The organism is Pseudomonas cannabina, from assembly GCF_900100365.1.
Classification (GTDB): Bacteria; Pseudomonadota; Gammaproteobacteria; order Pseudomonadales; family Pseudomonadaceae; genus Aquipseudomonas; species Aquipseudomonas cannabina.
Window position 1 is genome coordinate 5,750,001 of record NZ_FNKU01000001.1, and the last position, 56,670, is coordinate 5,806,670.

The window sequence follows — 56,670 nt, forward strand, 5'->3', positions numbered from 1 at the left end:
GACGGAAAGACCCCGTGAACCTTTACTATAGCTTTGCACTGGACTTTGAATTTGCTTGTGTAGGATAGGTGGGAGGCTTTGAAGCGTGGACGCCAGTCTGCGTGGAGCCAACCTTGAAATACCACCCTGGCAACTTTGAGGTTCTAACTCAGGTCCGTTATCCGGATCGAGGACAGTGTATGGTGGGTAGTTTGACTGGGGCGGTCTCCTCCTAAAGAGTAACGGAGGAGTACGAAGGTGCGCTCAGACCGGTCGGAAATCGGTCGTAGAGTATAAAGGCAAAAGCGCGCTTGACTGCGAGACAGACACGTCGAGCAGGTACGAAAGTAGGTCTTAGTGATCCGGTGGTTCTGTATGGAAGGGCCATCGCTCAACGGATAAAAGGTACTCCGGGGATAACAGGCTGATACCGCCCAAGAGTTCATATCGACGGCGGTGTTTGGCACCTCGATGTCGGCTCATCACATCCTGGGGCTGAAGCCGGTCCCAAGGGTATGGCTGTTCGCCATTTAAAGTGGTACGCGAGCTGGGTTTAGAACGTCGTGAGACAGTTCGGTCCCTATCTGCCGTGGACGTTTGAGATTTGAGAGGGGCTGCTCCTAGTACGAGAGGACCGGAGTGGACGAACCTCTGGTGTTCCGGTTGTCACGCCAGTGGCATTGCCGGGTAGCTATGTTCGGAAAAGATAACCGCTGAAAGCATCTAAGCGGGAAACTTGCCTCAAGATGAGATCTCACTGGAACCTTGAGTTCCCTGAAGGGCCGTCGAAGACTACGACGTTGATAGGTTGGGTGTGTAAGCGCTGTGAGGCGTTGAGCTAACCAATACTAATTGCCCGTGAGGCTTGACCATATAACACCCAAGCAATTTGCGACTCCCCTAAGGAGCATCAGATTGCGGTGACTGTGGAGATGACACGAACCGAAGGTTTGCGTCACGAACGACACCAATGCTTGCTATCACATACCCGATTTGCTGAAGCGCGCCGCAAGGCGCGACTCGGTACCCGAATTTCTTGACGACCATAGAACATTGGAACCACCTGATCCCATCCCGAACTCAGTAGTGAAACGATGTATCGCCGATGGTAGTGTGGGGTTTCCCCATGTGAGAGTAGGTCATCGTCAAGATTAAATTCCAAAAACCCTCATCGCTTACGCGTTGAGGGTTTTTGTTTTTCTGGCCGCAGAAAACTTTACTTGCGCCCTTCGAACCCAGCCTTGCGAGTTGATAGAATCTCGAATGAGTTTCAGGTCTTTTCCATGTCGCACCGCGAAATCATCAAGGTGCGAAATGTTTCACTTTCAATGCGATAGGACGGTCAGTCGTATGGTTAAAAAAGCTCCCTCCGCCAAGCCTGAAGCAGATCTGCTGGTGCTGTACATTGAGTTGAAAGAGGTCAAGCCCAAGGTCTGGCGTCGCGTCGTCGTGCCAGAGACCATTACCCTGGTCAAGTTGCATGCTGTCATTCAGCGGGTAATGGGCTGGGAAGGCGGGCACTTGCATGAGTACGAAATTGGCGGTGAGCGTTACGGCATTCCTGATGCCGATGGCGGCGAATCCTCGCTAAAATCGCAGAGCAGGAAGACGCTGATCCAGACGCTGGCTGGTAAAAAGACATTTACCTACCTCTACGATTTTGGCGACTGTTGGGACCACAAGATCAAAGTCGAGAAGAAGCTCCCAGAAGAGTTGTGTCCTCAGGTGCCTTATTGCATTGACGGTGCCAATGCGTGTCCTCCAGAAGATGTCGGTGGCAGCTGGGGCTATGCGGAGTTTCTCGCAGCAATCACAAAGCCCAATCACCCCGAGCACGACAACATGCTCGACTGGTACGGCGATGATTTTGATCCGGCTTTCTTCGAGCACACCCGCGTCAATTATCGGTTGTATGGTATGAAAGTCTGAATCACAGAGAAAAAAAGGCCGCATTTTCATGCGGCCTTCCGGTTAACACTGACAGTCTTTACGACGCAACTTCTGAAACCGCTGGCTTCACATCATCACGACGCTGAATATACTTCCAGTCCGCTTCATCGATGTAGATGCCATTAGGCCCGCTACCGCCTTCAAGATCAATCGCCACATGCGCCGAGACTTGCGGCTTGACGCTTGCCAGAATCGGGACGAAGCCCAGTTGCAGGCTGGTTTCCAGCAGTGCTGCCTGGTTTTTCTCGTCGATGTCGGCTGCTTCGTCGAGGTAGTAAGGCAAACGCACACGCCCGGCCTGATCGCGATCCATCAAGTGCAGCAACAAGTACATGTTGGTCAGTGCCTTGATGGTCATGGTTGTGCCGTTGGAGGCTGCGCCGTCGATGTCGGTGTGAATGACCGGTTGACCATTGACCTTGGTAATCTCGAACGCCAGCTCGAACAGGTCTTTCAGACCCAACTGGTTATGGTTGGCAGCCACCAGGCGTGCCAGATATTCCTTGGCCTCTTCGTTCTTGTTGTCCTGCTCGGCGCTCTGGCTGAGATCAAACACCGACAGCGTCTCGCCTTCTTCGTATTGCCCGGCGCTGTGGATGATCTGGTCGATGTGCTTGAGCGCTTCCTTGTTCGGAGCCAGCACAATACGGAAGCTGGACAGGTTCGACACCTGACGCTTGTTGATCTCCCTATTGAACAGCGCCAACTGGTGCTCAAGGCTGTCGTAGTCGCTACGAATGTTGCGCAGGGTGCGAGCAATGTCGGTTACCGCAGCACGGCGCGCCTTGCCCAGCGTCAGCGCTTCCTCGCTGCGGTGCGCATAAGCGTTGATCAGCAGTTGCAGACGACGCTCCATATCGTCTTCGCTGTCGAACTTGGCAACACCTTTGAGGCGAACCTGCGCGTACAACGCCTCGATCTGGCCATCGCTGCGCAACAGTCCTTGCCAACTGTCCTGATAATCGTTGAGCAGTGGCAGCAGGTTGTCCATGGAATCATCAATCGGGTCCATGAACGGCGTGCCGAATGGCAGGTCCGTCGGCAACAGCTGACGGCGGCGCAGTGCATCGTCCAGCGTGCGCTGTTTGGCTTCCATATCACCGATCTGACGCGCAATCAGTTGCAACTTGGCTGACAATTGCTGGACGCGCTCGGTAAAGGCGTCGCTGGAGCGTTTCAGTTCATCCTGAGCCGCTTCCATCTGCGCCAACTCTTCCAGCTTGGCGGATTCTTCGGCGCTCAGTGTCTGGCAGCGACGAAAGTCTTCCAGGGCTTTCTGGGCATCCAGCACCTGCTGATAAAGCGCCTCGGTCTGGAGCTTGCTCGCCGAGCGGTCAGCCGCCACGGCTTGCTGGGTTTTCAGTTGCTTGAGTTCTTTCTCCAGACGTTCCTTCTGATCGCGCAGCGCGGCGCGGTCCGCCAATGCTTGCAGGGCGGGAGGTTCGATGCTCGACAGGTTGATGTTCAACCCCGGAACGGCAAACTGATCGCCTTTGAAACCGTCCAGAATGGTTTCCAGCGATTTGACCCAGGCACCGTCATCGTCCAGCGCAATGCCTTGCTCGCCCAGCGGCAGGCTGAACAGGGCGCTGTTGAACAGGCGCATCAGGCGTTCTACGTCTGGCTGGGAAAACTCTTCACGCAAGCGGGCATAGCTGTTGTTGTCCGCATGATCCAGTTGCTGCTTGACTGACTTGAGGCGTTTTTCCAGATCGCGCAAGCGTTCGTCCAGATCCTCGGCGCTGAACTGCCGGGACTGGGCCAGCGCACCGGCGAGTTCATCATGAGCGTCTTTGGCGGCAAGCAACTGCTGCTCCAGAACCTTGACATCGTCAACCAGCGCGAAGCGATTCTTGAGCACGGAAAGCTCACCGATCCAGCGTTGAAGGCTGCTGATCTCCCGCTCCAGACGCATCAGTTCCTGAGTGCTGCTGCGCTGGTCGTTCTGCATTTCATCCTGCTGGGCACGGTAATGCTCAGCCTGAATGACCAGCTCTTCCTTGCGCGCACCTGAGTAATCCGACCAGGTGCCGAGCAGCGAATCGAGGATCGGTGACAGGCGATGCAGCTTGCCACGCAGCACATCGCGCTGTTTGACGCCAGCAGCCAGCGCTTCGACCAGCGGGCCTGCCAGCACCAGTGAGTTGTAATCCTGTTCCATGCGGCGCACATCGCGGAACGCCTCTTCGCAGGCCGCGATGTAATCGACGCTGCCCGAGCGCAAGCTGTGTTCGAACGCATCCAGAAACAGTTGCTTGAGTTTGGCCGCCGTGATTTCACGCATGTGCAGCAGGTTGATGAACAGCGCGCGGAAGGTCTTGAGGCTTTGTTCGCTGGTCGAACGCAACGGGATCAGCGTCAGGTCGAGTGGAATGGACGTATGGCCGCCGACCAGCAGGCGACGCAGCTCATCGGGCTTGAGTTCGTAAGCTTTCAGGCCCTGGCTTTCCAGATTGCTGAACAGCTCTTTCTGACGCAGGCACGTGTCGTTCTTCTGGTAATGACCCAGATCCAGTTCGCCAGCGTAGGCGAAGAACTGATGGCCAAAACCGCCGCCCGGCCCACGACCAACCACCCCAATTACATGCGGGCCGTGGGGCAACGAGACTTCCACCAGGATGTAGCTGGTGTCGGAGGCAAAGTAGAAGCGCCGCGATTGTTCCAGGCTGTACTTGCCGAAGCTCATGTCCGACATGCGCGCCAGAATCGGGAATTGCAGGGCGTTGATCGAGGCGCTCTTGCCGAGGTTGTTCGCGCCATACACCGACAGCGGGTTTTCCAGCGGGAACAGCCCCAGGCTGTAACCGGCCGTGTTCAACAGAGCAAAGCGGCGGATGCCATAACGTTCCTGGCTCATGTGTCCATCTCCTGTCGTTGCTCATCGGCGATTGCCCGGGCCAGCGCGTCTTCCTCGGTTTCTTCGCTGAATTCATCCAGGTCCAGCGGGTCATCGGTTTCCAACAGCTTTTCGTCGCTGTCGTCATCGATAAGCACTGGCGTCGGCAAGGGCAGGGCGCTGTGCAGGCTGGCTGCCAGGTCGCGATCCTGTTGCACCGACAGGCAAACGTCGAGAAAACGGTGCATGGGTGGCAGAAAGCGGTAGATGCCGACTTCTTCGCTGGCGAAGCCCAGTTGCGTCATGCGACGCATGATTTTCTCTTCCAGCTCTTCCTGGGTCTGCACTTCGGCCTGCAGGAACAGATCGCGGTACTTTTCCAGCATCGAAGGCAGCTCGTCACGGCCCAGGCTACCGCCGTCCAGTACGGACATGGGGTCACGGCCCTGATCGGCGAGGTGCTCGACGAGGATGAACGTGAACAGCGCCAGACGCTGAGCGGTCTTGTTGACCTGCGCGGCCGCCAGTTCAGGCACGAAGTAATAAAAGCCACGGGTGTCGCAGACCAGCTCGTAACCCAGCGCTTTGAACAGCGTGCGGTACTGATCCTGGCAGTTGGACAATTGAGCGTACAGCTCCGGATCGCGGCGGCTGATGTGGTAGCCCTTGAACAGCTCGCGAAAGATCGGCGCGAGCTGGGACATTTCGGATAGATCAAGATGCATGAACAGGGCTCTCGGAATTCTCTGGCTGCTCGTCTTTGGGAGCGAGCAGGGCAAAGGAGCGCAGGCTGACGCGGTGCTCCCGGGTGAAATATTCGCGGCGCTCCAGGCGTTCGCGGGCAAAGCGCTTGTCACGCGACAGCCGCGAAAACCAATACAAAAGCTCGTCGGTTTCGCCGGTCGGCTCCTGCTCCAGCAGCCAGACCATCAGGTCCGGCATCGGCAGGGCGTCCTCGCAGCGCTCGAGCATTTCCTTGACCGTACGTGGCGCGCGCGGCGGCTCGCCTTTGCGTGCGGTGCCGCTGGCTTTGGGGAATTTCGCCGGTTTGGGTTCGAAGCGCGCCAGGGCATAGACATACGCCTCGACCTGGCTCGCGCTGCCGAGAAAGGTGCTCTGCGGACGGGTGAACATCGGCATGGCAGCCTGCGGCACCGCGTCCAGCCCTTTGCGGCGGATCGCGGACAAGGCCAGCGCAGCGCCCCGGGTCACGGCGTTATGGCGACGCGCCTCTTCGCGCAGCGGCAGTAGAAGTTCGCGGGCATGCCGCAAGGTCAGCTGGGCGCTGGTCTGCATTTCCAGAATGCGTGCGTGGGTACGCAGCAGCATGTCGTCGTCGACCAGATGGCCAAGCCGCTGCTGCTCGGTCAAAAGCCGCAGCAGAACGACTTCAACCTTGCGCACGCCCTGTTCGAAGGCGCCGTCAGCGTTGACCAGCTGGATCATCGGCTCGACGTATTCGTCCCAGGTGGCCAGCACTTCAGCGTAGCGCTGACGCAGCGGGATCTGCCGGTCGCTGGTCTTGGCCCGGTCGGCTACGGCGACCAGGGCCTGTTCGTCGTTAGCCAGCTTCTTGAGTACGTCGCGAACGCGCATGTCCAGCAGCCTTAGCTGTCTGGCCAGGTCGTTGGCATCGCGAACATCGAACGCGTCCTGAATGTAGCCGGCCAGCCGCTCCAGATGGCGCAGGTAGGCTTCGATTTCCAGACACAGGCCCAGCCGGTGTTCGCGGCGCAGATAGGACAGGAAGTCGTGGATCTGCGCATTCAGTTCGAAGCGGTTCGGGCTTTTCGCGACGGGCACCAGAATGTCCAGACGAATCCACACGTCCAGCAGGTTGGTGATGTCTTGCGGGGTGCTGTCCTGTTGCTGTGCGGCCAGTTGCAGGCGCAGCTCGCTCAGGCTCAGCGTGCCCTGGTCGAAATGTTCGCATAAGGGCTCGAGTAGCGCCCAGTGCTCGGCAAGGGCGCGCAGGACGCGCTTGGGTTCGATCATCGTTAGGCCGACTGTTGGCAAGTGAAAAGCAGCGATTGTACTGCATCAGTCGCCTGATATTTCACCTCGCAACGATATGCTGCAGCGCGAAAAGGCGAACAACGCTAGAATTGCGCGCTCAACTTATCCACAGGTGGCTGACCCTTGCTCAACGAGTCCCGTCGCCGCGCCTACTTGACCGCCATGCAGGTGGTCAACTGGCTGCCGCGCACAGAACTGCCATTCGCCGCACCGTCGCGTCCGGAGCTGCTTGCGCCGCTGCCGCCGGTTGAGGTGCAAGGCCTTGCGCCTGTTGCCGCGCCGGTCGAGCAGGCTGCGTCGGCTGAAGCGTCGAACGTGGTGCCGATGGCTCGCCAGCCCGAGCGCCCGAAGATCGAAGTGCCGCGGCCGTCGCTGGCTAGCACCCGCACGGCCGCCCCAGTGACCGAAGAAGCCGAACCGGCGCCGCCCAAGGCTCCTGTTGTGCCGCCGCCGCGCTTTGCCCTGCAACTGCTGCGCGCCGGGCACTGTCTGTTGCTGGTCGAGCTGACCACCGGCCAGCCGTTTCAGAGCCGTGACCCTTCCTACTTGCTGCTCAAGGACATGCTGCGCGCTGCCGGGCTGCCCGACAGCCCGCAGATCATCGGCGAGCCGGTGCGCTGGCCATTGCTGGTGCGTGGGCAGATGGATCAGGGGCCGGAAGCCGCGCGTGATTTCGTGCAGGGTTTTGTCGGCGCTCGGCTGGAAGACGAAGCGTGCGCCTGCCTGTGGCTGGTCGGTCTGCCGGCGATGAAATACGCCGGTGAGGTGGATGCCGAGTCGTACAATCTGGAACTTCAGGTCGAAGGTCTGGGAGCTGCCTGGGCGCTGCCGGGCCTGGAATTAATGATGGACGAGCCGCAACGCAAGGCTGACGTCTGGAAAGCCATGCGTCGGCTGATGACGCGCTGGAAATCGATTGATGAGTGACGCCGTAACCTTCCGCCGCATGACTGAAGCCGATCTGGATGCGGTGCTGAAAATCGAATACGCGGCGTTTACCCACCCGTGGACACGCGGGATCTTTCTCGACGGGCTCAAATCCTACGAAATCTGGCTGATGTTCGAAGGTGCACAGCAGGTGGGCCATGGTGTGATTCAGGTCATCATTGATGAAGCGCATCTGCTCAACATCACCGTCAAACCGGAAAATCAGGGCCGTGGCCTAGGTTTGCTGCTGCTCGATCATCTGATGAAGCGCGCTTACCAGCTCAATGCCCGCGAATGTTTTCTGGAGTTGCGTGACAGTAACCGGCCAGCCTATCGTCTGTATGAACACTACGGTTTCAACGAGATAGGCCGGCGTCGTGATTACTACCCGGCAGCGGACGGCGGCCGTGAAGATGCGGTGGTCATGGCCTGCACGCTGCTGGACTGACAGCGCCGGATCAGCGCTGATTACCGTCCAGCGGGTCGACGATCGCCAGTTCTTCCTCGTCCAGCCCGTCGCCACCGCCAATGTCATTTTCGTCGACGACGGTCAGGTCCAGGTCGGCTGGATCGTCTTCGCCCTGTTCGGACGCAGAGCGGGCGCCGTCTTCACGGATCAGGATTTCCGGAGACAGGTCGTCGTCGGTCGAATGATGGTCGTCAGTCGACGCGCCGGTCAGCCCGGCTTCACGCACACGCTGATCCGGAATTTCATGTTGCAGCTCGTCTTCAGGGATAAGATCGCCGATACGGGCCGGTTCTTCCTCGTCGAAATCGAGTGTTTCCATGGAGCCCATGCGGTCTTCGTTGTCATCGATGGGTTCTGGTTCGGTGGCAACAAACGGGCGGCGTGAATCGTTCATGAGAAATCCTCATTTCAGGTGGTCGTAAAAAGTTGACCGGCCCTGACTTTGAAGATTCCTTTTTTGTTGACCGTGACTTGAAGGACCGGACCTGAGTCCAAGGCTGGGCATCATTATCGAGGCGTCAAAGCATGAACGAGCTACAAGACCTGATTGATAACAATGCACGCTGGGCCGATGCGATAAAGCAGGAAGACCCTGACTTCTTCGCCAAGCTGGCCCGCCAGCAAACGCCGGAATTTTTATGGATCGGTTGTTCGGACGCGCGTGTGCCGGCCAACGAGATCGTCGGCATGCTGCCCGGCGATCTGTTCGTGCACCGCAACGTCGCCAACGTCGTGCTGCACACGGACCTGAACTGCCTGTCGGTGATCCAGTACGCGGTCGACGTGTTGAAGGTCAAGCACATCCTCGTCACCGGCCACTATGGCTGTGGCGGCGTGCGCGCCTCCATGCAGGATCGCCAGTTCGGCCTGATCGACGGCTGGCTGCGCACCATTCGTGATCTGTACTACGAAAACCGCGAATTGCTCGCCAAACTTCCGACCGAAGAAGAGCGTGTCGACCGTCTGTGCGAACTGAACGTGATTCAGCAGGTGGCCAACGTCGGTCATACCAGCATTGTGCAGAACGCCTGGCACCGTGGGCAGAGCCTGTCTGTGCATGGCTGCATCTACGGCATCAAGGATGGCCGCTGGAAAAGCCTCGACGTGACCATCAGCGGTTTCGAGCAACTGCCGCCGCAATACCGCCTGCGTCCGCAGGACTGATCATCGCGCGTTTGATCCGCGTTATCGGCTGCCAGCCCGTTTTCGAACGTGCTGGCTGGCGGTAATCAGGCCCTTACAAGACAAACCGTTGCACCATCGTATTCAAATCGGTCGCCAGCATCGACAGCGCATTACTCGCGACGGTGGTCTGCTGTGCGCCGGACGCCGTCTGGCTCGACAGGTCACGGATGCTGCTCAGGTTGCGATCCACTTCCCCTGCAACTTGCGCCTGCTGTTCAGCGGCACTGGCGATCAGCAGATTGCGGTCGTTGATGGTGGCCGTCGAGCTGATGATGACGTTCAATGCCTCGCCGGTTGCGGCGGGCTGTTCCAGGGTGAGGTTGGCCTGAGTGGCGGTATGGCGCAGCGAACTGGCGGTCTGTTGAGTGCTTTGCTGCACGCCGCTGATCAGCCCCTCGATTTCTGCCGTCGACGCGCTGGTGCGTTGCGCCAACGAACGGACTTCATCGGCCACCACGGCAAACCCGCGTCCCGCTTCGCCCGCGCGTGCCGCTTCGATGGCGGCGTTCAACGCTAGCAGGTTGGTCTGGTTGGCAATGGCGCGAATCACGTCGAGAATGCTGCTGATGCTCTGGGTGCGTTCGGCCAGCCCTTCAGCCTGATGCGAAGAGTCGAGCACGTTTTCGGTGAGTTCCTTGATCGAGCTGATGGTTGCCGACAGCTTGTCCTTGCCTTGTGCTGCCGCCTGGGTCGAAGCCTCGGATTCGGTCACGGTATTGCTGGCGTTACCCGCCACTTCCACGGCAGCCTGGCTCATCTGATTGACCGCAACGGCGGCCTGTTCGATTTCATCGTTCTGCAATTGCAGGTTGAGCGCGCTGGCCTCGGCGATGCTGCCCATCTCCTGCACCGACTGCGATAACTGGGTCGCCGCCGCGTAAATCTGGTCAATAGTGCTGTGCAGGTTGGTGCGCATACGTCCCAGCGTGATCAGCAGTTGCGCAGTCTCGTCCTTGCCATCCGGGATCTGGTGCTCGCTCAGGTCGCCATCGGCAATTGTGCTGGCAATGTGCAAGGCGTGACGTACCGGATGGATAATGCTGACACTCAGCCGCCAGGCCAACAGCAGAGTCAGCGCCAGGGCAATGGCAATCGCGCTCAACGCGATGATTCGGGTCTGTTCGTAGCTGGCGCCTGCCGCCTCGACAGCACTGGCGGCACTTTGCTTGTTCAGTTCGCGCAGCAGTTGCACTTGCATGTCCATCAGGTCGCCTTGCAGCGACAGCATGGTGTTGGCCAGCATCCTGGCTTCATCCAGTTTGTTCTGTTCGATCAGTGCAATCTGCTCCTGCAAGCCGGGCATGAACGCTTTGTAAGCGTCCTGTAGCGCCACGATGGAATCGTGTTCGGTGCCGGACTGCACGCGTGCGAGGTAGTCCGCGAAACCTTTCTCGACCTCGTTCTTGAGCTGTTCAACGTTGATCTTGCTGTTGATGACCGCGCCGGGGTCATCGGCATTGGCAATCAGGCGGGTGGTTTCGCTGCGCAGTTTGACCAGGCCGATGGCGATGGCGTCGGCCATGGCGATACTCGGCAGCGCGCCGCTCTCTACCGCCTCGCCCTGCTCGCGGATGGCCTGCATTTGCAGCAAGCAGAACGCGCCCAGTGCGACCATCAGCATCGAGCTGATGCCAAAGCAGATCACGAGCCGTGGGGTGATTCTGAAGCGGCGCAGCAGCGTCGTTGTGGTTCGCCGACGTAAAAAACCAGGCATAAATCGTTTCACGGCACACGACCCCTATAAGCACACGGACCTTCTCGGAGAGCCGTTTATAGGGCAGTTGTGTGATGTCTTTATGACATCTTTCGATTAATTCGAAGGCAGACGATGGCTTGCAATCAAGGCGCGCCGATTTCTTCCATCAGTTCGTCGAGAAAGCGCTTCAATCGAGTGTGTCTGACCTTCGCCATCTGCTCACCTGTGTGGGTTTTGAAGCCCTCAGCGAGGTGCAGCAGCTTGGTGTGAAAGTGATCAACGGCAAACTGCTTGTCGTCATAAGGGCGCTGGCTGGCGTGAGGATCGGTCGGGTCGTAGAGCAATCCGCCCATCCGGCCTGAGACATAGAAGGTGCGTGCCACGCCAAGCATGCCCAGTGAGTCAAGCCGGTCAGCGTCCTGCAAAATCTTCGCTTCCAGCGTCAACGGGGTGATCGCCGCCGAGAAACTGTGCGCCTCGATAGCGTGGGCGACCGCTGCAATGCTTGCTTCATCCCATCCCATGCCGGTCAGCAATTCACTGGCCCGTGCCGCCGCCAGTCTCGATGCGCCGGCGCGAAACGGTGAATCCTTTTCCACCGAAACGCAGTCGTGCAGCAGTGTGGCGGCGACCAGTACTCGGGCATCGCCGCCTTCGTGATTCCGGATGGCACAGACGTTATTCCAGACGCGCAGCAAGTGCGAGACGTCGTGCGAACCGTCGATTTTTTCGGCGTGGGTGTAGGGGATCAAGTGGTCGGCGAGATCTTCGAATGGGGCAAAGTGTGCGGCGATCATCAGGTTTCCTTGTGCATCTGCACGGGCGACAGCATTACCGAAAATCCTGCCGTGAAAAAACCTACTGCGCAAGCAACTGGCTGATCGGGCCGCCAAGCAGCGCGGCACCATGGGCGTTGAGGTGAATGAAGTCCTTATAATACGAGGTCAGATTGCCTATCAGGCATTGCCCGCCGCGACAGAAAGCGTCGTCCAGGCTGATCAGCCTGATCTGATTCCGCTGGCTGGCCTGGTTGAACAGTTCGCGTGTGAAGTGTTGCAAAACATCATGCTGCCCGACAGAAACCGACAGTTTGCCGACTCGCTGCAATTTCTGCACGTCGCTGTCCGAGGTGTCGCGTGCCAGGCGGTAGTAGAGGTTTTGCGGATTGATCAGCTGCTGCGGCACTTGCGCGACGATGAACACCTCGCTGCCGATATTCCGGTAGGCCTGAATAGTTTTTTCAAGGGCTTGCTTGAAAACTGCTCTTGAGGCAGCTCGGGTTCTTTCCTGATGATCGTCGGAGATCAGGAAATATTTGCTCATCTTTCTCTCGTCATAATCCCCGTCGGTGTAAAGCGTCCAGCGTGCAACCAGCAACACGTTCCTGATCCGGTGCTGCCTGACGTATTCAAACTCGCGGTTGGCCAGAGCCTGGCATACGCCTGGGTCGTAATTACCGCTGGCGACATCCACGCCCAGCAACGGAGGGCAGCCGCCCAGTCCGATATGCACGAGGGTTTTGCCCTGCGCACGCGCTGCGCTGTCGAACGTCGAGAGCAAGGCTTCCGAATGACTGTCGCCAAACAGTGCCCAGTCTGGTGCCTGCTCGGGATTGGCCAGACCAAACAGGCAGAAATCGATCGTCCAGCCCTTGCCGTTGTAGCCTTGATCGCAGGTGTCGCGTGTCTGCGGGTCGGCAAATGCCTGGCGCATCGCCGCCGGGTCGACGTTGAAGCGCTGAGTGAAGCCGTTGTTGAGATAACCGGTCAGCCCCAGGGCGATGAACAGCGCCGAGGCGAGGCCGGCAGAGGTGAATACCTGCTGCCGATCGAGTTTTCCAGCTTTGCGAAAAGGCTGCTCGACGAAACGCCAGCTCAGCCAGGCCAGCAGCAAGGCAAGTACAGTAAGCGCGAGCATCACCGCCGGGTGCGGTTCGCTCAGGCTGGTTTGACGGGCGAAGGCAAACAGCGGTTGGTGCCACAGGTAAGCGCTGTAGCTGAGCATGCCGATGAATACCGGGGTTCTGCCACTCAGTAGCTGGCCAACCCAGGTTTTGCCATTGGCGAACACGATGATCAGCGTTGCGCCCAGCACCGGCACCAAGGCGTTGAAGCCGGGGAGGGGCGTGCTGCTGTCGAAAAAGATGACGCTATAAACGATCAGCAGAACGCCCATCACTGCTGCAGCCTGCGCAACGGGGCTGGCGGTGTCGGCGTTTCGCGGGTGCGAGGCGAAGTAGAAGGCGATAAAAGAGCCTGCCAATAATTCCCAGGCCCGCGCATGCAGCAGGTAGAAGGTGTCGCTGGCATCCTGACGTGCGCCCAGTTGCGCCAGCGTCAGGCTCGCAGCTGCGACAATCGCCAGCAGAGCAACGACCCTGGTTTGGCCCATGCGCCAGCCGAGCATCAACACCAGCGGAAAAAACAGGTAGTACTGCTCTTCCACGGCGAGCGTCCAGGTGTGCAGCAGCGGTTTGAGTTCCGCCGTTGCATCGAAATAGCCGCTTTCCAGCCAGAACAACAGGTTGGATGAAAACGTCGGTACCGCCACCAGACTCTTGGCGAAATATTTCAGATCAGGTGGATCAAGCGTTGCCCAGGCGACAGGCAGGCAGACCAGCGTGACTACGAACAGCGCCGGCAGGATGCGTCGTGCACGCCGCTCGTAGAAGTTGATCAGCGAAAATCGGTCGTTTGCCATCTCCGCGATGATGATCGAGGTAATCAAATAGCCAGAGATCACGAAAAAGATGTCGACGCCGACGAAGCCACCGCTGAACATTGGCAAACCGGAGTGAAACAGAATGACAGGAAGCACCGCCAGCGCGCGCAGGCCATCGATCTCGGGACGATAGCCGAGCGCGGGATTATGAAAAATGCCCATGAAGTGTGTTCTCGAAGGGGTGGTGGCAGGTGTCGGTGGCAACAGGCGGGAGGCTGCAACATGGAATAGCTACCGCCAGCGCGGGGCGCTGGACGCGTCTGACGGAAGGACGGAACTGGCTGAAGAACGGGACTGGCGCAAGAGGAAACAGCGGGAAAATTATCGGCTCAATCGCCTGTAGTTTTTTAGTTCAGGTCTCTGCGTTTGTCCACCCGCTAATGGCCGTGTCGAGCCGCCAATGAGCAGCTCTCACCCTGAAACCGGAAAGCCCTTTATAATTCATGGTTTTTACCTCCCCTCGATGCGAGAACCATTGTGAGCTTACCGTCCTGCCCGAAATGCAATTCCGAATTCACCTATGAAGATGGCAGCCTGCTGATCTGCCCGGAATGCGCCCATGAGTGGTCCGCTGACGCCGGTAGCGCCGATGCATCAGACGACGTGAAAGTGATCAAGGACTCCACCGGCAATGTGCTGAAGGACGGCGACACCATTACCGTGACCAAGGATCTGAAGGTCAAAGGTTCTTCGTTGGTGGTCAAAGTAGGTACCAAGGTCAAGAATATTCGCCTGGTCGACGGTGATCACGACATCGACTGTAAGATCGATGGCATCGGCGCGATGAAGCTGAAGTCCGAGTTCGTCCGGAAAGTTTGATCCGGACACGCAATCGCTTTAACGTGAACGCCACATGCCTGTGTTCTGCCGTAACAGGTGGTGGCTCTTTCCAAGGCAGGTGAATTGCATGTCGACAAGCCCCGCACCTTATTTGCAACCTGATGAATGCGTCGTGCTGTTCGATGGCGTCTGTAAGTTGTGCAATGGCGTGGTCCGGTTTCTGATCCGTCATGACCCGCATCGGCGTCTGCGACTGGCAGCGGTGCAATCAAAAGAAGGCCAGGCTCTGCTGCAATGGGCCGGCCTGCCGCTGGACGAATTTCACACCATCGCCGTCATCGTCAACAATCGTGTGTTTGTGCGTTCTGACGCTTTTCTGCACATCATGGGGCTGTTGCCTGCGCCGTGGCCGCTGCTCAAGGTGCTGCGTATTTTTCCGCGCGCTCTGCGCGACTGGGCTTACAACCGCATCGCGCTCAATCGCTACCGCCTGTTCGGGCGCTATGATCATTGCCTGTTACCGTCGCCCGAGCACCGGCAGCGTTTCCTTGGCGAGTGACGACCGGCGGTCATTTGTAAAGTCTCATCGCCATGGACGGGTTGTGATCCACCTTGGCGGTCCGTAGAATTCGCAACATCTGGCTGTATCCCCCCATATTCACAATAATCCACTGTGCACACTGCGCCCGATTCTGAGGTCGAGCGGAGCGTTTTTGCGTTGGTTTTTCGGTGGGGCAGGCCGTGGTTTCTGTACAGGTGTCAGGCGTGTTGTTACGCGTGGCGGTCGACCTTCGGGTTGGAACATTTTTAGAGAGCTGTAAATTCTTGATAACGATACCTCCGAACGCCAAAGAAAATGAAAGCCCAGGCAGCTGGCTGTGCGTCTTCGCGCTGGCCTTGGCGGCTTTTATTTTCAATACCACCGAGTTTGTGCCGATTGGCCTGTTGAGTAACATCGGCCAGAGCTTCGACATGACCCCGGCACAGGTCGGGCTGATGCTCACGATCTATGCCTGGGTCGTGTCACTGATGTCGCTGCCGATGATGCTGGCAACCCGCAACATCGAGCGCCGCAAGCTATTGATGTTTGTGTTCGGCCTGTTTGTGGTCAGCCACGTGATCTCTGCGATGGCCTCCAGCTTCGCGATCCTGCTGGTGAGCCGGGTCGGTATTGCGTTTGCGCACGCGGTGTTCTGGTCGGTCACGGCGTCGCTGGCCGTGCGCATCGCGCCGCCGGGCAAGCAGGTTCAGGCGCTTGGCTTGCTGGCGACCGGCACTTCACTGGCGATGGTGTTGGGTATTCCGCTGGGGCGTGTGTTGGGTGAAGCGCTGGGCTGGCGCACCACGTTTCTGGGCATTGCCGGGGTCGCTGCGCTGGTCGTCTTCCTGCTGGCGCGGGCGCTGCCGTTGCTGCCCAGCCAGAACTCCGGCTCATTGCGCAGCCTGCCGATTCTGTTCAAGCGTCCCCGCCTGATGGCGATTTACCTGCTGACCGCTATTGTGGTCACCGCGCATTTCACAGCCTACAGCTATATCGAGCCGTTCACGCAGACCGTGTCCAGACTCAGTGGCGAAATGACCACCATCCTGCTGCTGGTCTTCGGCGGTGCCGGGATCATGGGCTCGATCATCTTCAGCCTGTTCAGCGATCGCTTCCCGAACGGGCTGCTGATCACCGCCATCGGTACGCTGACCTTGTGCCTGCTGATGCTGCTGCCGCTTTCCGGTGACTCGACCATGCTCGGCACGCTGACGGTGGTCTGGGGCATGGCTATCATGTGTTTCGGACTTCTGTTGCAGGCACGAGTGCTGGCGCTGGCACCGGACGCGACCGACGTGGCAATGGCGCTGTTCTCAGGCATCTTCAACATCGGGATCGGCGGCGGTGCGCTGCTCGGCAGCGTAGTGAGCAGCCACTTGGGCGTTGCGAACGTCGGTATCGTCGGCGGCTTGCTGGCCCTTGGCGGGCTGGGGTTGTGCTGCTTCACGACGCATCACTTCGGCAAGGTCCGGCCCGCTGCCGAGGTGCCGGCCGAGAGCAAATGATGCGCGCATAAAAAAGCTCGCTGACCGTGCAAGGCGATCAGCGAGCTTTTATGTATTCACGGCTGACTCAGGCTTTGAGCCGGCCCAGCCATTCCAGCGACGTTCTCCAGATGCAGATCCCCAGGAAGTACGCTGACATGGCCAGCCACAGGCCCATGACCAGCGGGCCGTTGTGCGGATGGTTGATGATCAGCAGGGCGCTGGACAGCAACCACACGGTGGTAACCGCGATGTTGATTGGCATGAAGCGGCGTACGCGAAACGGGTGCAGGAACTTCATGCGGGTCAACGTCAGCAATGCCAGGGCAATGATGGTGACGAACGTCAGCCACGGCGCCGGAGACAGAATATAAAGACACAGCGCAACCACGTTCCATGCCGCCGGGAAACCCTGGAAGTAGTTGTCCTTGCTTTTCATGTCGACATTGCAGAAGCAGAACAGTGACGAGACCAGAATCACCGAAACGCTCAGCAGCAGCGTGTAGTCCGGGACCGGAATGTATCGATAGATGAACAATGCCGGGATGAATACGTAAGTCAGGTAATCGATCACCAGGTCCAGCACCGAGCCGTCGAAGTGCGGCAGTACCGAGGTGGTGTTGACCTTGCGCGCCAGCGAGCCGTCCACGCCGTCCACGATCAGCGCGGCGCCGAGCCACAACAGGCAGGCTTTGGGTTCATTGTTGAACAAGGCAATGGTCGCCAGAAACGCAAGGACGACGCCGGTGGCGGTGAAGCCATGCGCGCCCCAGGCGTTGAGTCTGGCTATGCGTTGATTGGTTATCACGGGGGCGCTCTCCAGGAAGTAATGCTTGCCAGGGTGTGCCGCAAACCTGACTGGTAGCAACTATCGACCCGGCAATTGCCGATAAGTTTAGCGGTGACTATCCCTTGTTTCCCGGTTGTTTTCCAGAAAACTGCGATCTGTTCCAGACCGCTCGTCACCGTATTCTTCCGGTTCGACGAAGCAGGTAGGCGATTCACCGTTGGCATTGAGTTGGTTGATCAGGGTCGGCTGGCCTTGTTCATTGAAGAAAACCTGACCGACACCTGCCGAGTTCCATAAGCGTTCACCAGCCTTGCTGTGCTCGGGCGTACGCGGGATGACCTTCATCAGGCGTCGCTTGGTGAACCAGTTCAGCGGTGAGCGGGGTGAGTATAACCAGCGATTCAGCCGATCAAAAGTGTCCAGTAAGCGTCGGGGGAATTCATTCTTGATACCACTGCTGGTGATCTGCCAGATATGAGGCCCGCCGCTGCGGTGGCGAATCAGGATTTCGTAGACGAACGAGTAGTGCACATCGCCCGACAGAATCACGTAATTGCCCGGGGTTCTGGAGTGGCGAAAGATGTTCAGAATGACATTCGCTGCGCCACGGTGCGCCATCCAGTTCTCTGCATCCACCAGCAACGGGTAGCCGCACCAGCTGAAAATCCGCTGTATCGCTTCGATCAGCTTGACCCCGAACACCGGCGCGGGCGACACGATAATCGCTGATTTATGATCGATCAGTTCCTGTTGCAGTTCGCTGAGTGCCTCCCAGCCCAGCAGGCCGGACGGGTGATTGAAGTTCGACTCGCTGCGCCAGCGCCGCGTCCGCGTATCCAGGACCACCAGCGCCGGGCTGGTGGGCAGCACGTAATGCCACTGTTGAAACTTCAGCAACTGATCGATCAGCGCGTTCTGGGCGTAGCTGTCGAGTTGATTGTCTTTGCTGACGGCCTGTTCACTCAACCGATGTACCTGTTGCACCAGGTCGTTGAGCGCGTCGGGATTGTTGCCCCAGCCTTGACAGAGCAGATAGGCGAGCAAGGCATTGCCGATAATGCGTTTCGAGAACGGATGGCTATACGCCGTCTGCTCCCAGTTGGCTGACAGGTTCCAGTCATCGGTGATGTCGTGGTCATCGAAGATCATCATGCAGGGCAGATGGGCCATCGCGCGCGCCACGCCCCCAAGCCCGGCGACGAATTCGTCGATCAACAGTTGCTCTTTGGCGTAACGCTCGAGTTCTTCTGCGTCGAGCGGAGGCATGTCCGGTTTGACAAGTGTCCAGGGCGTCGGCGACCAGACCAGCAGGTACATCGCCAGCACCTCCGCCAGCGTCACCAGGTGGTTGTCGGCGGTGCTGCTGGTAAACACTGGCTTGCTGGCACCGCCAAAGAATCGCTCGCGCAGTGTGTCGTTGCTTTTCAGCGCGGGCAACAGGTCGGCGCGCTGGTAGTAGCTGGCCGGATGCGTATAGAGGCTGGCGCTGTCCTCGACCACGGCGCCCTCCAGTTGCTCATCGAACAGTTCCAGGCGTTCGATCAGCGCATGAACGACACGCAGCATAGGCCCGGCGACGTCATCAGCGTAGATCTGGTCGCCGCTCATCATCAACAGGGCCGGGCGTTGCTGCGGTTGTTTGGCGTCGGCCAGCAAACGGTCCACACAGAGGAGACCGTCTGCGGCGCAATGGTGTGGCTTGCGGCAGGAGCCGTGCAGCAAGTGATCAATGCTGCTGCGCACCACAAAGTTCGGGTAACGGGCGCCTTCGTACAGCAGGTGCGGTGCCCATTCGGCAATGCCTCCGGGCTCGCCGTCCACCAACAAGTCGTATTCGATCCAGCTGTCTCGGGGCAGATCGGCACCCAGTTGCAGGTCAATCAGATGAATGAACGCGTGGCGGCCCACGGCGATGACCTGGCATTGCGGGTCGGCGAGCACATAGTCGACGAAACCGTCTGTGGCGTTGTCCGCCGTTGCTTGTCGCAGGCGCAGCGTGAGGCCCAACGGACGCGAACCCACCAGCCACAACACCAGGCGGCCGGCTTCCTGACGGCGTAACAGCGGGCCTGCGAGGACGGCGGGTAATGACGCGGGTTGTTCTGCGGGCGAAGAGGGCATCCTGATTCAAAACTCTGGTGAGACCTTAGGCGAGAAATAGTAACGCAGCAGGCGTTGAAAGTTCTTGTTACACGGCTAAGGCATCAGACTCAGCCTGTTTCAAGGCATTGCAGCATGAGGTCAGAGCCCTGAACCCCAACCGGACGAAGCGTATGCCTTTGCCACTTCAGTGGCACTCGGCAAAGCCGATAGCTTCTCTCATACAGGGTCTGAAACGGTCGACACCTCGTGTCCCCGTAATCAGTCTCTGCCCGCTGTTCTGACGAGAGATCCCCCGTATGAACTGGTTCTATAACGCCAAGCTGTCTACCAAACTGTTTATAACGTTTGCCCTGTGTGCGTTGATCACTCTCGGTGTAGGTATGGTTGCCAGTCGGGGCATTGCCGAGCTTGCGTCCAATCTCAAACTCGCGTTCTCCAACAACCTGGTGTCAGTGTCCAAAACCAGCGAGACGATGACCAATGCGGTCGAGCAGAACCGCGACGTGTACCGCTACATCAGTGTTTTCGCGGCCAATGCGCCGCAAAATGCAAAAGATGATGTCATCGCCAGCTTGCGAAAAAATCGTGTTGAAGCAGAAAAGGCTTATTCGACCTATCGGGCCACACCCCTCGAAGATGACGAACGTGCTGCCGGTGATCAGATGGATAAAGACTGGCCCGCCTATCAGGCGCTGATCGATCGGGCCGTGGGCGTCATATCGTCCGGTGACCTTGGCGCGGCAAGAGCCCTGGTGGACGGTGAGGTTCGCACGGCCTATCTCAAGATAATGGAAGAGCTGAGCATCATGGTCGGCTCCAACAACCGTCAGATTGGCGAAGGCGCTACAGCTGCCGAGAAGACAGAGTCGACAGCCACCCTCAATCTGTATATCGGTATCGGCATCGCGTTCGTTGCCGCATTTGGCCTGGCACTGTTTATCAGTCGCGTGATCAGTACCCCCATCGCTTCGGCACTTGTCAGCGCGCAGCGCATTGCCGGTGGCGATCTGACCCAGCCGATTGTCAGCACTCACCGTGATGAAGCAGGTTTGATGCTGACTGCGCTGAGCGGCATGCAGGATAACCTCAAGGGGACGATCAGGCAGATTTCCAGCGCTGCCGACCAACTCGCCTCTGCCGCTGAAGAGCTGAACGCCGTGACTGAAGAAAGCAGTCGCGGTCTGACACGTCAGAACGGCGAGATTCAACAAGCCGCCACGGCGGTCAACGAAATGACGGCGGCGGTGGAAGAGGTCGCGCGCAACGCCATGTCGACATCCGACGCTTCCCGCCAGACCAGCACCGAGGCCGCTACCGGCCGAGATCAGGCCCGTGATGCCGTAAATGCCATCAACACCGTCAGCAATGAAATCAGCAGCTCGACCACCATGGTTGAAGAGCTTGCCGGACGCGTTCGTGACATTGGCAAAGTGCTGGATGTGATTCGTGGTATCGCCGAGCAGACCAATCTGCTGGCGCTAAACGCCGCCATTGAAGCCGCGAGAGCGGGTGAGCAGGGCCGCGGCTTTGCGGTGGTGGCCGATGAAGTACGCGCTCTGGCAGCCCGTACTCAAGCGTCCACGGGTGAAATCGAAGCCATGATCGGCAGTGTTCAGGCGAGCGCCGATCAGGCCGTGCGCGCCATGGGCAACAGCCGGGAGCTGGCCAGCAACACTCAGGTTCTCGCCAAGGCGACCGGTCAGTCGCTGGAGCGTATCGCGAAGAGCATCGCTGAAATCAACGACCGCAACATGCTCATCGCCACGGCTTCGGAAGAACAATCCCACGTTGCCCGCGAAGTGGACCGCAACCTGATCAACATTCAGGACCTGTCCACGCAGACCGCTGCCGGCGCTCACCAGACCAGTGCTTCCAGCCAAGAGCTGTCCCGTTTGGCGATCTCTTTCAACAATCTGGTGGGCCAATTCAAGGTCTGACAAACCTCAGGGCTGTTTGCCCGACAAGCGCTTCTGAAAAAAGAAGCGCTTGTGCCCACGTGGATAATCATCGATCTGGCCGAACTCGGTATAACCATGACGGCGATAGAGGTCCGGCGCCTGAAAGTCGAAGGTGTCCAGCCAGATGCCAACGCAGGCTTTTTCCACCGCCAGATCCTCGGCCATCTGCATCAAACGCGAACCCATGCCTTGGCCTCGTGTCTGCTCGGGTACCACCAGCAGCTCGATGAACAGCCATTCGAACAGAAGGCGAGCGTGCAACCCGCCGACGACCTCTCCGGTCTCGTCATCGCGAATGAACATCGCTACTTTTTCGGATTTCCCGTCCCCCGCCTGCTCAGCGTTGAAGCGTTTCAATGGCTCCAGAATCGCCAGACGATCTTCCTCTGTCGGGTTGGTATTGACGTCAATGTGAATGCCCATGCAGTGGCTCCCAGCCAGATGATTGCGCGCCGAGATTAAAGCGGGGTGTGACCGGGGTAAAGCACAAGTGCTTTGTTAAGCGGCAAAATGCGCACGGGTACGAGTTTGGTCAGAAATCAGTGTATGAATTTAGCTGCCGTGAAAGCGAGGCCCGCAAGCACCATCGATATCTGGATAAAGCGCCAGGAGGCATCAGAAATGGATTTTTGAACATCCGTTGATATCGATCCTCGGAGTACCTCTAGATCTGTCTTGGTCGCCATACGCTCCTCGATACCGTCGAAACGTTTGTCAACGGCATCGAAACGCTTGTCAACTGCATCAAAGCGCTTGTCAACTGCATCAAAGCGCTTATCAACGGCTTCGAAACGTTTGTCGACAGTATCAAAGCGCTTATCGACGGCTTCGAAACGCTTGTCAACAGCATCAAAGCGCTTATCGACGGCTTCGAAACGCTGATCGACGCCGTCGAGCTTTGTTTCGATACGCACCAAGCGTTCCCTTACTTCTGGAATCGACTTCTCAAGATTTGCTACACGAGCTTCCATTTGCCCATCTCCAGAGGGTTTTGAGGGTCCAACAGTTTTCTTGAATGGCTTGTATCGAGTATGAAATACCCCGAAATCAACGTTCATTCCAGTCCGTCCGGGTTCAAAGATCGCTCAACGGCTTACAGTTTCATGGCAGACGCGGCGCGATGTTCGGCCTGACAGAGTGGGGCGCGAAGAGACAATACCATTGGGTCTCGGCATTAGAGTTCGGACGGTTCTGGTTCTGCTGTAGGCAAATACCTTTTGCCGTGTATATCCATGAACACTGGCGATGGCCGTAGCTGAAGCGGCATCAGAGGCGGGCACCAAATCCTGGTCACTGGTGCCGTGTACTGGGCGCCCGGCGCTGCGCCAGCATGTGGTCTGCCGCTACACCAGACACTCAAAGGCGTCATTGCGCGCGAAGCAGGCGCAGTTGCGGCCCGCCCGTTTGGCTGCGTACAGCGCGTTGTCGGCAGCGCTTATCAGGCTCTCGGGCGAGGTCTTGGGTGCAATGGCGCAGGCTACGCCAAGGCTGATAGCTACGAGCGCACCTTCACCGAGCACCGGGTGCGGGAGTTTGAGGGCTGCCACCGAGGCTTGCAGGGCTTCGGCCATTTTTCTGGCCTGACGGGCATCGGCGTTCATCAATATCAGGATTTCTTCGCCGCCGAATCGAAACGCCATGGTGCCGCATTCACTTGCCTGTTGGCGAATCACGTCGCTCAACAACTTGAGGCAGGTATCGCCTTGTGGATGGCCATAACTGTCGTTGTAGGATTTGAAATGGTCGATGTCCAGCAGGATGATGGCCACATTGGTTGGCGCCTCCCGCGCGCGCTGCCAGAACGACGTGATCACTTCGTCCTGATAGCGTCGGTTGAATAATTGAGTCAGTGCGTCGGTACGCGCCATTTCTACCAGCTGCGCTTGCAGCAGACGACCCCGCAATGCGAACAGGTAGCTCAGGCGGCTGCCGCGTTCCAGAAAATAAGAGGCCATCAACAGCAGTGCCGCCGTCGACACAAATAGCACGGCATTGGCCTGCCAGGTCAGAAAGTCAGCGAAACCGGCGATATAAGTCGTGACCAGTTGAATGGTCAGCATGCACAGCATGGCGACGGTCGCGTGACGCATCGGGAGCTGCTGGATCATGGTGCAATAGACCATGAGCAGCAGCATGCCCAACTGATAATGAAGCTGGTAAGGGCTATTGCTGTGGATCATTACAATCAGAGGCATCAGTGACGCGACGACAGTGCCGGTTGCAGCCGTTGTTTCCAGAACCCGGCGAGAGGTGATATGTCGGGCGAGCAACAGCATCACGATGAACATGGGGGTTATCACGCAGAGACGGCTGAGCGCTGCATAGAAAAACACGTCCCGTAACATCAGCCAGTCACTGATCAGGTACAGGTTATAAATCAGCGCGCCGCCAATGCCGACAGTGGTAACGAATTGCACACGCTGCTGATGGGTGTCCGCTTCATAACGTCGCTCCAGCTCCTTGCCGAAACGCAGCCCGGCTACACCTGAAGCAATCGTCTGCTCTACCTCGGCGAGGGTCTGCGAATCTTCAGAATTGGGACGATCAGTGGCGGGAGCGAGCATGTTGCACCGGGGCATTGACATCGAGTCTGTTAGGACATTGAAGATGATGTCTTAGTCCTATCAATCTGCAAAGTGCTAACCTGTCATAGCGACCAGCGGTATCGACATTGGCTGGCTGGCCGGCGTTTTAGCCTACGCTGGACATTCTATTTACCATCTATAGTGGTGATGTGCTTCGACTCGGACGTGTGGTTTGTCCCCGAAGCCAGCGTGCTGAAAGCCTGAATTCAATGCCGCGCGAGAAATGCAGACCGAGCCAGCTCCAGACCGGAACCGATATCAATGAATGCACCCAAAGAATCCGTAATCATCACTGGCATCACGGGCCAGGACGGCGCGTACCTCACACAGCTTCTGCTGGAAAAAGGTTACAAAGTCTACGGTACTTATCGCCGTACCAGCTCTGTCAACTTCTGGCGCCTTGAAGAACTTGGCGTCGCCCAGCATCCGAATCTGCATCTGGTCGAGCATGATCTGACCGATTTGAGCGCCAGTATTCGTCTGTTGCAAAAAGCCCAGCCCACTCAGATTTACAACCTGGCGGCCCTGAGTTTTGTGGGTGTGTCCTTCGACCAACCGATCACAACCGCCGAGATCACGGGGCTGGGTGCCGTCAACCTGCTCGAGGCGATACGTATCGTAGATCCCGGAATACGTTTTTATCAGGCCTCCACCTCTGAAATGTTTGGCAAGGTGCAAGAGGTGCCGCATGTCGAAACCACCTCGTTCTATCCGCGCAGCCCCTACGGTGTTGCCAAGCTGTACGCTCACTGGATGACGATCAATTATCGGGAGTCCTACGGCATCTTTGGCGCCAGCGGCATTCTTTTCAATCACGAATCGCCACTGCGTGGCAAAGAGTTCGTCACACGCAAGATCACCGACGCAGCCGCTCGTATTTCACTGGGTATGCCGCAGTTGCTGGAGTTGGGCAATCTGGATGCCAGACGTGACTGGGGATTTGCCAAGGAGTACGTCGAAGGCATGTGGCGCATGCTGCAAGCCAAAGAGCCTGACTCATTCGTTCTGGCCACCAACCGATCCGAAACGGTTCGTGATTTTGTATCCATGGCGTTCAAGGCGGTCGACATAAGTCTTGAGTGGGTAGGCAGTGCAGAAAACGAAAAAGGCGTTGACGTGAATACGGGCAAGACTCTCGTGCAGGTCAATCCAAAGTTCTATCGCCCCTCTGAGGTCGAGTTGCTTATCGGCAACCCCGAAAAAGCCAAAAACGTGCTTGGATGGGAGGCCAAAACCGGGCTTGAGGAGCTTTGCCGTCTGATGGTTGACGCGGATCTGAAGCGGAATCAGAAAGGCAGCTCGTTCTGAGCGTGCTGCTGCGTGCGGCATCAGGTGTGTTTCAAGGCGTCATCAGGCATGCCGCCTTGCTTGAATATCCGCTGGTTCACACCGATGAAGCCACTTCGTTGCGCCAATAATCGAGCAAGGTTGTCAGCGTGTCGTTCAGCGGGGTCGTCGGCTTCCAGCCAGTGGCGCGGTGTATGGCAGCGTTGTCGCCGTAAGCGCTGGGAATGTCCGAAGGACGCATGCGCTCCGGGTCGACGGTCACTTCAATGGCGCGTGAGCTCAGCGCTATCAGGCGATGGAGTATTGTCTCGATAGTGGTGGGCTCGCCGCTGCATATATTCAAGCACCTTGGATAACCTTCCTGACGGTCAGCCAGTTTCAGCAGGGCCATGTAGGCATCGCACACGTCTTGTACATCGAGAAAGTCTCGCGCCGCTTTCAGGTTGCCGACTTTCAGTTGCGCAGGCTGCTTTCCCGCCTCAATCAAGGCAATCTGCCGCGCGAACGATGCCGTTGCGAAATCAGGTGATTGTCTGGCTCCGATATGATTGAACGGGCGCACGACGATACCTTTGTGACCCTGACGAAAATGCTCGTCGACGGCTTTTTCGGCGGCAAGTTTACTGGCCGCGTAGGGATTCATGGGTTTGCAGACGCTGTGTTCGCCAAGCGCATGACCTTGCTTGAATGCCTCGCCGTATACTTCCGACGAGCTTACAAATAAAACGAACGCCTGCGGCGCACATCGCTGCACTGCCTGTAGCAGGTTCACGCTGCCCATGACGTTGGTTTGCCAAGTGAGGGCAGGGTCTTTGAAGCTGGTAGGAACATGCGTAATGGCCGCCAGATGCACTACATGAGTAGGGGTGGTTCGCGACAGTGCGGTCTCCAGGCCAACAGCGTCGCGAATATCACAATGCAAAGATTCGTTGGCATATGGCGAGGGAGCGGACTCGGCGCCGACCAACGCAGTGACATGATGTTCGGCATGTCGCAGCATGCTGCACAGCATCTGGCCAACGAAGCCGTTGGCACCAGTGATCAGAATGCGTTGCATTAGGGCTTCCTCAGTGACCGTGCTTTAGGCAACGGAGCTTAACAGACACTTTCGACACGGCAGGCCAGACCTGCTGCACATTGACATCCGCCACGCGTGCAGGGTTTCCATCGCAAGCCTGGCCCAATCGACGTTTTCTGGATCTCAGCCCGAATTTCGCAAAGAAATTAAATTTCACCCGTCATATTCCGACGAAATGCCTCCACTGCGTCTACGCTGATGCCGATATATGCTTACAACCCCACGATCGGTGCAGCCATGTTCAATACTCGCTTGAAAAAGGAATTACAGGCACAGCAGGCCGAGTTATTCATGTACCGGCAAATGCAGAAAGGGATCGACGCGCGGATGCTGGCGCTGACCCTGGATGCCAGCAATCGCATTACCCACGCCAATGACAATTTTCTGCAGGCGCTGGGCTACACGCTCAATCAGATTCTGGGCCGTGACCTGGACCAGCTGATCCCGAGCTACGTCAGACAGCTCAGTTGTTACCGTGACCTCAAGTCGGCCGTGCAGAACGGCGAGTCGGTCATCGACAGGTACCGATTTCTGCATGCCAACGGCAGTCTGGTCTGGATCCGCGCCATGTGGCAGCCGGTTCTGGATGAACAGGGCAAGCTGACGCATCTGCAGTGCTACGGATCAGACATCACCCAGACCGTCGAGACCGCTGCCGAGAATTCCGCGTTCATTCAGGCATTGCTGCGCTCGAGTGCGGTCATCGAGTTCGACCTGAGCGGGCATGTCCTGACGGCAAACGAGCAGTTTCTGCGCGGTATGGGGTACAACCTGGCGCAGATCAAAGGCAAGCATCACAGCATCTTCTGCGATCCGCAGGAAACGTCGCAGGCCCCGTATCGGGATTTCTGGGCGACGCTCAACCGTGGCGAGTTCGTCGCCGGCCGGTTCAAGCGTATCGACAGCAGTGGCCGGGAAGTCTGGCTGGAAGCGACCTATAACCCGGTCCATGATGCTCAGGGCAATCTCTATAAAGTCGTCAAATTCGCCACGCTGGTGACCGATCAGGTGGCCCGCGAAGATGAAGTCAGCCAAGCCGCCAGCGTGGCCTTCGAGATATCTCAGCAGACTGACATCAGCGCCCAGCGCGGCGCCGATGTTGTGCAGAACACGGTCGAGACCATGCGCAAGATTTCTCAAGAGATGCAGTCGGCTGCGTCCGGGATCGAAGCATTGGGCAAGCAGTCGTTGTTGATCAATTCCATCGTGCAAACCATCGGCGGTATCGCTCAGCAGACCAACCTGCTGGCGCTCAACGCTGCCATCGAGGCGGCTCGGGCTGGCGAACAGGGCAGGGGCTTTGCCGTGGTGGCTGACGAGGTTCGTCAGTTGGCAGGTCGAACCAGCGCAGCGACCGAGGAGATTGTCAGCGTCGTGCAGCAGAATCAGGCGCTGGCCGATGAGGCGGTGCGCGGCATGGCCAACAGTCGCACCCAGGCGGAGCAGGGGCTGGTGCTGGCTAACGAGGCGGGCGCGGTGATCGTTGAAATTCAGGAGGGTGCCAAGCAGGTGGTGGGTGCTGTCGGCCGGTTTGCCAATCAGCTCAGGTAACGCCTGATCTGCCGACTTCAGGTGTTGCGCGGCAGTGATGACCAGCAACACCTGATAGCTCTGGCATCATTTCTGGACGGCAGGCAAAATGCCGGATTGGATGGTCAGTGATCACAGCGCCCCAAGGTGCCCTGAATTGCTGGCTCCTCTCTGACAAGGACTGGTTGGATGCTGCTTGCTGTACTCGCTGTTCTCAACGTTTTCTGCCTGTTCGGCGGGCTGCTATTCAATGCGGAGTTATTGAATAAAGCGGGCGCCGACATCCCCCTGAAGAACTTGCAGACGCTTGAAATATACGGCCAGAGCCTGGCGGCAGTCAGCGTGTGTCTGGTGGCCTGGCGCGTCTGCATCTGGGCTCATGGTAAATGGGGGCATCAGCAACACCTCATGCGTTCCATTCTGCTGAGCACCGTCATTCTGGCCCCGGCGACCTGGTGGGTTCAGGGCGTGGTTCCGGACGTCATTGCCGAAGAGTTTCCGTCGGATCTGCGGGTTTACAGCCTGTACGCCTATGTGACGAAAAAAGGTCTGCTCTACGATTCATTGCAGATTCCCGGCATTCCTTATCAGGCGTATCGAGACAAGGGCGAGGGCAAGGCCTTCATCGCCAACCTCGGCGTACTCATGAGTGTCCAGGGTTCTTATGTCGAGCAGATCGACCGCAATTTCCAGGGATTCGCCCAAGCTGTCTTCAAAGGTTACACCCGGCGCAACGCCGATGTGCTTTATGAGCGCCTGCAAACGGAATTCATCCCGGTCTTTAACGATATCGCCCGTGAGTACACACGAGTAGAGGCTTTGCGGCGCTCCGGTGTACCGGGCAGCAATCGCAAGCCGCTGGCTGTATCCCAAAATGCCGTTGAAGCGCAGGCTCGGCCAAGTGCGCAAGACTATGCGCTGGCGATGCCTTCAGGCCTTCGCACCCGGCAAGCGCTGGCCAACACCCCTGAGGTCCGGCATATGGCGCGGCAGATGCTTGGCCCGCGCTATGTCGAGGGTATGGACCTGCTCGCAACCCGCATTCAGTTCAACGACTACCTCAACGGCATTGCCGCCAATATGGCCAGCGACGTGGCGAGTACCGACGTGCAGGGCGAGCAGAGCCTGAGTGTCCTGAAAAACATGTGGTTCGTGCCGTGGTCGTTGCTGAGCGGTCTTTTCATGGGGGCCCTCAATATCGTCGGCCTGCTGCTGGCGACCATCGAGCGCCGCGCCTTCATTCAGAAGAGAATTCTGGCCCTCAGAATCATGTCGATTGCCTTGATCGTGGTGATTCCGCTGTTGGCCGGCAACGCGATCATTCAATCGCCAGGCTACCGCACGGCGTTCAAGAGCATCGAGACAGGCCCGACCTTGATGGCCGGTGTCTTTCATTGGGCGATGTCTGCAGAAGCCATGTTGTACAACCTGACCAGGCCTCTGCTCAACGCGGAGTGAGCGGTTTAAAACGGAGTGAACCCAGTGCGCAAGAAATTCGTTGCATCAGTTCTGGCGATAACGGTCGCCACTTCAGTCACCGGATGCGCGCAGTTGGGCATCAGCAAGGAGCAAGCGGGTACGGTGATCGGCGGTATTGCCGGTCTGGCGGTCGGTGCGACGATGGGCAAGGTCAATGGCAAGATCGCCGCAGCGCTGGTCGTTGCGGGCGTTGGCGGCTACATCGGCAACCGTATCGGCCAGAGGCTGGATGACCAGGATAAACAGGCACTGGCGCTGCGCACTCAGGAAGTTCTGAATCAGCCCGCTACCCCTGTCGCGCAACCGACGACCCTTTGGCGTTCCGATCATTCCAATGCCAGCGCCCGGATCACGCCAGGCCCGGCATACACAGCAACCCGGACTATCGACGTCAAACGCACGCCCCATATTCAGGCCGTGCCGTCGATGAAACTGATCAATCAGCCTTACGTCACCCGCTCCGGTCTGAATGTGCGTTCAGCTCCCGACATGAGCGCTGGCAAAGTGGGTAGCCTGCCGGGCAATACCCAGTTCACCGCTGTGGGCTCTACAGGAGACTGGATTCTGGTCGGGCGCAAAGGTGTAACGGTCGGCTACGTGCACAAAGACTACGTGATGACGCAGTCCGATGCCGATGCCAGAAAGCGGCGGTCTGCAGTCAGGTTCGATGACATGAACGTGTCAGCCAGCAAAGAGACCGAGGCATTCGACCTGGGCTCTATCTCGACCCTGCCGTCGAGCAAAACGGCGGCCGAGACCACCTGTCGCCCGGTTGCTGTCAGCGTGGAAACCCAGGGTGGCGGCGAGAAACAGGAAAATACCTTTTGCAGGCAGGCCAACGATACGTGGGAGCTGATTTGAGACACGGACTCATGAAGCCTGTGAATACAGGCTTCATGCGCTTCGCTGTGACTCAGTTGGCAGTCAGCGCCGAATAGCTGTTCATCAGATTGCGGTAGTTCGGGATCCGCTCGGAAAGCAAGTTACCCAAGCCTTCGATGTCGTTGCGCCAGTCACCCTGCAGCTCACAGGCCACCGAAAACCAGTTCATCAGTTGCGCACCTGCCTGAGTCATACGCGACCACGCGGCCTGTTGAACCGTGGTGTTGAAGGTGCCGGACGCATCGGTGACCACGAACACTTCAAAACCTTCAGCCAGAGCCGACAGCGTCGGGAAGGTCACGCACACATCGGTCACTACCCCGGCAATGATCAATTGCTTGCGGCCAGTCGCCTTGATCGCCTTTACAAAATCTTCGTTATCCCAAGCATTGATCTGACCCGGACGGGCAATATACGGCGCATCGGGAAACATGGCCTTGAGCTCCGGAACCAGCGGGCCATTGGGGCCTTTTTCGAAACTGGTGGTGAGGATAGTCGGCAACTCGAAGAACTTTGCCAGGTCAGCCAGTGCCAGCACATTGTTCTTGAACTCGTTTGGCGAGAAATCCTGCACCAGCGAGATCAGGCCTGTCTGGTGATCGATCAGCAGAACGATAGCGTCATCTTTGTTCAGGCGGTTGTAGGTAGTGTGAGTCATGGTCAAGTCCTTTCGGTTGGGTAGGTGAGGTCTGGTGTGCAACATGGGCTCAGATTAGTAGGTCACCGAAAAGGGAAAAAGCGCTTGGAGAGGGTTTGACTGTCTCGCCACAGTGGACAATGATTCTTCAGCGCCTCGATTAACCGATAACTGCCCCAGCCTTACCCGCCTCCACGACGAAACGTTTGAGCGTCGACACACTGGCCGCGGGGTCCAGCACGTTCGAAACCGCCTGAAAACGGGTCAGCATTTGTTTTTCGCTCAGATCGACAGATACATAGCCACGCTGGCGGCTGTCGAAGAACTTTACGTGCGGATTGAGCCCGAGAATGCTGCTGAAGGCCTCAAACGGTGGTCCGCCGGATGTTACCGACGTGCCGACGAACTCCGTGGCGATGATGTCGGAGTCGGGGTTATTCGCATCGGCATGCAGGTCGGTGGTCCAGAACGAATGGATATCGCCACCCCAGAACACCGGGTTGCGGGTTTGATGGCGTTGCAGCGACCGCAACATGCGCTCGCGAGTGGTCATGTAGCCGTCCCAGCCATCGGTCCAGCGGCCCAGTTCCTGAGTTTTAAGATCGCGCTGTTTCAGCGGCGCGACCAGCAAATCCTGGGCAATGACATTCCACTGCCCCGGCGATTGAGCAAAGCTGCGATCCAGCCAGGCTTCCTGTTCCCAGCCAAGCATGGTGCGCTTAGGGTCGGCGAGGTCCGGACAATCGCTGCGCGCGACGTAGCCCCTGTGGCTGCCATTGGCCGGGACGCAGGCTTGTTCGGAGCGGTATTGCCGACCGTCCAGCACATGGAAGCGTGCCAGGCGGCCGTAATCCAGATGGCGGTAAATGCGCATGTCCGGTCCTTTGGGCAGGCTGCTGGCCCGCAATGGCATGTGCTCGTAAAACGCCTGATAAGCGGCGGCTCTGCGGCGCAGAAAGCTTTCTACCGAAACGCCCGGGTCTTGCGACCACTGCGCGGCATAGTCATTCTGCACTTCGTGATCGTCCCAGGTGACGATGCTCGGCGCGCAGGCATGCAGGGCTTGCAGGTCCGGGTCGGTCTTGTACTGCGCGTAGCGGTTGCGATAGCCAGCCAGGTCCATCGGGTCCGATGTGGCATGACGGCGTGGGAGCCGGGTATTGGCGGGAGAAACGTTCGCTTCATAGATGTAGTCACCGAGATAGAACACCAGGTCCGGTCGCTCCGCCGCCAAGTGTCGGTAAGCGCTGAAATACCCGGCTTCCCAATGCGAACACGATACAAAGCCGAACCGCGCCGCGGCCATGGCATTTGTGGGTGGTGCCGTGCAGGCCTGACCCACCGGGCTTTGCGCGCCCAGGCTTTCGAACTGATACCAATAGGGGCGACCGGGCTGCAGACCGCTGACCTCAACGTGCACCGAATGCGCAAAACGTGACTGAGCGGTGGCCTGGCCAGAACGTACGATGCGCGTCATGGCCGCATCGCTGGCGATTTTCCAGCGGACCTCGACGGGTTTGCTCAAGCCGCCATTGCCCGTCGGGGTGATCACCTGGGGAGCAAGGCGTGTCCAGATCACAAAACCATCAGGCAACGGATCGCCGGACGCCACGCCCAGCGTGAACGGATAATCGATACCCGCACTGCGGGCAAACGGGCTGAGGATCGACAGCAGCGTGGCCCCGGCCACGCCTGTAATGATGCGGCGACGGTCCGGATTGAAATCAGTCATGACGCAGCCTCCGACGCTTCGTACTGGGTGCGCAGCAGCCCGAACAGCAACATGTCTTTGAAAACGCCGTTCTTCATGAATGCCTCTTTCATACAGCCCTCATACAACAACCCGCACTTCTCCAGCACCTTGGCGCTGGCCAGGTTGTCGCTGAAGCACTGACCTGCGATGCGGTTGAGGTTCATGTTATTGAAGCCATACGTCAGCAACCCGTGCACCGCTTCACTGGCGTATCCCTTGTTTCGGTAATCAGCACCGGTCCAGTACCCCAGATTGGCGCTGTGATGCGATGTCGCGAAGCGTAGCGAAATGACCCCTGTCAGCTCACTGGTTTCTTTTATGTGAACCCCGAGGCTCAAGGTTCTGCCGGCAGCAAAATGTCCGGGTATTTCAGCGATGAATGCCTGCGCATGCTCTCGTGTATAGGGGCTCGGGAGCGCAGCGGTCATGGTGGCAATCACAAGCTCGTCGGCCAGCCGCGACAGGGCTGATGCCTGTTCCGGCTGCAACGCGGCCAGCAAAAGGCGTGAGGTTCGGATACGGGGCAGCTCGGGACACATCGCAGGTCATCCATCGAGTTAAATGCTGAAACGCTGCCGCGTTGTGATGATGTTTGCGTGACAGGCGCAAGAAACATTTAAGTGCCACGTAATGTGCGAACAAACACCATGTAACAGTCATGTATCGGTCTTGAAAAACTAACCGATCGGTCATGTTCGGTTGCTAGATTCTCGGCCTCTAACAAGAGGGAGAAGCGGGCATGAGAACGTGGGATGAACCCAAAAAACGCAAGGCGCACATCGAACTGATCCCGATGATCGACGTGATGATGTTCCTGTTGGTGTTTTTCGTGCTGGTCAGCCTGAACGTGATTCCGGCGCTGGGTATGAAGACTCAGTTACCCAGTGCCAGCAGTTCTCAGCAGCTGAAGCCGCAGAACAAATCGATCCTGACCCTCGGGCTCAACGGCGAATTGCAGCTTGATGGCAAGGCGACCACCGTTGACGCTCTGGTGCCTGCCTTGAAGGCGCTGGAAAAACCTGACACCAAAACGACCATCATCGTGAACAGCGACAAGGGCGTCGAGGTAGCACGCCTGGTCGAAATCATGGACACGTTGCGTCTGGGTGGCTTCACGTCCGTTTCCATTGCCACGCGTAAATCCTGATGTATGCCTTGTTTCGCATGCGTCAGTGGCTGGGCGGCTTGCCTGCGCTGGTGGCGCTCATTGCAATCGTGATCGGCGTGCAAACCCGGCCTCTGAAAATGGAGCCGGTCTACGATGAGTCCGCTGTGGAACTGGCTCTGGTCGAGCCCGAACCGCCTGCGCCTGAGCCTTTGGCGCAACCCGAGCCGCCTCCGGTACAACCTGAAGAGCCGCCACCTGCGCCGCCCGTCATCGAGAGCGAAGAAGCCGAGCCTGCGCCGCCACCGCCTCCCAAGCCGGTTCCCAAACCCAAGCCGCAACCTAAACCGGAGCCGAAACCCGAACCGCGCCCCAAACCTTTGCCCAAGCCGGCAGTGGCCAAGCCCGTCGAACCGGTTCAGGCCCCCAGCAAGCCGATAGCCAGCGCCCCGGTCTCGCCGCCGTCACCGCCTGCACCACCCGCGCCGCCGAAAGTGGACACTCAAGGTATCGAGGGCGGCTACCTCAAAGGGCTGCGCAACGAGCTGGATGGCTACAAACAATACCCGACCGGACGTCAGGCATCGCTGGAGCGCCCGAGTGGCGAAGTGGTGGTGTGGTTGTTGGTCGATCGGCAGGGTCGCGTGCTGGATTCCGGTATTCAGACCCAGGCCTCCAGCATGCTGCTCAACCGGGCCGCTACCAACAGCCTGCGACGCATCAAGCAAGTCAAACCGTTTCCCGAACAAGCCTTCGGCGGGCGCAATGAACAGCGCTTTACCGCCACCTTCAACTACAGCGTGCAATAGCACTGACAAGGAACAAAGTGATGAAGCTTTCCAGGATTCACCTTGCGTTGGTCGCCGCTGGCATGAGCCACGGCATGGTCATGGCTGACCAGAGTGCGAGTGACGTCGGCACCATTGGCGTGCAGGGCAAAGCGACTGCCGGTGGCGGTTACATGGTGCAGGAGGAAAGCATCAAGGCGCGTTCCACCGTGACCAAGGAGGCGCTCGACAAACAGACCGCAACCGGCAACGCAATCGACAAGCTCAAGTACACCCCGGGCCTTAATATCTCCAGCGAAGACGCCACCGGTCTTTCGGGCTTTCGCTTCACCATGCGCGGGCTCAACTCCGATCAGGTCGGCATGTCGGTAGACGGCATGCCGATCAACGACTCCGGCAACTATGCGCTGTACTCCAACCTGCTGGGTGACCCGGAAAACATCGATCAGATATTCGTCACTCAAGGCTCTGCCGAAAGCGATGGCCCGCATATCGGTTCCAGCGGCGGCAACATCGGCATTGTGACCATTCGGCCCACCAAGGAAACCGGCGCGTTCGTCAAGCAAGTGGCGGGCAGCAACGGCACTTACAAGACCTTTGCACGCCTCAATACCGGCGAGATCAACGGGCTGAGCAACTGGCTGTCGATGTCTCACACCGAAGGCCAGAAATGGCGCGGTGATGGGGCGGTGCGCGCTGACAAAGTGGAATGGAACAGCTTTTTCGACATGGGCTCGGGCAATACGGCCAACCTGATTCTCAAGTATCACGAACAGGACAACAACAGTTACAGCCAGCTTACCAAGAGCCAGTTCGAGCAGGGCGGGCGCAAGTTCGACCCTTATCCGTCGACGCCCGCGCTAGGCAGCAACGGCAATCTCTCCAGTTATTACGAGCTGGCGCAGAACCCCTTCCAGACCTTCACCGGTGTGCTCAATACTCAATTCAAACTGGCCGACAATCTGGCCCTTTCCGTCGTCCCGTATTACTTCTGGGGCAACGGCAGCGGTGTCAACAGCTCTTCTTACGCGCTTAATCGCGGCTCGAATCAGAATGGCGTATTCGACCTGAGCAACTTGCCGACAGCCGCTGCCTACAACGCTGACGGTTCATCGACCACTGGCGTTTATTACCGGCCTTCGCGCACCCAGACCTGGCGTCCGGGCATCACCACCAAACTGAACTGGGATGTCAACGACGAGCACAGCGTGCAAGTCGGCTACTGGTATGAGCGTGCGCGCCAGTTGCAGACCCAGCCTTTCATCCGTCTGAAGAGCAACGGCAAGCCGCAAAGCATCTGGCCAGATTCCGATTACATGGTCGATGCCAACGGCAATGAGATCCAGGGTCGGGACCGCTATACCGTAACGCCAGCCCAGAAAGTCTGGGCTCAGGACACCTGGTATTTCGCCCCGGACTGGACGCTGATTGGCGGCCTGGCTTACATGAATGTGAAGCGCGAAGGCACCAACCACGGCAGCCTGACCGAGCGCCCGGAAGAGCGTGACCAGACGTATAACAAGCTGCTGCCCAACGTAGGTCTCAAATACCAGCTGGATGAACGTGACCAACTGTTCTACAGCCTGTCACGCAATATGCGCGTGCCCCAGAACTACGTACTGTATGACCAGGGTGCCGGCTCTATCGACAGCAAACCGGAAACCAGCTGGAACCACGAACTGGGCTGGCGCTTTACCGATCAGGACATGACGCTGGCGGCCACCCTGTTCTACATGAAGTTCAAGGATCGCCAGGTCTCATCCCGTGATATCAACGGTGACTTTGCCGACATCAACGCCGGTGCAGTGGACAACAGCGGTCTGGAACTGGAGTGGAGCGGCCTGCTGCCCAACCATTTCAACTACTACACCTCGTACACCTACACCCGCGCCAAACAGAAAGATGACCTGACGGTGTTCAACAACGGCGCAGCCATCGAACTGCCGACCAGCGGCAAGCAGTTCGCCAACGTACCGAAGAACATGCTGGCGGCCAATATCGGTTACGACGACGGCAGTTATTACGGCACGTTCGGCGGCAAGGTCACCAGCAAGCTCTATGGCGACCTGACCAACGATGAAAGCATTCCGGGACGTACCATCTTCAATCTGGGCGCAGGTATCTATCTGCCGGTGGACAAGAAAATCGTCAAGGACGCCACCTTGCGCCTGAACGTCGACAACCTGTTCGACAAGGAATACCTGGACGGCGTGTACACCACCAAAACCAATGCTGCCCGTTACAGCGGTTTCCGCGATGGCGACCCGGCCTACATCGTCGGCGTCGAGCGTACCGTCACGGTTTCTCTGGAAGCCAACTTCTAACCTTTCATTGACCAGAGGTCTGCGCCATGGACATGAATCAGCTCCACGACATCACTTTTTATGTGATGTACGCCGCCATCGCGATTGCGATCTTCGTCGCGATTGAACGCGGCATCTACTTTGCCTACGTACGTCGCCAGTCGCGGGCGCTGCAAGCTGCGCTCAATGCTTCGGTACACAGTGAAAAAGACCTGCCGGAAACGCTGACACGCCGCACCAGCCTGCCGCTGGAAATGGTTCTGCCGGTACTGGCGCAGAAAAATGCTCACGGTTCACGCCGGGATCTGGATGACGTCATTGAAACCCAGTACCTGAGCACTCGCGCGCCATTGTCCCGTAGCCTCTGGCTGATCGAGACCATCACCACGGCCGCGCCTTTGCTGGGATTACTGGGGACGATCCTGGGCATCATCGATACCTTCAAAGCTCTGGCCAGCGCTGGTGTGTCCGATCCCGGGCAGATTTCTGCCGGTATCGGTACAGCGTTGTTCGCGACAGGTCTGGGTATCGCAATCGCGTTGTTCTGCGTGGTCTTTCACAACTACTTTCAAGACAGCCTCGAGCGCATCAACGATCAACTCAAGATCCTCCTGATCCGAGCTTCCAACGGGGCGCGGGTTCAGGACGAAATGTCGCATCCGGTCGCCATTCCCCAGCCCAACTTCCGGACGGCATGATCGACACGTCGGCGCAGGTCTTTGACGTGCGCCGTTTCTGCCTGTTTTGGCTATGAGACTGCCATGCACTTCTCTATCCGGTTTCGCTCTATGTCCATGCGCTATCTCAGCCTGATTGCCGCGTTGCTGCTCGGCAGCCCGGTCGCACATGCGGATTTCGCCATTCCCGGTTTCGAACTGGTGCACACCGTCCCCGTCGGGACCGACCTGCACACCCCGGACCTGCGGGCGCCCGGCGATGTCTGGCGCGAGCTAATCGGCGCGGCCCGCGAGCGTATTGATATCGAACAGTTCTACGTGGCAGATCAGCCAGGCTCGGTGATGGGCAAGGTGCTTGAAAGCCTCACTGCAGCGGGGCAGCGCGGGGTAAAAATACGCTTTCTGCTGGAAGAAAAGGGCCTGAAGCTTTCCGATCCAGAGACCCTTGAACGCTTGCGGGCAATCCCCAACCTGACCTTGCGGGTGCTTCCATACGCCAGGCTAACCGGCAGCGGCATCATCCACGCCAAGTTTTTCGTTGTGGATGGCCGGCAGGCGTTCATAGGCAGTCAGAACTTCGACTGGCGTTCACTGGAACACATCCACGAAACCGGTTTGCGTATTGACGAGCCCACTGTCGTCCGCCAGACCCAGGCTGTGTTCGATCAGGACTGGCTTGCCCAGGCTGCCATCGCCGACGGCAAACCGGTGCCGGTGCCTGTTTCTGTGGCGCCTCCTGTCAGCGGCTCATCGCCCGGTGGCAATTATCTGGTCGCTAGCCCGCGGCGCTATAACCCATCGGGCGTGCGCGACTCCGAGACCGAACTGCCGCGTTTGCTGGCACAAGCCAAACGCGAGGTTCGTGTCCAGTTGCTGGACTACGCGCCCCTGTCCTATGGGCCTGATAAAACCCGGCCTTACTACGCGGTCATCGACAACGCCATCCGCAGCGCCGCCGCCCGTGGCGTCTCCATCAAGCTCATGGTTTCAGACTGGAACACCGGCATGCCTGAAGTCGCTTACCTGAAAAGTCTGGCCTTGGTGCCAAACGTGCAGGTGCGCATTGTTACATTGCCGATGGCTGCTCAAGGCTTCATCCCCTACGCACGCGTGATCCACAGCAAAACCATGGAAATTGATAACCAGATCGCCTGGGTCGGTACCAGTAACTGGCTCGGCGGCTACCTCGACAACTCGCGCAATCTGGAAGTTGTGATGCACGACAGTAAGATGGCCACGCGCATTGGCCTGTTGCATGCACAACTCTGGGATGGGCCATATGCACAGCCCATCGACATCAATCGTGACTATCCGGAACCGCATCCGGGCCAGCCTTGAGGCTCATGGGCGAATAATGTGTCGGACAATCCAGGTCGTTACCTCTAGGCCCATACGCCAGCTTCAGCCACAATGACACACTTTACCCACCAGCCTGCTGCGGGCTGTAAACGGATTGGTGCTGCTGATGACGTTCTCCTTCAAGCCATGGTCGCGGAGCCTGGCGCTCGCTTTGCCACTGGCCTTCTTGCTGACCGCGTGTGACAAATCCGATAAACCGGCTGCGCCGCCAGCCACGCCGCATACCACTTACTCTCAAGCCACCTGGGACGCGCTGCCAGCGGTTTCGGATGCTGATTTGCAGGCCGGTTTCGCTGCATGGCGCAGCGCCTGTGTTCGCCTCAAGGCCGATGCCGTGTGGGGGCCGACGTGTGCGGCAGCGGCAAGTCTTGCGGCTGCGCCGGACGCGGCGCAGATCCGTACATTTCTGCAGGAGCAGTTGCAGGTCTACAGCCTGCGCGCCGACAGCGGCAGCACCGATGGCCTGATCACCGGCTATTACGAGCCGGTCTATCCCGGCAGCCTGACCCAGACAGCGACCGCCAATGTGCCGGTGTATGGCATTCCGGATGATCTGATCGTGGTCAATCTGGACAGCATTTACCCGGAGCTCAAGGGCAAGCGCCTGCGCGGTCGGCTTGAGGGGCGAGTGCTCAAACCTTATGACGACGCTGCGACGATCAATGCAAAGGGCCTGAATGCGCCGGTCATTGCCTGGCTGACCGACCCGATGGATCTGCAGTTCTTGCAGATTCAGGGCTCCGGGCGGGTCAGCCTGGAAGACGGCTCGCAACTGCGTCTGGGCTACGCCGATCAGAACGGTCGTCCGTATCGCGCTATTGGTCGCTGGCTGGTGGAGCAGGGCGAGTTGAAGAAGGAAGACGTGACCATGGGCAGCATCGCTGCGTGGGCCAAGGCGCATCCGGAGCGGATCAACGAACTGTTGGCCAGTAACCCGAGTTACGTGTTTTTCGGCCGTAACCCTGACAGCAACGAAGGTCCGCGTGGCTCGCTCAACGTGCCACTGACGCCGGGTTACAGCGTGGCCATCGATCGCAAGGTGATTCCGCTGGGCAGTCTGCTCTGGCTGTCCACCACACGACCGGACGGCAGCAGCGTGGTTCGCCCGGTCGCCGCGCAAGACACCGGCGGTGCCATTGCCGGTGAAGTACGCGCCGACCTGTTCTGGGGCACAGGTGAAGAAGCCGGCAAGCTGGCGGGTGACATGAAGCAGAAGGGCAACATCTGGTTGTTGTGGCCCAAGGGCGTGGCATTGCCTCAGGCGGATGTCGCTCAGACGCCAGCGAGTCAGTGATCAACAGCCGGGGTTTTTAAGCGGGAAGCTCTATGGCGTATTCGTGCCAGACATAGAGCTTTCCCTTCTGCCCGCTGTGCAAGCCGCTCACGTCAGCCGTGGGTCTACATCAAACGTCAGTTCTCGGGCCGTTGCGACAACGGCTTCGAACGCCGGATGCCGGACATTGAGCACGTAGTTCTGCTCGCGCGGAATGATCACGCTGGGTACGGCCAGTGCCAGGCTTTGACCAGACGCCAGCCAGGCGTCGCCGAATGTGGCCGTGGCTTGTGGCGCGGGTTCTTCGCGCCAGTCGGGTGGCAGGGTGTCGGGGCGCGCGTTGAGGATAAGTTCTTCGGCGATCTGCAGTTCAAGCATTGCGTAATGCCGGGCCACGCCGGTGTTGTTCAGGTGAACCAGTATCTCCAGCAGCGCCAGCGATTCGCTGCCCGCGCAGTACAGGCACGCGTTGCCCTTGCTGTTCCAGCGTCCGCCGTAGAGCTTGGCACCTTCGCCGTCGAACGCTTGCGCCAGCCATTTGCGCTTTACCAGACGATAAACGGCAATCACGCGACCACTCCGTGCTCCAGCCGACCGATCAGGTCCAGCACGGCCTGGGCTTCGGCTGAGGTGGCGAGCATCTCCAGCGGCCTGCGATTACCCAGCCCGTGCACCGGATTGGCCAGCCACAGGCGGGTGGCTTCGGTGTCATCTTCGAACAGGTCCAGTGCTGCTTTATAGACGGCTGCCAGTCGAAACAGACGGTCACTTTCCTCGGCGTTGAAGCGCCGCACCTTGAGACGCCTCTGCAAGGTTGCCGGTGCGATGCCCAGATGTTCGGCCAGCGTCGAGCGGTTCAGGTCGGTGTAATGCGCCAGACGTTCGAACACCTCATAGGGCAAGCCGCTGTGCAATGCCGTGTGCAGGCGGGTGCCACGTGCCGGAATGCCCAGGTGCTGCCAGAAGTCGTCCTGCCGGGGCTTGGCGGGTTGGTAGTCGCTGATGGGCAGGGACATGACTCACCTCTCTGGTACGCAGTCGATCTATCGAGTGATCGCTATTGAATCTATCACTTGATAATAGGCCTGTTTGCCCGGCGGCGGTAGTGATCTGCAGCAATAGATGACGACTTAAATTACAGAAACGTCAAAGAGCGCCGATTTAGGCTATAGGTTAGTTTGAATGTTATCGATAGAGCGTTACAGGCTCAGGCCATTCTCCCCCCGACAGTGCAGTCGAACCTGTACGTGCTGCTACCGTCGGCCTGATTTTTCTGCAGTGAGAACCACACGATGTCCACGCTTGCGCTATTGATATGTGACGACTCGAACATGGCGCGCAAGCAGTTGTTGCGTGCCTTGCCCGAAGACTGGGATGTGTCGGTCACACTGGCTACCCAAGGCCAGGAAGGTCTGGAGGCCATACGCAAAGGGCAGGGCCAGGTCGTGCTGCTCGACCTGACCATGCCGGTGATGGACGGTTACCAAACGCTGGCGGCGATTCGTGCCGAAAAACTGGACGCCAGGGTGATCGTCGTGTCCGGCGACGTACAGGACGAAGCGGTGCGTCGAGTCATGGAGCTGGGTGCGCTGGCGTTCCTGAAAAAGCCGGCTGATCCGGACGAGCTCAAAAGCACGCTGGAGCGCCTCGGCCTGTTGGGCAAACCTGCGACGGCACCGGTGCCCTTGCCGGCGCTGAACAACAAGGGCGGGGTGATCAGCTTTCAGGATGCGTTCCGGGAAACCGTCAACGTCGCCATGGGGCGCGCGGCAGCATTGCTGGCCAAGGTACTGTGGGTATTCGTGCAGTTGCCGGTGCCCAATGTGAACATGCTCGAAGTCGGCGAGTTGCACATGGCGCTGGCCGATGCGCACAGTGATCAGCGTTTGACGGCGGTATGCCAAGGTTACATCGGTGGCGGAATCGCCGGTGAAGCGCTGCTGATTTTTCATGACTCGGAAATCTCCGGCATCTCGCAACTGATGGGCGGCGATCATTCCGACAGTTCTGACATGGAAATGCTGCTGGACCTGTCCACGATCCTGATCGGTGCCTGCCTGAGCGGCATCGCCGAGCAGATCGACATTGCCTTCTCGCAAGGCCATCCGCAGCTATTGGGCGCGCAGGGCGGGATCGATGAATTGATCCGCATCAATCAGCAGCGCTGGAAAAAAACGCTGGCGGTCGAAATCAGTTACAGCGTGGAAGGCCACAATCTGCATTTCGATCTGCTGATGCTGTTCACCGAAGACTCGGTCGAGCTGCTTACCAAAAAACTCGCCTACATGATGAGCTGACCCATGAGCAACGCTATTGAAATCAACGAGCTTCATTGGTTGCTGGCCGTCACCCAGAACATTGACGTGGGCATTGTGGTGCTGGACCTGAACTACCGGGTCACGGTCTGGAATACGTTCATGGAAAACCGCTCAGGTGTGGTGCCTTATGTGGCCATCGACAAGACCTTTTTCGAGATTTTTCCCGAGGTCAACGCCAAGTGGTTCAGCAAGAAAATCGATAACGTCGTGACCCTCGGCACGCCTGCGTTCACCATCTGGGAGCAGCGGCCGTACCTGGTGCGTTTCAAGAATTATCAGCCGATCACCGGGCAGGAGGAGTTCATGTACCAGAACACCACGCTGTTTCCGCTGCGCTCGACCACGGGCGCGATCAGCCATGTGTGTCTGGTGATCTATGACGTTACCGATGTGGCGGCCAACCGCAATCAGTTGCTGGCGGCCAACGACAAGCTACAGCAGCTGTCCGGCGTGGCGCCCGAGTGATCAGCCTGCGCCCATGACCATCCAGCAAAGCCGCCCTGCGAGCTTGATCGTCCTCGTGCTAGGATCGCGATTTTTCCGCTGACGCTCAGGGACATCATGCGATCTCAAGCCACTCTCACTGTTATGCCTGTCGAGCGCCCGCTGGTCGGGCGCGTCAGCCCGCCGGGCTCCAAGTCGGTCACTAACCGGGCGCTGCTGCTGGCGGGCATGGCCAAAGGCACCAGTCGTCTGACCGGCGCGCTGAAGAGCGATGACACCCGGGTGATGTCCGACGCGCTGCGTCTGATGGGCGTGCAGGTCGATGAGCCGGATGACAGCACCTTCGTGGTGACCAGCAGCGGCCACTGGCAGGCACCTCAGCAGGCGCTGTTTCTCGGCAACGCCGGGACCGCGACGCGCTTCTTGACGGCAGCGCTGGCCAACTTCGAAGGCGATTTCGTGGTGGACGGCGACGAGTACATGCGCAAGCGCCCGATCGGCCCGCTGGTCGATGCCTTGCAGCGCATGGGCGTGGACGTCAGCGCGCCCACTGGCTGCCCGCCGGTGGCGATCAAGGGCAATGGCGGGCTGGCGGCAGGCCGCATCGAGATCGACGGCAACCTGTCCAGCCAATATGTCTCGGCGCTGCTGATGGCCGGCGCCTGCGGCAAGGGCCCGCTCGAAGTGGCGCTGACCGGCAGCGAAATCGGTGCACGCGGTTACGTTGATCTGACCCTCGCCGCCATGCAGGCGTTTGGCGCAGAGGTCCAGGCCATCGGCGACTCAGCCTGGAAAGTCTCGGCCACTGGCTACCGCGCGACCGATTTCCATATCGAACCGGACGCCTCCGCCGCGACCTACCTCTGGGCTGCACAGGCCCTGACCGAGGGCAACATCGACCTCGGCGTGGCGAGCGACGCGTTCACTCAGCCAGATGCCTTGGCCAGCCAGATCATCGACCGCTTCCCGAACATGCCCGCCGTGATCGACGGTTCGCAAATGCAGGACGCAATCCCGACGCTGGCGGTGCTCGCAGCGTTCAATCGTCAGCCAGTGCGCTTTGTCGGCATCGCCAACCTGCGAGTCAAGGAGTGCGACCGTATTTCAGCCCTGTCCCAAGGCCTGTGCGCCATCGCGCCCGGCCTGGCGGTTGAAGAGGGTGACGACCTGATTGTCAACGCCAACCCGGCCCTGGCAGGCACCACGGTCGATGCGTTGATCGACACCCACGCCGACCACCGGATCGCCATGTGCTTTGCATTGGCCGGCCTGAAAATCAAAGGCATCCGCATCTTGGACCCGGATTGCGTCGGCAAGACCTACCCCGGTTACTGGGATGCGCTGGCTTCGCTGGGTGTGAGTATTCAGCGCTGACAGATCAGGTTTATCGGCTCGGGAAGCCTTTAGGATTTCGAGACATCTTGAGCTGGCAATCTACGGTTGTAGATACTATGTTTATACGTTGGGATTGCATGCCTCGTATTAGGTATCTACAGTATTGCTACGTTATGAGGTGTCTTGATGGAAGTGAAAATTCAGCAATGGGGCAATAGCGCTGCAATTCGTTTGCCCGCAAACGTGCTCAAGCAGATGAGCCTGTCTAGCGGAGATGTGCTTACGCTTGATGCGTCTGCAGAAGTCATCACGCTCAAACCCGCTAAAGCAAAGTTGCATTATCGATTGGCTGACTTGATGGCAAAATGTGATTTGAGCGCGCCTGAGCCCACAGAATTGGCCGAATGGAACACCATGCAGCCAATTGGACGTGAGGTTTGAAACGGGTCAAATTCAACCGGTCGGATATTGTGCGACTGAACCTGAATCCAACAGCAGGCCGCGAACAACAGGGCGATTTTCGTCCTGCGTTGATTCTGACGCCTGCGGCTTATAACGTATCGGGCCTTGTAATTATTGCGCCCATCACGCAGGGCGGCGACTTCGCTCGGTATGCCGGTTTCGCGGTGCCGTTGAGCGGTTCAGGTACCGAAACGCAGGGTGTCGTTCTTTGCAACCAGATTCGAACCGTCGACCTTGAGGCTCGTGGCGCAAAGCGTGTTGAATCAGTTCCCGAGATGGTAATTGACGATGTGCTGGCTCGCGTTCAAGCCCTTTTTGAATAGCAGGTTTTGCTAGTTGCCTGGCTCCTCAATCTGCTCGCCGCCGCTTCTCAAATCCCGAAAAACGGCTGCATCATCCGCGCCAGCAGCCCATGAAAGCGCAGCTTCGATTCCGCGGCCAGCACGCAAATGCATTCCCGGTCGGGGTAGGCAATCGGCTGGTGCTGGATGTGGCTGTCGAGATCGGCCACGTCACCCAGGCCGAATTCACCCTGCACGTCGTAGTAAGCACCCTTGAGGACCATGGTCATCTCGCCGCTTTCATGGCTGTGAACCGGCATGCTCACGCCCGGGGCGATTTTCAGCAGCATCAGGTTGCCATGCTCGATGCCCTCGGCGCGAACACGCTGTACACCGGGGACGAGGGTTTTCCATTTCAGCTCGCTCAGGTGACGACCGAAATGCGCCTGCATGCAGGTCGGCAACAAATCCGGGTCTTGGTTGGCTGCAGGCATTGAATGCAGGGGCGGTTCAACGCTTGTGGCCTGCTCATCCAGACGCGCCAGCATGGCCGAGCGGCCCTTGAGCGGCACAACCGTGCTGGTGTGCTGTTGCATCAGGACGCCGCCGATCTGCTCTGCCTGCCTGAGCCGCATTCTGCACTCGGCGCAGCGCTCCAGATGGGCGGCGGTGACCAGAGAGATGACCTGCGACAGCGCCCCCGATGCATAGCTGATCAGCGTTGCTTCATCCGGATGATGCAGTGGGCCCATCATGACTCCTCCATCCGTGAGCGAAGCTTTTGAAACGCCAGACGCAAGCATGACTTCACCGTTCCCAGCGGCATGTCCAGGCGTTCGGCAATTTCCCGATGGCTGAGCGCTTCGAAATAAGACATTCGCAACACTTTGGCCTGATCGGCGGGCAGGTTCTGGATCGCGGTGTTCAGTTGTTGCTCCTGACGCTGGCTGTAATCGAGCGTTCTGTCTACTGGGGCCTCCAGCCGCTCAAGTTGTTCCAGGGAGTTTTGTACCTGCACCCAACCGCGATCCTTGCGCACGCTGTCGATGTACAAATTGCGCGCGATGCGGAACAGCCAGGTCCCCAGTCTGGCTTTGGCCGGGTCGAAGGACTCGGCCTTGTGCCAGAGCTTCAGGAGCACTTCCTGCACCAGTTCTTCAGCCTGCCCTTCAGGCACATTCAGGCCCGTCAGATAGCGCAATAAACGTGGGGCGAAGTGGTCGTAGATGCGCATGAAGCTGTCGCGGTCCCTTTGACGGGCCACGGCGGCGACTTCTTCAATCCAAAGTCGGGTTATCGTCGAATCGCTGTGCGGGTTGGACAAGTGACAGAAGGTCCTGAGACTGGCAGTTATGCGCATGATCCACCTTCTGATCACCATTGTCTGGTATTGGTTCGCGATGCAGAAGTGTTACGTAGCGGGATGGGGATTGGATCATAGGATGTGACGAGCGGCTCGGAGCATTTTTACAGGTTCGGCCATTACAATGGCCTCGGGCCGGTCATGCAGACAGTCGCTGTCATTTCTGACAGTAGCTCAGTGAGCGCTAGCTGTTTAATGTGAGATCTGGATGTTATCAAGGTCAGGGAGACCCTCATGGATACTCGCGTTGCACGTGCTTCATCTACGTTTGCCAGGCTGGCCGGTATACTGCTGGTAATCGTTTGTAGTGGGCTTCTTTTAGCGCCGGAACGATCACAGGCCGGAGTTCTAGACATTGTTGTCTGAACAGGAACTCATACTGGAACTTTTTCGCCAGGCCTGACAAACACCAGCCAGCCAACCGATGTTACGACGACAAGCAATTGGGGTCCGTGTATAGGAGTACCTTTCGGCACAAGTGTGTCGTCCAGCCAGAGCTTTCAGGCGCCCTTATCCTGTAACGCTCTGCTGCAGAACACCACCGATGTAGAATGGATCATTAACTGGAGCAATGGAACCACCAGTACTTATAAGTACGATGCGTTTTATAACGATACTGTTGGTCTGAATAAAACCATAGTGGGTATCGGGAAAATCGTGGCTGGACGTTACACGGGGGCGCTTGCGATAACGACCTATGTGCTTTTCAATCTGGGGCTCAACGACTGCGCCACGACCACGGGTGTCGCCAGCATGAGCGGCCCTTCAAACCTGATTATTATTCCGTAACCACTGGCCGGGCAGCACATGGACAGAGCCTGCTAGGGAGGCGCTGATTTATTCGATTTTTCGTCCCTGCAACGCTCTGGAGGCCTTGATTTATCTGGGGGCAACAGCTGGGTTTTAGAATAAATCAGCGTCTCCCTAGATGTTTTTGTACTGCAGGCTGAATCCCAACCCCATCGACTCCTCCTGCCACAACAGCTTCAATCCCGGATGCTCCGGCAAATGATCGGCATTGACCGGATGGCTGAAGGGCTCGAAACAGAACAGGCGTTGCAGCTATAGCGTTGAGGTCATTGGCTTACCCAGTCTTCTACCCTCAGCCCCTCGACACGCTGGAATTCACGCTGGTTGTTAGTGACCACGAAACCGGGATATCCCGGTGGGTTTCGAACGCTTTGCCCGTGCCGATCGCGGACTGGAACCGTAGCGGCTCTCGGTAGAGCGGCTAACCCGATGTTGATAGATTTGCCCTGTCCTGAACACCTGAACCTTGGATGTGCAGGCTGATAAGGGCTTTGACGGCGTGCCGAGGATCACGGGAAGGAATGGCAGGTCTTGCAGACGGGTGCGCCAAGCGTCGCGGCCATGGGCTGCTACTGTCATTTCTGACAGTAGAGTAATCAACGCCGGCTGATTATCCTGAGGGTTGGACGATATCAAGGTCAGGGAGACCATTATGGATATTCACGTTGCGCGCGCTTCATCTACGTCAGTAAAACTGGCCACGCTATCGCTGGTCATCGTGTGTACGGGGCTTCTGTTAGCGCCCGAGCGATCACAGGCTGAAGAGGCTAACCGGACGATCTGTCTGGCAGGAACTCATACTGCGAACTGGTCGCCCGGGGTGACCAACACGGCGAAGGATGTCAATGTCTCGACAACCAGCAAATGGGGCCCCTGTGCATCGCATCCGCAACTGAAGGGGGTCAGCGCCTCATCCAGCGCACATTTCAAAGCAAATTTTTCCTGCAAATCCTTGCTCCTGCAAACCAACCCGATTGTCTGGGACATCAAATGGAGCGACGGTGCCGCCAGCACTTACAAGTTCATCGCGATCCTCAACAACATCGGTAATTTGAGTACCACAATCCTCGGTGTCGGAACGATTATGGACGGCCGATACAAGGGCGCCAGCGCGGTCAGTACGTTTGTACTGAGCAGTGACAGTTCCTCACCGAATAACGATTGCAACAAGTGGAGCGGTGTTACACAGGTCAGCGGCCTTTCGACACTGGTTATAGCCCCATGATGCATGTCACAGCGTCTGATAATGCAGGCTGAACGTCAGCGTTGTTGTATCTCCCGGGCGCAACAGCTTCAACCCCGGATGCCCCGGCAAATGATGGGCGTTGACCGGGTGGCTGACCGGCTCGAAGCAAAAGAAATTCAGCCCCGGCGGGCAGAACACCAGACAGTATTCGCTGCCGGTGGCCTGGCAGTGCAGTTCATAGCCCAGGTCCGGCTGGCTGATGACGCTGTGGCCATCCCAGCCGGTGAAGCCGTTGTCGAGGCGCGTGTCGGGCAGCGCGCTGCTGTGCTGGAAATCCCATTCGGCAGGAGGGTCCTGCAAGACAGTCGGCAAGCCGCGCTCATCACTTAGCCAAACCTGCGCGACGTTGGCCTGCAGGCGTGTGTGGGCAGTACGAGGAAGGTAAGGATGCAAGCCCAGGCCGTGCCAGATGGCGCGGCTGTCCAGGTGGGTGGTGGTCAATTCGATACTCAGTTTGCCGTCGTGCAGGGTGTAGCTCAGTTGCGCGCGGTAGGCGAAAGGCGTCTGGCTGTCGAGTTGCAAGCAGATCTGCCGAGGCGTCTGCTCGATGACCGTCCATGGCTGCTGCCAGGCACTGCCATGGATCGGCAGCGGGTCATTGGCGCTGTTGGGGGCCAGTGCCAGCCAGCCGTCCGGCGTGTCGAAACCGTCATTGCCGATTCGATTCGACCAGGGCGCCAGCGGGTAGCAGGCCAGTCGACGCGGCACTCCTGCCGCCAGTGCGTCGTCGTCGCTTGGGCGCAGCAACGGCTGACCGCTTGCCAATACCGTCCAGTTGACGATACTGCCGCCGATTTCGGTAGCAACGCTCAGGCGGGTAATGCCGTCTTCAAGGGTCAGAACGTTCACGGGCATGATGCAGGGCCTTGTCGGAGAGTTGAGGGACAGGAGGGCTGGCGCGGCGCCAGGTCAACAGCACGATGCCGCTGACCACGATCAATCCGCCGAGGATCTGGCCGCTGCTGAGCAACTGATCCAGAATCAGCCAGCCGAACAGCAGGCTCGCCACCGGCTCGATGTTCATCACCGGTGCGTTGCGGCTGATGTCCAGACGCGCCATGCAGATGAACAGCAGCGAGAACCCCAGCCCGTAGAGCAGCACCAGACTGGCCAGTGCGGTCCAGCCGATACGGCTGGAGGGTAGATCCACGCCGCCGGGCAATACGCCACTGCTGCCTGCAACGGCGGCGACCACAAACACCACGGCCATGGTCAGCATGCTGCGAACGCTGCCGCGCATGCCCGCCAGTTTGTTATCGGTGATCCACAGTGCGAACGCGAATACCACTGCGGCGGTGGCCGCGTAGGCGATGCCCTCCAGCCACTGCGGCTCGCTGCTGCCCGGGTTCGACAAGCGCTGCGGCACGTCCAGCGCCAGTGTCAGGCCAAACAGAATCAGCCCCATCAGGCCTGCCGCACGGCGTGTCGGCCTGGCACCGCCCAGCGCCCAGGTCAGCAATGCCAGCAGGATCGGCGAGACATTGACCACCAGTAATGCCAGCGCAACCGGAATGCGCGCCACTGCCGAGTAGATGCAAAAGCTTTGGGTCGCGATCAGCAGCCCGAGCAACAACTGCCAGCGCCAGGTGCTGGCCGGCAGACTGAGTGTTTCACGTTGCCACAGCACCAGGCTGGTGAGCACCAGCAAGGTCACGCCAGAGCGACAAAGGATGGCCAACAGCAGACCGGTGTCGTGATCGAAGGCAATACGTGCGGCAATGTGATTGCCGGCAAACGAGCAGGCCAGCAGCGCGAGGATCAGCACGGCGATGTGACGGGGGAACAGGGCAGGGGCGGACATACGCAACCAGCCTCCTTGGCTGGATAACAGGGAGTGCGCACCGGAGCTTTTTGCAGAGCCCCGGTGGCGTTGCAACGCCAAGCCTTAGAGCACGACGCTCGGCAGCCACAGCGAAATGGCCGGAATGTAGGTGACCAGCATCAGCACCAGAAACAGTGCGACGTAGAAAGGCACCAGCGCTTTCACGGTGGCTTCGATGGTGACTTTACCCACCGCCGCACCGACGAACAGCACAGCGCCCACTGGCGGTGTTATCAGTCCGATCCCCAGGTTGACCAGCATGATCATGCCGAAATGCACCGGGTCGATGCCGACGCCGACGATGACCGGCAGCAGAATCGGGGTCAGGATCAGAATCAGCGGGGCCATGTCCATGACGGTGCCCAGCAACAGCAGCATCACGTTGATGCACATCAGGATCACGTAACGGTTATCCGACAGAGTCAGGAACGCTGTCGTGATCTTCATCGGGATTTCCATCAGTGTCAGGATGTAACCGAAGCTGGCGGCAAAACCGATCAGGATCATCACGATGGAAATGGTCCGTGCCGCCCGGTGCATCAGCTTGGGCAGATCGCGCCATTTGTAGTCGCGGTAGATGAACATGGTGACAAAGAACGCCCACAACACGGCAATGGCGGCCGACTCGGTGGCGGTGAAGATACCCGACAGAATGCCGCCGAGGATGATGACCATGGCCATCATGCCCCAGAGCGCTTCACCGGCGATTTTCAGCGCCTGACGCAGCGGTATCACTTCACCCTTGGGGTAGTTGCGCTTGCGCGCGAAGATCATGCACAGGCCCATCATCACCGCGCTGAGCAGCAGGCCCGGCATAATCCCGGCCATGAACAGTGAAGCGATCGATACCGTGCCGCCTGCCGCCAGCGAGTAAAGCACCGAGTTATGGCTGGGTGGCGTCAACAGCGCCTGAACCGAGCCGCTGACCGTTACCGCAGTCGAGAAGTCGCGAGGGTAGCCGTTACGCTCCATTTCCGGAATCAGTACCGAGCCGACCGAAGCGGTATCGGCAACTGACGAGCCTGAAATCGCGCCAAAGAACGTCGAGGCCACGATGTTGACCAGCGACAGACCGCCGCGCACAAAGCCGACCAGCACGGCGGCAAACGCGACCAGTCGGCGTGACATGCCACCTTCGGCCATGATCGCCCCGGCGAGGACGAAGAACGGGATCGCCAGCAACGAGAATTTGTTCACGCCACCGGCAATCTGAATCATCAGCGCATCGGCCGGAATATCGATCCACCAAGCGCCGATCAAGGCTGACAGGCCCAGTGCATAAGCAACCGGCATGCCGATGAGAATCAAAGCGATGAAGCTGCCCAGCAGTATAAAAGCGTCCATTTATGCGGCACCTTCGCTTTCTTCAATGACGTCGAAGCGCATCACCGCGCGATGACTCTGGTCGCCCAGAAATAACCGTTCCAGCACGAAAACCAGGGTCACGATGCCGCCGATCGGAATCGGCAGGTAAGAGATGCCCACGCGCAAAAACGGCAGTTCACCGACGAACTGATTCCAGGTGGTGGCGCACAACTTGAAGCCCTTGACGATCATGAACAGGGCCACAATTGCCATCAGGACCTGCACCGCCACGGCGGCGACACGACGTACCTGCTGCGGCATGCGGTCCACGGCCATCGAGACCGCCATGTGTGCGCCCGCCCGGTAACTGGCCGCTGCGCCGAAAAATGTAAACACCACCATCAGCAGAATGGCGGTGGGCTCCGGCCAGCTGGAGCCGCTGCCCAGGATGTAGCGGGCAAAAATGCCCCAGGGAATGATCAGCGTCATGATCAGCACCGACAGACCCGCAATGCCGATACAGACGCGATAGAGCGTGTCGTTGATGCGCAATAGATTACTTTTCATAGGGGCTCACCACGGCGGCGAACGAGCCTGGGCTCGTTCCCGCTGCTTGATCGGACTGGCTTATTGGGCCGCTTGGGTGTTGCTCGCGGCCAGCGCCGGGTTGGTCTTGACCTCTTCGATGCGGCGGATCAGGTCCTTGTAAGGCGCGCCGTATTTGTCACGCACCGGCTGGGTCGCGTCGTAGAAGGCTTTCTTCTGCTCCGGTGTCAGCGTGATGAACTCCACGCCCGCAGCCTTGAGTTTGGTCTCGGCTTCGGCTGATGACTTGTCCCACAGCACGCGCTCTTCCATCTGTGATTCACGCGCGAGCTTTTTCACCAGCGCCTGTTGCTCGGGCTTGAGCTTTTCCCATGTGCTTTTCGACATCACGATCGGCTCCGGCAGGATCAAGTGCTCGGTGATCGTGAAGAACTTGGCGTTCTGGTAGTGATTGTGCTGGAGGTAGGTCGGCGGGTTGTTTTCAGCACCGTCGATCACGCCGGTCTGCAGGGCGCTGAAGATCTCGCCGGTGGCCATGGCGATGCCGTTGCCGCCCATGTCATTGATAGTGTCGATGAACACCGGGTTGCCCTGAACACGGATCTTCATGCCCTTGAGGTCCGACATCTGCCGTACCGGCTTCTTGGTATACAGGTTCCGGGTGCCGCCATCCATCCAGGCCAGGGCGACCATGTTGAATTGCGAATCGGTGATCTTGTCGAGAATTTCCTGGCCGATCTCACCGTCGATGATCGTGCGCATGTGCGCCTGATCGCGGAACACGAACGGCAGGTTGAAGACGTTGACGTCCGGCACCACCGGGCCGACGATGCCGAGGCTGACGCGGGTCATCTGCACTGCACCGCTCTGCACTTGCTCGACGACTTCCTTCTCGGAGCCGAGCACGCCGCCTGCGTACATCTTGAAGCTGATCTCGCCCTTGGATTGCTCTTCGAGCTTCTTGCCCATGTTCTGTTCAGCCACAACCGGCGCGTAGCCTGCCGGGTGAATCTCGGCGAACTTGATCTTGACCTCTGCCTGGGCCATGCCCGACATGCAGAAAGCCAGCGGAAGTGCTGCGATGAGGAGCTTGCGTTTGAAATCCATGGATATCTCCAATGTTGTTATTTTTGGTCGAGCTACGGGATTTTCGGAAGGCGCAGTCAGCCCTTGAACGTGGGTTCCTCCAGGCCTTTGACGCCAGGTCGCAAAGCGAACAGACCACCGGCGAGTGGCTGGTCGCTGAGATCGCCGCCCGGGCGAATCGAGGTGACAAACAAGGTGTCAAGGTTCGGGCCGCCAAACGCACACATGGCGGGTTTTTTCACCGGCACGACCAGTGACTGGTCGAGTTTGCCGGTAGGCGTGAAGCGATGGATGAGGCCTGCGTCGTTGCCGCAAATCCAGTAACAGCCGTCGGCATCGATTGCCGCGCCGTCGGGGCGCCCCAGGTGATGGTTCATGTCCACGAACAGGCGGCGGTCATGCGGCGTGCCGCTGTCGGTGTCGTAATCGAAAGCCCAGATCTTTTGCACGTCGGGGTGTGAGTCAGACAGGTACATTGTGTTGCCGTCAGGGCTGAAGGCCAGGCCGTTGGGGACAATGAAGTCTTGCAGCAACGGGTCCAGCGTCTTCTGGTTCGCGCTGTAGCGATACATCGCGCCAACCGCCGCACCCGCTGCCATGTCCATCAGCATGGTGCCCGCCCAGAAACGACCTTGACGGTCGCAGCGGCCGTCATTGAAGCGCATGCCCGTGCGCAGGTGCTCGACGCTGACCAGCAGCGTGCTGATCAGGTTGCCGTCTTCACAGGGTTGCAGATGAAAAATCCCGCTCTCCATCCCGGCGATCCAGCCACCGCGGCTGTCGGCGGCAATGCAGGCGAGCATCTGCGGTGCTTTCCAGCTGCGCGTTGTGTTGTCTGCGCAGCTCCAGCAATGCAGTTGGCCTTGCGGAATATCCACCCAGTACAGCGCTTGGTCACGCACGCTCCAGACCGGGCTTTCGCCTGTGGCATTTTGTGCATCGACGATCAGTTCGGCATCCATGACGGTTCGTGTCTCCGGATTTCTGAAAAGAAGCAGTGATGCTTATTGGTCGCCGAACGGCCCCGAGGCCACGAATGCGCCACCCTGATAAACCATCGCCGGATCATCGGCCGCCGGCTGCGGCTGAGCCTCGATCTTGGCACGGAACTGTTCTGAGCTGTCTTTGGGGGTATAACCCAGCTTGCTGGCCAGCCTGTTGTCCCACCACACGTTTTTGTTGTCCGACATGCCGTAGACCACGGTATGCCCGACATCCGGCGTGTACAGGGAGCGTTCGATGAGTTGGGTCAGGTCGCCAAAGCTCAGCCAGGTGCTCATCATTCTGCGGTTCTGCGGTTCCGGAAATGACGAGCCAATGCGGATGCTGACGGTTTCGATGCCGTAGCGATCAAAGTAGAAACTGGCCATGTCTTCGCCGTAGGACTTGGACAGGCCGTAATAACTGTCCGGACGACGCGGGGAGTGTGCGTCGATGGTTTCGTCCTGCTTGTAAAAGCCGATCACGTGATTGGAACTGGCGAAGATCACGCGTTTCACGCCGTGCCGGCGGGCGGCTTCGTAGATGTGAAACACACCGCAGATATTGGCGCCGAGAATTTCCTCGAACGGCCGTTCCACCGATACGCCGCCGAAATGCAGAATCGCATCCACGCCTTCGACCAGTTGATGTACCGCATGCTTGTCAGCCAGATCGCAGACCTGAACTTCTTCGGTGGCGTCGATAGCCGGTGCCATATCGGCGATGTCGGAAAGTCGCAGGACCTTCGCGTAAGGGCGCAAAGTCTCGCGTAATACTTTGCCCAGGCCACCTGCCGCGCCTGTCAGCAGGAGGCGATTGAAGGGAGTTTGCGTGGTATGAGCCGATGTCATGAGAAAAGTCCTGATTGTTATTGTTGTCATCTGTTGTCGTATGACTTGCTGGATTATTTGCACCGCCTACGCGGATTGTCAACGCGGCCAACGTCTAATTCCGGCCTTTGCACACTTCGCAACACAGCTGGTTACAAAGGCAAAGTCTGCAGTCATCGCCAGACTTTGCCACAGGGCGTCAGAGCAGCGAAATCGGATAGCTGATGAACACGCGGTTCTCATCGAATTCGTTGGCACTGAAGTCGCGACGTAGTGTGGAATTGCGCCACTTGACGTTCAGGTTCTTGAAGGCGCCGCTTTGCACGGTGTAAGCCAGTTCGGACTCGCGCCCCCATTCCTTGCCGTCGGTGATGTTGCCGGTATGCACGTTATCACCGCTGATGTAGCGGTTCATCATTGTAAGGCCGGGTACGCCGAGCACCACAAAGTTGTAGTCATGCCTTAATTGCCAGGACTTCTCTTTGGCGTTGTCATAACTGGAGTTGTAACTGTCGTTGGCCAGAGTGCCGCCGCTGGTGCCGTTGACGCGCATCCACCCGGTATCGCCAGAGACCTTCTGCAGGCCGACATAGAATGTGCTGCCGCCATAGCGCGCCGAGAGCAATGCATAGGTGGTCTTGTTGTCGAGATCGTCCGCCAGTTTGTTGCCGTCTTCCTTGCCGGTGAAGAAACCGAGGTTGGCGCCGAGTGTCCAGTCGCCGATTGGCTGACTGTGCAGCAGATTGAAGAACTGTTGCTGATAGATATCCTGCAGTTCCGAGTACCAGATACCTGCCTGAGTACGTTTGTCGTTGAACACGTATTCACCGCCGCCGAAGTTGAAGCGGTCCGAGGTGAATGCGCCGCGTCCGTTCAGCGACATGTCTTCCATGCTGGCGTCGTTACGCGGACTATTGCCACGGAATTGCCCGCCATACAGCGTCAGGCCGTCGATCTCTTTGGAAGTGATCTGACCGCCCTGGAAGGTTTGCGGCAGGGAGCGGCCGTCATCGGAGCGCAGGATGGGCAACACCGGCATCCATTCACCGACTTTCAGTTCAGTCTTGGAAACCCGCGCTTTGCCCGCCACACCCAGACGTCCGAAATCATCGGCCGGACGCCCGTCGCCATGGATCGGCAGCAATTGAGTGCCGCCGGTGCCTTTGCCGCCATCGAGTTTGACCGAGTACAGACCCAACACATCGACTCCGAAACCCACCACGCCCTGAGTGAACCCGGACTTGGCATCAAGAATGAAGCTTTGCGTCCACTCTTCGGCCTTGTTCTGCGGTGCCGCACTGTTCGGGAAAGCCGGATTGGTGAAGTTGCGGTTGAAGTACGCGTTACGCAGGTTGAGCGTTGCCTTGGTGTCGTCCACGAAGCCTTCGGCCATGCCGAGTATCGGGAAAGCCAGCGTCATACCGCCAACCCCCAGCAGGATGCGCGAACGGGTGGTGTGAGATGTCATTATTGTTGTGCTCCCTTGTCTATCGAAAACTGTCCCCTTTTCTGGCTGTGTACTCTTTGCAGCCGACACCTTCGAGGATTGCGTGATGCCCGTTTCCAGGCAGGGCCTCGGCCGCAACACAGCCGAATACCGCTCGCCGAACGTCAGCGAATGCTATGAATCAGGAAGGGTGTCGAATACTGCAAGGCAGACAGCGCGGGCA

At 58.5% G+C, this 56,670-nt stretch carries 51 protein-coding genes, 2 rRNA genes and 7 pseudogenes (1 of these 60 cut by a window edge); 29 read left to right on the forward strand and 31 right to left on the reverse strand.

Going from position 1 to position 56,670, the window contains the following annotated elements; genetic code table 11:
- From BLT55_RS26925 to BLT55_RS26935, 3 genes are all read left to right on the forward strand, one after another.
- A 23S ribosomal RNA gene (locus tag BLT55_RS26925) occupies positions 1-852 on the forward strand; it begins 2,041 nt to the left of the window's first position.
- Between the two features lie 162 nt (positions 853-1,014).
- Positions 1,015-1,130: ribosomal RNA gene (rrf, locus tag BLT55_RS26930) — 5S ribosomal RNA — on the forward strand.
- A 199-nt stretch (positions 1,131-1,329) separates the two neighbouring features.
- Positions 1,330-1,908: a plasmid pRiA4b ORF-3 family protein gene (locus BLT55_RS26935; RefSeq protein WP_055001045.1), complete on the forward strand. Its 579-nt coding sequence runs from the start codon at positions 1,330-1,332 to the stop codon at positions 1,906-1,908.
- 58 nt (positions 1,909-1,966) lie between these two features.
- On the opposite strand, the gene mksF is transcribed toward BLT55_RS26935, so the two are convergent.
- The 3 genes from mksF to mksB are packed head-to-tail and all read right to left on the reverse strand — an operon-like array spanning position 1,967 to position 6,760.
- Positions 1,967-4,786, reverse strand: a complete 2,820-nt coding sequence (gene mksF, locus BLT55_RS26940) for an Mks condensin complex protein MksF (RefSeq protein WP_055001046.1) — start codon at positions 4,784-4,786, stop codon at positions 1,967-1,969.
- Positions 4,783-5,490 carry an Mks condensin complex protein MksE gene (gene mksE / locus BLT55_RS26945; protein WP_024644835.1) on the reverse strand — a complete coding sequence of 236 codons (708 nt, stop codon included), beginning with the start codon at positions 5,488-5,490 and terminating at the stop codon, positions 4,783-4,785. The genes mksF and mksE overlap by 4 nt, the downstream gene beginning before the upstream one ends.
- Complete coding sequence (mksB, locus tag BLT55_RS26950) at positions 5,480-6,760, reverse strand: Mks condensin complex protein MksB (RefSeq protein WP_055001047.1); 1,281 nt, start codon at positions 6,758-6,760, stop codon at positions 5,480-5,482. The genes mksE and mksB overlap by 11 nt, the downstream gene beginning before the upstream one ends.
- A 144-nt stretch (positions 6,761-6,904) precedes the next feature.
- Between mksB and BLT55_RS26955 the strand changes: the two genes are divergently transcribed.
- Both BLT55_RS26955 and rimI read left to right on the forward strand, forming a co-directional pair.
- Entirely contained in the window at positions 6,905-7,708 is an 804-nt protein-coding gene (locus BLT55_RS26955; protein WP_007253085.1) for a hypothetical protein, read from the forward strand.
- Positions 7,701-8,156: a ribosomal protein S18-alanine N-acetyltransferase gene (gene rimI, locus BLT55_RS26960; RefSeq protein ID WP_007253084.1), complete on the forward strand. Its 456-nt coding sequence runs from the start codon at positions 7,701-7,703 to the stop codon at positions 8,154-8,156. The genes BLT55_RS26955 and rimI overlap by 8 nt, the downstream gene beginning before the upstream one ends.
- Positions 8,157-8,166: 10 nt before the next feature.
- On the opposite strand, the gene BLT55_RS26965 is transcribed toward rimI, so the two are convergent.
- Entirely contained in the window at positions 8,167-8,571 is a 405-nt protein-coding gene (locus tag BLT55_RS26965) for a hypothetical protein (RefSeq protein ID WP_055001048.1), read from the reverse strand.
- Positions 8,572-8,702: 131 nt separating this feature from the next.
- On the opposite strand from BLT55_RS26965, the gene can reads away from it, so the two are divergent.
- Positions 8,703-9,341 carry a carbonate dehydratase gene (gene can, locus BLT55_RS26970; protein WP_005890963.1) on the forward strand — a complete coding sequence of 213 codons (639 nt, stop codon included), beginning with the start codon at positions 8,703-8,705 and terminating at the stop codon, positions 9,339-9,341.
- A gap of 73 nt (positions 9,342-9,414) precedes the next feature.
- Here can and BLT55_RS34960 read toward each other — a convergent pair whose 3' ends face one another.
- The 4 genes and pseudogenes from BLT55_RS34960 to BLT55_RS26985 all read right to left on the reverse strand — a co-directional run bounded on the left by BLT55_RS34960 (position 9,415) and on the right by BLT55_RS26985 (position 13,941).
- A complete protein-coding gene (locus tag BLT55_RS34960) occupies positions 9,415-10,278 on the reverse strand; it encodes a methyl-accepting chemotaxis protein (protein ID WP_397389526.1) in 864 nt (287 codons plus the stop codon).
- Positions 10,273-11,076: pseudogene (locus BLT55_RS34965) on the reverse strand (MCP four helix bundle domain-containing protein); the annotation flags it as partial. The pseudogene BLT55_RS34965 and the gene BLT55_RS34960, both read right to left, overlap by 6 nt.
- A gap of 125 nt (positions 11,077-11,201) precedes the next feature.
- Positions 11,202-11,855, reverse strand: coding sequence for an HD domain-containing protein (locus BLT55_RS26980; RefSeq protein WP_055001050.1), 654 nt, complete (start codon positions 11,853-11,855; stop codon positions 11,202-11,204).
- A 61-nt stretch (positions 11,856-11,916) separates the two neighbouring features.
- Positions 11,917-13,941, reverse strand: a complete 2,025-nt coding sequence (locus BLT55_RS26985; protein WP_055001051.1) for an acyltransferase family protein — start codon at positions 13,939-13,941, stop codon at positions 11,917-11,919.
- 312 nt (positions 13,942-14,253) lie between these two features.
- Here BLT55_RS26985 and BLT55_RS26995 point away from each other — a divergent pair, with 312 nt between their 5' ends.
- From BLT55_RS26995 to BLT55_RS27005, 3 genes are all read left to right on the forward strand, one after another.
- Positions 14,254-14,598: a zinc ribbon domain-containing protein YjdM gene (locus BLT55_RS26995; protein ID WP_055001053.1), complete on the forward strand. Its 345-nt coding sequence runs from the start codon at positions 14,254-14,256 to the stop codon at positions 14,596-14,598.
- 88 nt (positions 14,599-14,686) lie between these two features.
- Positions 14,687-15,118 (forward strand): thiol-disulfide oxidoreductase DCC family protein, encoded by a 432-nt coding sequence (locus tag BLT55_RS27000; RefSeq protein ID WP_055001054.1) that lies wholly within the window; start codon positions 14,687-14,689, stop codon positions 15,116-15,118.
- A gap of 266 nt (positions 15,119-15,384) precedes the next feature.
- A complete protein-coding gene (locus BLT55_RS27005) occupies positions 15,385-16,605 on the forward strand; it encodes a sugar transporter (RefSeq protein WP_055001055.1) in 1,221 nt (406 codons plus the stop codon).
- Positions 16,606-16,672: 67 nt separating this feature from the next.
- Here the strand turns inward: BLT55_RS27005 and pcsA are convergent, their stop codons facing one another.
- Positions 16,673-17,392 carry a phosphatidylcholine synthase gene (gene pcsA / locus BLT55_RS27010; protein WP_007253077.1) on the reverse strand — a complete coding sequence of 240 codons (720 nt, stop codon included), beginning with the start codon at positions 17,390-17,392 and terminating at the stop codon, positions 16,673-16,675.
- A gap of 87 nt (positions 17,393-17,479) precedes the next feature.
- Positions 17,480-19,495 (reverse strand): alkaline phosphatase D family protein, encoded by a 2,016-nt coding sequence (locus tag BLT55_RS27015; RefSeq protein WP_055001056.1) that lies wholly within the window; start codon positions 19,493-19,495, stop codon positions 17,480-17,482.
- A 278-nt stretch (positions 19,496-19,773) separates the two neighbouring features.
- Between BLT55_RS27015 and BLT55_RS34970 the strand changes: the two are divergent.
- Positions 19,774-20,556: pseudogene (locus BLT55_RS34970) on the forward strand (MCP four helix bundle domain-containing protein); the annotation flags it as partial.
- 258 nt (positions 20,557-20,814) lie between these two features.
- A pseudogene (locus tag BLT55_RS34975) lies at positions 20,815-21,414 on the forward strand (methyl-accepting chemotaxis protein); the annotation flags it as partial.
- Between the two features lie 6 nt (positions 21,415-21,420).
- Here the strand turns inward: BLT55_RS34975 and BLT55_RS27025 are convergent.
- The 3 genes from BLT55_RS27025 to BLT55_RS27035 form a co-directional block, all read right to left on the reverse strand.
- The gene (locus BLT55_RS27025) at positions 21,421-21,858 is read right to left on the reverse strand and encodes a GNAT family N-acetyltransferase (RefSeq protein WP_055001058.1); all 438 of its coding nucleotides are present in this window, start codon (positions 21,856-21,858) and stop codon (positions 21,421-21,423) included.
- Positions 21,859-21,974: 116 nt separating this feature from the next.
- Complete coding sequence (locus BLT55_RS27030) at positions 21,975-22,406, reverse strand: hypothetical protein (RefSeq protein WP_055001059.1); 432 nt, start codon at positions 22,404-22,406, stop codon at positions 21,975-21,977.
- Positions 22,407-22,778: 372 nt separating this feature from the next.
- On the reverse strand, positions 22,779-23,999 hold the full coding sequence (locus tag BLT55_RS27035; RefSeq protein ID WP_055001060.1) for a GGDEF domain-containing protein: 1,221 nt from the start codon (positions 23,997-23,999) through the stop codon (positions 22,779-22,781).
- A gap of 282 nt (positions 24,000-24,281) precedes the next feature.
- Between BLT55_RS27035 and gmd the strand changes: the two genes are divergently transcribed.
- Positions 24,282-25,328 carry a GDP-mannose 4,6-dehydratase gene (gene gmd, locus BLT55_RS27040; protein ID WP_055001061.1) on the forward strand — a complete coding sequence of 349 codons (1,047 nt, stop codon included), beginning with the start codon at positions 24,282-24,284 and terminating at the stop codon, positions 25,326-25,328.
- 76 nt (positions 25,329-25,404) lie between these two features.
- On the opposite strand, the gene BLT55_RS27045 is transcribed toward gmd, so the two are convergent.
- Positions 25,405-26,364: a GDP-mannose 4,6-dehydratase gene (locus BLT55_RS27045; RefSeq protein WP_007253069.1), complete on the reverse strand. Its 960-nt coding sequence runs from the start codon at positions 26,362-26,364 to the stop codon at positions 25,405-25,407.
- 348 nt (positions 26,365-26,712) lie between these two features.
- Between BLT55_RS27045 and BLT55_RS34980 the strand changes: the two are divergent.
- From BLT55_RS34980 to BLT55_RS27060, 4 genes and pseudogenes are all read left to right on the forward strand, one after another.
- A pseudogene (locus BLT55_RS34980) lies at positions 26,713-27,345 on the forward strand (PAS domain-containing protein); the annotation flags it as partial.
- Positions 27,346-27,501: 156 nt separating this feature from the next.
- A pseudogene (locus BLT55_RS34985) lies at positions 27,502-27,936 on the forward strand (methyl-accepting chemotaxis protein); the annotation flags it as partial.
- A gap of 168 nt (positions 27,937-28,104) precedes the next feature.
- Positions 28,105-29,373 carry a hypothetical protein gene (locus BLT55_RS27055; RefSeq protein ID WP_055001062.1) on the forward strand — a complete coding sequence of 423 codons (1,269 nt, stop codon included), beginning with the start codon at positions 28,105-28,107 and terminating at the stop codon, positions 29,371-29,373.
- Between the two features lie 24 nt (positions 29,374-29,397).
- Entirely contained in the window at positions 29,398-30,255 is an 858-nt protein-coding gene (locus BLT55_RS27060; protein WP_055001063.1) for an SH3 domain-containing protein, read from the forward strand.
- A gap of 52 nt (positions 30,256-30,307) precedes the next feature.
- Here the strand turns inward: BLT55_RS27060 and ycaC are convergent, their stop codons facing one another.
- From ycaC to BLT55_RS27075, 3 genes are all read right to left on the reverse strand, one after another.
- On the reverse strand, positions 30,308-30,934 hold the full coding sequence (ycaC, locus tag BLT55_RS27065) for an isochorismate family cysteine hydrolase YcaC (protein ID WP_007253066.1): 627 nt from the start codon (positions 30,932-30,934) through the stop codon (positions 30,308-30,310).
- Positions 30,935-31,073: 139 nt separating this feature from the next.
- Entirely contained in the window at positions 31,074-32,645 is a 1,572-nt protein-coding gene (locus BLT55_RS27070) for an alkaline phosphatase D family protein (protein WP_007253065.1), read from the reverse strand.
- Positions 32,642-33,205: a GNAT family N-acetyltransferase gene (locus BLT55_RS27075; RefSeq protein WP_055001064.1), complete on the reverse strand. Its 564-nt coding sequence runs from the start codon at positions 33,203-33,205 to the stop codon at positions 32,642-32,644. Before BLT55_RS27075 ends, BLT55_RS27070 begins: the two co-directional genes overlap by 4 nt.
- A gap of 200 nt (positions 33,206-33,405) precedes the next feature.
- Between BLT55_RS27075 and BLT55_RS27080 the strand changes: the two genes are divergently transcribed.
- The 6 genes from BLT55_RS27080 (at position 33,406) to mltA (ending at position 40,192) form a co-directional block, all read left to right on the forward strand.
- Positions 33,406-33,813: an ExbD/TolR family protein gene (locus BLT55_RS27080; protein WP_003380333.1), complete on the forward strand. Its 408-nt coding sequence runs from the start codon at positions 33,406-33,408 to the stop codon at positions 33,811-33,813.
- On the forward strand, positions 33,813-34,580 hold the full coding sequence (locus tag BLT55_RS27085; RefSeq protein ID WP_055001065.1) for an energy transducer TonB family protein: 768 nt from the start codon (positions 33,813-33,815) through the stop codon (positions 34,578-34,580). Before BLT55_RS27080 ends, BLT55_RS27085 begins: the two co-directional genes overlap by 1 nt.
- 20 nt (positions 34,581-34,600) lie before the next feature.
- Positions 34,601-36,883 carry a TonB-dependent receptor gene (locus BLT55_RS27090; protein WP_055001066.1) on the forward strand — a complete coding sequence of 761 codons (2,283 nt, stop codon included), beginning with the start codon at positions 34,601-34,603 and terminating at the stop codon, positions 36,881-36,883.
- Between the two features lie 26 nt (positions 36,884-36,909).
- Entirely contained in the window at positions 36,910-37,560 is a 651-nt protein-coding gene (locus tag BLT55_RS27095; RefSeq protein ID WP_007253061.1) for a MotA/TolQ/ExbB proton channel family protein, read from the forward strand.
- Between the two features lie 63 nt (positions 37,561-37,623).
- A complete protein-coding gene (locus BLT55_RS27100; RefSeq protein WP_055001067.1) occupies positions 37,624-38,877 on the forward strand; it encodes a phospholipase D-like domain-containing protein in 1,254 nt (417 codons plus the stop codon).
- Positions 38,878-38,992: 115 nt separating this feature from the next.
- A complete protein-coding gene (mltA, locus tag BLT55_RS27105; protein WP_055001068.1) occupies positions 38,993-40,192 on the forward strand; it encodes a murein transglycosylase A in 1,200 nt (399 codons plus the stop codon).
- Positions 40,193-40,279: 87 nt separating this feature from the next.
- Here mltA and BLT55_RS27110 read toward each other — a convergent pair whose 3' ends face one another.
- A complete protein-coding gene (locus tag BLT55_RS27110) occupies positions 40,280-40,741 on the reverse strand; it encodes an RES family NAD+ phosphorylase (protein WP_055001069.1) in 462 nt (153 codons plus the stop codon).
- Complete coding sequence (locus tag BLT55_RS27115; protein WP_007253057.1) at positions 40,738-41,187, reverse strand: DUF2384 domain-containing protein; 450 nt, start codon at positions 41,185-41,187, stop codon at positions 40,738-40,740. The genes BLT55_RS27110 and BLT55_RS27115 overlap by 4 nt, the downstream gene beginning before the upstream one ends.
- A 276-nt stretch (positions 41,188-41,463) precedes the next feature.
- Here BLT55_RS27115 and BLT55_RS27120 point away from each other — a divergent pair, with 276 nt between their 5' ends.
- The 5 genes from BLT55_RS27120 to BLT55_RS27140 all read left to right on the forward strand — a co-directional run bounded on the left by BLT55_RS27120 (position 41,464) and on the right by BLT55_RS27140 (position 45,053).
- Positions 41,464-42,468: a response regulator gene (locus tag BLT55_RS27120; RefSeq protein WP_055001070.1), complete on the forward strand. Its 1,005-nt coding sequence runs from the start codon at positions 41,464-41,466 to the stop codon at positions 42,466-42,468.
- Positions 42,469-42,471: 3 nt separating this feature from the next.
- Complete coding sequence (locus BLT55_RS27125; RefSeq protein ID WP_007253055.1) at positions 42,472-42,954, forward strand: PAS domain-containing protein; 483 nt, start codon at positions 42,472-42,474, stop codon at positions 42,952-42,954.
- A 96-nt stretch (positions 42,955-43,050) separates the two neighbouring features.
- A complete protein-coding gene (locus BLT55_RS27130; protein ID WP_055001071.1) occupies positions 43,051-44,307 on the forward strand; it encodes a 3-phosphoshikimate 1-carboxyvinyltransferase in 1,257 nt (418 codons plus the stop codon).
- A gap of 147 nt (positions 44,308-44,454) precedes the next feature.
- Positions 44,455-44,709, forward strand: a complete 255-nt coding sequence (locus BLT55_RS27135) for an AbrB/MazE/SpoVT family DNA-binding domain-containing protein (RefSeq protein WP_024652560.1) — start codon at positions 44,455-44,457, stop codon at positions 44,707-44,709.
- A complete protein-coding gene (locus BLT55_RS27140; protein ID WP_055001072.1) occupies positions 44,706-45,053 on the forward strand; it encodes a type II toxin-antitoxin system ChpB family toxin in 348 nt (115 codons plus the stop codon). Before BLT55_RS27135 ends, BLT55_RS27140 begins: the two co-directional genes overlap by 4 nt.
- 47 nt (positions 45,054-45,100) lie before the next feature.
- Here the strand turns inward: BLT55_RS27140 and BLT55_RS27145 are convergent, their stop codons facing one another.
- Complete coding sequence (locus tag BLT55_RS27145; RefSeq protein ID WP_055001073.1) at positions 45,101-45,763, reverse strand: ChrR family anti-sigma-E factor; 663 nt, start codon at positions 45,761-45,763, stop codon at positions 45,101-45,103.
- Positions 45,763-46,275 (reverse strand): sigma-70 family RNA polymerase sigma factor, encoded by a 513-nt coding sequence (locus BLT55_RS27150; protein WP_055001088.1) that lies wholly within the window; start codon positions 46,273-46,275, stop codon positions 45,763-45,765. The genes BLT55_RS27145 and BLT55_RS27150 overlap by 1 nt, the downstream gene beginning before the upstream one ends.
- 579 nt (positions 46,276-46,854) lie before the next feature.
- Between BLT55_RS27150 and BLT55_RS34130 the strand changes: the two genes are divergently transcribed.
- On the forward strand, positions 46,855-47,163 hold the full coding sequence (locus tag BLT55_RS34130) for a hypothetical protein (protein ID WP_223862759.1): 309 nt from the start codon (positions 46,855-46,857) through the stop codon (positions 47,161-47,163).
- A 135-nt stretch (positions 47,164-47,298) separates the two neighbouring features.
- Here BLT55_RS34130 and BLT55_RS34135 read toward each other — a convergent pair.
- Together BLT55_RS34135 and BLT55_RS34990 are read right to left on the reverse strand one after the other, a co-directional pair.
- Positions 47,299-47,424: pseudogene (locus BLT55_RS34135) on the reverse strand (aldose 1-epimerase); the annotation flags it as partial.
- A gap of 26 nt (positions 47,425-47,450) precedes the next feature.
- Positions 47,451-47,522, reverse strand: a pseudogene (locus BLT55_RS34990) (VapC toxin family PIN domain ribonuclease); the annotation flags it as partial.
- A 314-nt stretch (positions 47,523-47,836) separates the two neighbouring features.
- Here BLT55_RS34990 and BLT55_RS27165 point away from each other — a divergent pair.
- Positions 47,837-48,409, forward strand: coding sequence for a hypothetical protein (locus BLT55_RS27165; RefSeq protein WP_055001089.1), 573 nt, complete (start codon positions 47,837-47,839; stop codon positions 48,407-48,409).
- Positions 48,410-48,415: 6 nt separating this feature from the next.
- Here the strand turns inward: BLT55_RS27165 and BLT55_RS27170 are convergent, their stop codons facing one another.
- The 8 genes from BLT55_RS27170 to BLT55_RS27205 all read right to left on the reverse strand — a co-directional run bounded on the left by BLT55_RS27170 (position 48,416) and on the right by BLT55_RS27205 (position 56,468).
- The gene (locus tag BLT55_RS27170) at positions 48,416-49,285 is read right to left on the reverse strand and encodes an aldose 1-epimerase (protein WP_055001074.1); all 870 of its coding nucleotides are present in this window, start codon (positions 49,283-49,285) and stop codon (positions 48,416-48,418) included.
- A complete protein-coding gene (locus BLT55_RS27175) occupies positions 49,260-50,231 on the reverse strand; it encodes an EamA family transporter (RefSeq protein WP_055001075.1) in 972 nt (323 codons plus the stop codon). Before BLT55_RS27175 ends, BLT55_RS27170 begins: the two co-directional genes overlap by 26 nt.
- 84 nt (positions 50,232-50,315) lie before the next feature.
- Positions 50,316-51,596, reverse strand: coding sequence for a TRAP transporter large permease (locus BLT55_RS27180; RefSeq protein WP_055001076.1), 1,281 nt, complete (start codon positions 51,594-51,596; stop codon positions 50,316-50,318).
- The gene (locus tag BLT55_RS27185) at positions 51,597-52,124 is read right to left on the reverse strand and encodes a TRAP transporter small permease (RefSeq protein ID WP_055001077.1); all 528 of its coding nucleotides are present in this window, start codon (positions 52,122-52,124) and stop codon (positions 51,597-51,599) included.
- 60 nt (positions 52,125-52,184) lie between these two features.
- Positions 52,185-53,210 carry a TRAP transporter substrate-binding protein gene (locus BLT55_RS27190; RefSeq protein ID WP_055001078.1) on the reverse strand — a complete coding sequence of 342 codons (1,026 nt, stop codon included), beginning with the start codon at positions 53,208-53,210 and terminating at the stop codon, positions 52,185-52,187.
- Between the two features lie 56 nt (positions 53,211-53,266).
- Positions 53,267-54,151 (reverse strand): glucurono-1,5-lactonase, encoded by an 885-nt coding sequence (locus BLT55_RS27195; protein WP_055001079.1) that lies wholly within the window; start codon positions 54,149-54,151, stop codon positions 53,267-53,269.
- Between the two features lie 42 nt (positions 54,152-54,193).
- Entirely contained in the window at positions 54,194-55,021 is an 828-nt protein-coding gene (locus BLT55_RS27200; protein WP_055001080.1) for an NAD-dependent epimerase/dehydratase family protein, read from the reverse strand.
- Between the two features lie 178 nt (positions 55,022-55,199).
- Positions 55,200-56,468: an OprD family porin gene (locus tag BLT55_RS27205; RefSeq protein WP_055001081.1), complete on the reverse strand. Its 1,269-nt coding sequence runs from the start codon at positions 56,466-56,468 to the stop codon at positions 55,200-55,202.
- Between the last annotated feature and the right edge of the window lie 202 nt (positions 56,469-56,670).

Bases quoted from the DNA above. Each gene is read 5' to 3' on its own strand.
- BLT55_RS27115 (WP_007253057.1), bottom strand. From the start codon at position 41,187: ATGTCCCTGCCCATCAGCGACTACCAACCCGCCAAGCCCCGGCAGGAC.
- BLT55_RS27055 (WP_055001062.1), top strand. From the start codon at position 28,105: ATGCTGCTTGCTGTACTCGCTGTTCTCAACGTTTTCTGCCTGTTCGGC.
- BLT55_RS27015 (WP_055001056.1), bottom strand. From the start codon at position 19,495: ATGCCCTCTTCGCCCGCAGAACAACCCGCGTCATTACCCGCCGTCCTC.
- BLT55_RS27080 (WP_003380333.1), top strand. From the start codon at position 33,406: ATGAGAACGTGGGATGAACCCAAAAAACGCAAGGCGCACATCGAACTG.
- BLT55_RS34960 (WP_397389526.1), bottom strand. From the start codon at position 10,278: ATGCGCACCAACCTGCACAGCACTATTGACCAGATTTACGCGGCGGCG.
- BLT55_RS27095 (WP_007253061.1), top strand. From the start codon at position 36,910: ATGGACATGAATCAGCTCCACGACATCACTTTTTATGTGATGTACGCC.
- BLT55_RS27000 (WP_055001054.1), top strand. From the start codon at position 14,687: ATGTCGACAAGCCCCGCACCTTATTTGCAACCTGATGAATGCGTCGTG.
- BLT55_RS26985 (WP_055001051.1), bottom strand. From the start codon at position 13,941: ATGGGCATTTTTCATAATCCCGCGCTCGGCTATCGTCCCGAGATCGAT.
- BLT55_RS27165 (WP_055001089.1), top strand. From the start codon at position 47,837: ATGGATATTCACGTTGCGCGCGCTTCATCTACGTCAGTAAAACTGGCC.
- BLT55_RS27205 (WP_055001081.1), bottom strand. From the start codon at position 56,468: ATGACATCTCACACCACCCGTTCGCGCATCCTGCTGGGGGTTGGCGGT.
- mksB (WP_055001047.1), bottom strand. From the start codon at position 6,760: ATGATCGAACCCAAGCGCGTCCTGCGCGCCCTTGCCGAGCACTGGGCG.
- BLT55_RS27035 (WP_055001060.1), bottom strand. From the start codon at position 23,999: ATGCTCGCTCCCGCCACTGATCGTCCCAATTCTGAAGATTCGCAGACC.
- BLT55_RS27025 (WP_055001058.1), bottom strand. From the start codon at position 21,858: ATGGGCATTCACATTGACGTCAATACCAACCCGACAGAGGAAGATCGT.
- mksF (WP_055001046.1), bottom strand. From the start codon at position 4,786: ATGAGCCAGGAACGTTATGGCATCCGCCGCTTTGCTCTGTTGAACACG.
- gmd (WP_055001061.1), top strand. From the start codon at position 24,282: ATGAATGCACCCAAAGAATCCGTAATCATCACTGGCATCACGGGCCAG.
- BLT55_RS27090 (WP_055001066.1), top strand. From the start codon at position 34,601: ATGAAGCTTTCCAGGATTCACCTTGCGTTGGTCGCCGCTGGCATGAGC.
- BLT55_RS26980 (WP_055001050.1), bottom strand. From the start codon at position 11,855: ATGATCGCCGCACACTTTGCCCCATTCGAAGATCTCGCCGACCACTTG.
- mksE (WP_024644835.1), bottom strand. From the start codon at position 5,490: ATGCATCTTGATCTATCCGAAATGTCCCAGCTCGCGCCGATCTTTCGC.
- BLT55_RS27085 (WP_055001065.1), top strand. From the start codon at position 33,813: ATGTATGCCTTGTTTCGCATGCGTCAGTGGCTGGGCGGCTTGCCTGCG.
- BLT55_RS27100 (WP_055001067.1), top strand. From the start codon at position 37,624: ATGCACTTCTCTATCCGGTTTCGCTCTATGTCCATGCGCTATCTCAGC.
- BLT55_RS26935 (WP_055001045.1), top strand. From the start codon at position 1,330: ATGGTTAAAAAAGCTCCCTCCGCCAAGCCTGAAGCAGATCTGCTGGTG.
- BLT55_RS27200 (WP_055001080.1), bottom strand. From the start codon at position 55,021: ATGACATCGGCTCATACCACGCAAACTCCCTTCAATCGCCTCCTGCTG.
- BLT55_RS27070 (WP_007253065.1), bottom strand. From the start codon at position 32,645: ATGACTGATTTCAATCCGGACCGTCGCCGCATCATTACAGGCGTGGCC.
- BLT55_RS27125 (WP_007253055.1), top strand. From the start codon at position 42,472: ATGAGCAACGCTATTGAAATCAACGAGCTTCATTGGTTGCTGGCCGTC.
- BLT55_RS27030 (WP_055001059.1), bottom strand. From the start codon at position 22,406: ATGGAAGCTCGTGTAGCAAATCTTGAGAAGTCGATTCCAGAAGTAAGG.
- BLT55_RS26965 (WP_055001048.1), bottom strand. From the start codon at position 8,571: ATGAACGATTCACGCCGCCCGTTTGTTGCCACCGAACCAGAACCCATC.
- BLT55_RS27075 (WP_055001064.1), bottom strand. From the start codon at position 33,205: ATGTGTCCCGAGCTGCCCCGTATCCGAACCTCACGCCTTTTGCTGGCC.
- BLT55_RS27120 (WP_055001070.1), top strand. From the start codon at position 41,464: ATGTCCACGCTTGCGCTATTGATATGTGACGACTCGAACATGGCGCGC.
- can (WP_005890963.1), top strand. From the start codon at position 8,703: ATGAACGAGCTACAAGACCTGATTGATAACAATGCACGCTGGGCCGAT.
- rimI (WP_007253084.1), top strand. From the start codon at position 7,701: ATGAGTGACGCCGTAACCTTCCGCCGCATGACTGAAGCCGATCTGGAT.
- ycaC (WP_007253066.1), bottom strand. From the start codon at position 30,934: ATGACTCACACTACCTACAACCGCCTGAACAAAGATGACGCTATCGTT.
- BLT55_RS27190 (WP_055001078.1), bottom strand. From the start codon at position 53,210: ATGGATTTCAAACGCAAGCTCCTCATCGCAGCACTTCCGCTGGCTTTC.
- BLT55_RS27175 (WP_055001075.1), bottom strand. From the start codon at position 50,231: ATGTCCGCCCCTGCCCTGTTCCCCCGTCACATCGCCGTGCTGATCCTC.
- BLT55_RS27195 (WP_055001079.1), bottom strand. From the start codon at position 54,151: ATGGATGCCGAACTGATCGTCGATGCACAAAATGCCACAGGCGAAAGC.
- BLT55_RS27135 (WP_024652560.1), top strand. From the start codon at position 44,455: ATGGAAGTGAAAATTCAGCAATGGGGCAATAGCGCTGCAATTCGTTTG.
- BLT55_RS27130 (WP_055001071.1), top strand. From the start codon at position 43,051: ATGCGATCTCAAGCCACTCTCACTGTTATGCCTGTCGAGCGCCCGCTG.
- BLT55_RS27045 (WP_007253069.1), bottom strand. From the start codon at position 26,364: ATGCAACGCATTCTGATCACTGGTGCCAACGGCTTCGTTGGCCAGATG.
- BLT55_RS27170 (WP_055001074.1), bottom strand. From the start codon at position 49,285: ATGCCCGTGAACGTTCTGACCCTTGAAGACGGCATTACCCGCCTGAGC.
- BLT55_RS27185 (WP_055001077.1), bottom strand. From the start codon at position 52,124: ATGAAAAGTAATCTATTGCGCATCAACGACACGCTCTATCGCGTCTGT.
- BLT55_RS27180 (WP_055001076.1), bottom strand. From the start codon at position 51,596: ATGGACGCTTTTATACTGCTGGGCAGCTTCATCGCTTTGATTCTCATC.
- BLT55_RS27145 (WP_055001073.1), bottom strand. From the start codon at position 45,763: ATGGGCCCACTGCATCATCCGGATGAAGCAACGCTGATCAGCTATGCA.